The 56106-nt window shown below is 67.2% G+C and carries 49 protein-coding genes; 15 read left to right on the top strand and 34 right to left on the bottom strand.

Features of this window, described 5'->3' with window-relative positions:
• The first annotated feature begins 83 nt into the window (after positions 1-83).
• Together EV691_RS15440 and EV691_RS15435 are read left to right on the top strand one after the other, a co-directional pair.
• Positions 84-2864, top strand: a complete 2781-nt coding sequence (locus EV691_RS15440; protein ID WP_131297700.1) for an MGH1-like glycoside hydrolase domain-containing protein — start codon at positions 84-86, stop codon at positions 2862-2864.
• A gap of 9 nt (positions 2865-2873) precedes the next feature.
• Positions 2874-4352 carry an alpha-amylase family glycosyl hydrolase gene (locus tag EV691_RS15435; protein ID WP_131297701.1) on the top strand — a complete coding sequence of 493 codons (1479 nt, stop codon included), beginning with the start codon at positions 2874-2876 and terminating at the stop codon, positions 4350-4352.
• Positions 4353-4471: 119 nt separating this feature from the next.
• On the opposite strand, the gene EV691_RS15430 is transcribed toward EV691_RS15435, so the two are convergent.
• Together EV691_RS15430 and prlC are read right to left on the bottom strand one after the other, a co-directional pair.
• A complete protein-coding gene (locus EV691_RS15430; RefSeq protein ID WP_131297702.1) occupies positions 4472-4753 on the bottom strand; it encodes a YheV family putative zinc ribbon protein in 282 nt (93 codons plus the stop codon).
• 9 nt (positions 4754-4762) lie between these two features.
• On the bottom strand, positions 4763-6844 hold the full coding sequence (gene prlC / locus EV691_RS15425; protein ID WP_131297703.1) for an oligopeptidase A: 2082 nt from the start codon (positions 6842-6844) through the stop codon (positions 4763-4765).
• Positions 6845-7019: 175 nt separating this feature from the next.
• On the opposite strand from prlC, the gene EV691_RS15420 reads away from it, so the two are divergent.
• From EV691_RS15420 to EV691_RS15405, 4 genes are all read left to right on the top strand, one after another.
• The gene (locus EV691_RS15420; RefSeq protein WP_131297704.1) at positions 7020-7550 is read left to right on the top strand and encodes a sigma-70 family RNA polymerase sigma factor; all 531 of its coding nucleotides are present in this window, start codon (positions 7020-7022) and stop codon (positions 7548-7550) included.
• Entirely contained in the window at positions 7534-8526 is a 993-nt protein-coding gene (locus tag EV691_RS15415; protein ID WP_131297705.1) for a FecR domain-containing protein, read from the top strand. Before EV691_RS15420 ends, EV691_RS15415 begins: the two co-directional genes overlap by 17 nt.
• Before the next feature lie 129 nt (positions 8527-8655).
• Positions 8656-11055: a TonB-dependent siderophore receptor gene (locus EV691_RS15410; protein WP_131297706.1), complete on the top strand. Its 2400-nt coding sequence runs from the start codon at positions 8656-8658 to the stop codon at positions 11053-11055.
• A gap of 72 nt (positions 11056-11127) precedes the next feature.
• Entirely contained in the window at positions 11128-11706 is a 579-nt protein-coding gene (locus tag EV691_RS15405) for a gamma carbonic anhydrase family protein (protein ID WP_131297707.1), read from the top strand.
• Positions 11707-11715: 9 nt separating this feature from the next.
• On the opposite strand, the gene EV691_RS15400 is transcribed toward EV691_RS15405, so the two are convergent.
• Together EV691_RS15400 and EV691_RS15395 are read right to left on the bottom strand one after the other, a co-directional pair.
• The gene (locus tag EV691_RS15400) at positions 11716-12003 is read right to left on the bottom strand and encodes a DUF1161 domain-containing protein (protein ID WP_131297708.1); all 288 of its coding nucleotides are present in this window, start codon (positions 12001-12003) and stop codon (positions 11716-11718) included.
• Positions 12000-13100 (bottom strand): aminopeptidase, encoded by a 1101-nt coding sequence (locus EV691_RS15395; RefSeq protein ID WP_207390157.1) that lies wholly within the window; start codon positions 13098-13100, stop codon positions 12000-12002. Before EV691_RS15395 ends, EV691_RS15400 begins: the two co-directional genes overlap by 4 nt.
• Before the next feature lie 181 nt (positions 13101-13281).
• Between EV691_RS15395 and EV691_RS15390 the strand changes: the two genes are divergently transcribed.
• Entirely contained in the window at positions 13282-13701 is a 420-nt protein-coding gene (locus tag EV691_RS15390) for a PA0061/PA0062 family lipoprotein (RefSeq protein WP_039800618.1), read from the top strand.
• Positions 13702-13730: 29 nt separating this feature from the next.
• Positions 13731-14147 (top strand): PA0061/PA0062 family lipoprotein, encoded by a 417-nt coding sequence (locus EV691_RS15385; protein ID WP_131297709.1) that lies wholly within the window; start codon positions 13731-13733, stop codon positions 14145-14147.
• Between the two features lie 14 nt (positions 14148-14161).
• Here EV691_RS15385 and EV691_RS15380 read toward each other — a convergent pair whose 3' ends face one another.
• Entirely contained in the window at positions 14162-15172 is a 1011-nt protein-coding gene (locus tag EV691_RS15380; protein WP_131297710.1) for an asparaginase, read from the bottom strand.
• 215 nt (positions 15173-15387) lie between these two features.
• Here EV691_RS15380 and purE point away from each other — a divergent pair, with 215 nt between their 5' ends.
• From purE to EV691_RS15365, 3 genes are all read left to right on the top strand, one after another.
• Positions 15388-15879 (top strand): 5-(carboxyamino)imidazole ribonucleotide mutase, encoded by a 492-nt coding sequence (gene purE / locus EV691_RS15375; protein WP_039800612.1) that lies wholly within the window; start codon positions 15388-15390, stop codon positions 15877-15879.
• 16 nt (positions 15880-15895) lie between these two features.
• Positions 15896-16978, top strand: coding sequence for a 5-(carboxyamino)imidazole ribonucleotide synthase (locus EV691_RS15370; RefSeq protein ID WP_131297711.1), 1083 nt, complete (start codon positions 15896-15898; stop codon positions 16976-16978).
• 209 nt (positions 16979-17187) lie between these two features.
• Positions 17188-17433 (top strand): GlsB/YeaQ/YmgE family stress response membrane protein, encoded by a 246-nt coding sequence (locus EV691_RS15365; RefSeq protein WP_089166663.1) that lies wholly within the window; start codon positions 17188-17190, stop codon positions 17431-17433.
• On the opposite strand, the gene pbpG is transcribed toward EV691_RS15365, so the two are convergent.
• Entirely contained in the window at positions 17415-18365 is a 951-nt protein-coding gene (gene pbpG, locus EV691_RS15360; RefSeq protein WP_131297712.1) for a D-alanyl-D-alanine endopeptidase, read from the bottom strand. The two genes, EV691_RS15365 and pbpG, sit on opposite strands and share 19 nt — an antisense overlap.
• 209 nt (positions 18366-18574) lie before the next feature.
• On the opposite strand from pbpG, the gene EV691_RS15355 reads away from it, so the two are divergent.
• Positions 18575-19114 (top strand): DUF3299 domain-containing protein, encoded by a 540-nt coding sequence (locus tag EV691_RS15355; protein WP_131297713.1) that lies wholly within the window; start codon positions 18575-18577, stop codon positions 19112-19114.
• Positions 19115-19194: 80 nt separating this feature from the next.
• Here EV691_RS15355 and EV691_RS15350 read toward each other — a convergent pair whose 3' ends face one another.
• Positions 19195-20517, bottom strand: coding sequence for an OprD family porin (locus tag EV691_RS15350; protein ID WP_131297714.1), 1323 nt, complete (start codon positions 20515-20517; stop codon positions 19195-19197).
• 628 nt (positions 20518-21145) lie between these two features.
• Here EV691_RS15350 and EV691_RS15345 point away from each other — a divergent pair.
• From EV691_RS15345 to EV691_RS15335, 3 genes are all read left to right on the top strand, one after another.
• Positions 21146-21550, top strand: coding sequence for a bacteriohemerythrin (locus EV691_RS15345; protein ID WP_131297715.1), 405 nt, complete (start codon positions 21146-21148; stop codon positions 21548-21550).
• Between the two features lie 136 nt (positions 21551-21686).
• Complete coding sequence (locus EV691_RS15340) at positions 21687-23420, top strand: NADase-type glycan-binding domain-containing protein (RefSeq protein ID WP_131297716.1); 1734 nt, start codon at positions 21687-21689, stop codon at positions 23418-23420.
• Between the two features lie 16 nt (positions 23421-23436).
• Positions 23437-24603 (top strand): polysaccharide deacetylase family protein, encoded by a 1167-nt coding sequence (locus EV691_RS15335; protein WP_131297717.1) that lies wholly within the window; start codon positions 23437-23439, stop codon positions 24601-24603.
• Between the two features lie 535 nt (positions 24604-25138).
• On the opposite strand, the gene EV691_RS15330 is transcribed toward EV691_RS15335, so the two are convergent.
• The 27 genes from EV691_RS15330 to tssA form a co-directional block, all read right to left on the bottom strand.
• On the bottom strand, positions 25139-25804 hold the full coding sequence (locus EV691_RS15330) for a hypothetical protein (protein WP_131297718.1): 666 nt from the start codon (positions 25802-25804) through the stop codon (positions 25139-25141).
• A 32-nt stretch (positions 25805-25836) separates the two neighbouring features.
• On the bottom strand, positions 25837-26202 hold the full coding sequence (locus EV691_RS15325) for a hypothetical protein (protein ID WP_131297719.1): 366 nt from the start codon (positions 26200-26202) through the stop codon (positions 25837-25839).
• Between the two features lie 113 nt (positions 26203-26315).
• Positions 26316-26957, bottom strand: coding sequence for a hypothetical protein (locus EV691_RS15320; RefSeq protein ID WP_131297720.1), 642 nt, complete (start codon positions 26955-26957; stop codon positions 26316-26318).
• 67 nt (positions 26958-27024) lie between these two features.
• On the bottom strand, positions 27025-27429 hold the full coding sequence (locus tag EV691_RS15315) for a hypothetical protein (protein WP_131297721.1): 405 nt from the start codon (positions 27427-27429) through the stop codon (positions 27025-27027).
• Positions 27430-27548: 119 nt separating this feature from the next.
• Positions 27549-28495 (bottom strand): IS630 family transposase gene (locus tag EV691_RS15310; RefSeq protein ID WP_377812076.1). Its coding sequence is split into 2 segments (ribosomal slippage): positions 27549-28159 and positions 28159-28495, totalling 948 coding nucleotides; the frame shifts between segments, so codons are not numbered across the junction.
• A 226-nt stretch (positions 28496-28721) separates the two neighbouring features.
• Positions 28722-29135 (bottom strand): lysozyme inhibitor LprI family protein, encoded by a 414-nt coding sequence (locus EV691_RS15305; RefSeq protein ID WP_131297723.1) that lies wholly within the window; start codon positions 29133-29135, stop codon positions 28722-28724.
• The gene (locus EV691_RS15300) at positions 29132-31702 is read right to left on the bottom strand and encodes a lysozyme family protein (RefSeq protein ID WP_242672496.1); all 2571 of its coding nucleotides are present in this window, start codon (positions 31700-31702) and stop codon (positions 29132-29134) included. The genes EV691_RS15305 and EV691_RS15300 overlap by 4 nt, the downstream gene beginning before the upstream one ends.
• A 37-nt stretch (positions 31703-31739) precedes the next feature.
• Positions 31740-33767 carry a type VI secretion system Vgr family protein gene (locus EV691_RS15295; protein WP_131297724.1) on the bottom strand — a complete coding sequence of 676 codons (2028 nt, stop codon included), beginning with the start codon at positions 33765-33767 and terminating at the stop codon, positions 31740-31742.
• A gap of 10 nt (positions 33768-33777) precedes the next feature.
• Complete coding sequence (locus tag EV691_RS15290; RefSeq protein ID WP_131297725.1) at positions 33778-34698, bottom strand: serine/threonine-protein kinase; 921 nt, start codon at positions 34696-34698, stop codon at positions 33778-33780.
• Positions 34695-35414, bottom strand: coding sequence for a PP2C family protein-serine/threonine phosphatase (locus EV691_RS15285; RefSeq protein ID WP_131297726.1), 720 nt, complete (start codon positions 35412-35414; stop codon positions 34695-34697). The genes EV691_RS15290 and EV691_RS15285 overlap by 4 nt, the downstream gene beginning before the upstream one ends.
• On the bottom strand, positions 35414-38872 hold the full coding sequence (gene tssM / locus EV691_RS15280) for a type VI secretion system membrane subunit TssM (protein WP_131297727.1): 3459 nt from the start codon (positions 38870-38872) through the stop codon (positions 35414-35416). The genes EV691_RS15285 and tssM overlap by 1 nt, the downstream gene beginning before the upstream one ends.
• Entirely contained in the window at positions 38869-39729 is an 861-nt protein-coding gene (gene icmH / locus EV691_RS15275; RefSeq protein ID WP_131297728.1) for a type IVB secretion system protein IcmH/DotU, read from the bottom strand. Before icmH ends, tssM begins: the two co-directional genes overlap by 4 nt.
• A 4-nt stretch (positions 39730-39733) precedes the next feature.
• Complete coding sequence (gene tssK / locus EV691_RS15270) at positions 39734-41065, bottom strand: type VI secretion system baseplate subunit TssK (RefSeq protein WP_131297729.1); 1332 nt, start codon at positions 41063-41065, stop codon at positions 39734-39736.
• A gap of 3 nt (positions 41066-41068) precedes the next feature.
• Positions 41069-41539: a type VI secretion system lipoprotein TssJ gene (gene tssJ / locus EV691_RS15265; RefSeq protein ID WP_131297730.1), complete on the bottom strand. Its 471-nt coding sequence runs from the start codon at positions 41537-41539 to the stop codon at positions 41069-41071.
• Complete coding sequence (tagH, locus tag EV691_RS15260) at positions 41536-42708, bottom strand: type VI secretion system-associated FHA domain protein TagH (RefSeq protein WP_131297731.1); 1173 nt, start codon at positions 42706-42708, stop codon at positions 41536-41538. The genes tssJ and tagH overlap by 4 nt, the downstream gene beginning before the upstream one ends.
• Positions 42709-42720: 12 nt before the next feature.
• On the bottom strand, positions 42721-42858 hold the full coding sequence (locus EV691_RS15255) for a type VI secretion protein (protein ID WP_089169746.1): 138 nt from the start codon (positions 42856-42858) through the stop codon (positions 42721-42723).
• A gap of 72 nt (positions 42859-42930) precedes the next feature.
• Entirely contained in the window at positions 42931-44445 is a 1515-nt protein-coding gene (locus EV691_RS15250; RefSeq protein ID WP_131297743.1) for a sigma-54-dependent Fis family transcriptional regulator, read from the bottom strand.
• A 10-nt stretch (positions 44446-44455) separates the two neighbouring features.
• Positions 44456-47014, bottom strand: a complete 2559-nt coding sequence (tssH, locus tag EV691_RS15245) for a type VI secretion system ATPase TssH (protein ID WP_131297732.1) — start codon at positions 47012-47014, stop codon at positions 44456-44458.
• Between the two features lie 5 nt (positions 47015-47019).
• Positions 47020-48033, bottom strand: a complete 1014-nt coding sequence (gene tssG, locus EV691_RS15240; protein WP_131297733.1) for a type VI secretion system baseplate subunit TssG — start codon at positions 48031-48033, stop codon at positions 47020-47022.
• Positions 47997-49787, bottom strand: a complete 1791-nt coding sequence (gene tssF, locus EV691_RS15235; protein ID WP_131297734.1) for a type VI secretion system baseplate subunit TssF — start codon at positions 49785-49787, stop codon at positions 47997-47999. Before tssF ends, tssG begins: the two co-directional genes overlap by 37 nt.
• Positions 49788-49821: 34 nt before the next feature.
• Complete coding sequence (locus tag EV691_RS15230; protein WP_242672498.1) at positions 49822-50103, bottom strand: hypothetical protein; 282 nt, start codon at positions 50101-50103, stop codon at positions 49822-49824.
• Between the two features lie 115 nt (positions 50104-50218).
• Positions 50219-51193 carry a DUF6402 family protein gene (locus EV691_RS15225; protein WP_131254662.1) on the bottom strand — a complete coding sequence of 325 codons (975 nt, stop codon included), beginning with the start codon at positions 51191-51193 and terminating at the stop codon, positions 50219-50221.
• A gap of 9 nt (positions 51194-51202) precedes the next feature.
• Entirely contained in the window at positions 51203-51736 is a 534-nt protein-coding gene (locus tag EV691_RS15220; RefSeq protein WP_131297736.1) for a PAAR domain-containing protein, read from the bottom strand.
• Between the two features lie 11 nt (positions 51737-51747).
• On the bottom strand, positions 51748-52152 hold the full coding sequence (gene tssE / locus EV691_RS15215) for a type VI secretion system baseplate subunit TssE (RefSeq protein ID WP_131297737.1): 405 nt from the start codon (positions 52150-52152) through the stop codon (positions 51748-51750).
• A gap of 6 nt (positions 52153-52158) precedes the next feature.
• Positions 52159-53634, bottom strand: coding sequence for a type VI secretion system contractile sheath large subunit (gene tssC, locus EV691_RS15210; protein WP_131297738.1), 1476 nt, complete (start codon positions 53632-53634; stop codon positions 52159-52161).
• A 27-nt stretch (positions 53635-53661) separates the two neighbouring features.
• Entirely contained in the window at positions 53662-54168 is a 507-nt protein-coding gene (gene tssB, locus EV691_RS15205; RefSeq protein ID WP_131297739.1) for a type VI secretion system contractile sheath small subunit, read from the bottom strand.
• Between the two features lie 18 nt (positions 54169-54186).
• The gene (gene tssA, locus EV691_RS15200) at positions 54187-55749 is read right to left on the bottom strand and encodes a type VI secretion system protein TssA (protein ID WP_131297740.1); all 1563 of its coding nucleotides are present in this window, start codon (positions 55747-55749) and stop codon (positions 54187-54189) included.
• Between the last annotated feature and the right edge of the window lie 357 nt (positions 55750-56106).

Raw genomic sequence — 56106 nt, 5'->3', positions numbered from 1 at the left:
CTGGCTAGATTCAGAGATCAAGCGATACGGGGCGCCAGCCGGCAGTCGGCGCGACAGGGCGAGATGCCAGACAGGAACGAGCGATGTCGAACAACCCTTCGGATGCAGCCCGCCGGCCGGGGCGAGGCGCCGGATCTTCCGGCTTCGTCGACGTGACGGAGCAGCGGCGGCTGAACGAGGCCCGCGAGGCGGGCGTTGCCTGGAAGAAGTGGGGCCCCTACCTGAGCGAGCGGCAATGGGGGACGGTGCGCGAGGACTACAGCGAGGACGGCAACGCCTGGGACTACTTCAGCCACGACCAGGCCCGCTCGCGGGCCTACCGCTGGGGCGAGGACGGGCTCGGCGGCATCTGCGACGACCAGCAGCGCCTGTGCTTCGCCCTCGCCCTGTGGAACGAGCGCGACCCGATCCTCAAGGAGCGCCTGTTCGGGCTGACCAACCGCGAGGGCAACCACGGCGAGGACGTCAAGGAGTACTACTTCTACCTCGACTCGACGCCCACCCACTCGTACATGAAGTACCTCTACAAGTACCCGCAGCGGGCCTACCCCTACAGCGACCTGGTGGACACCAACCGGAGCCGCTCGCGCCAGGCGCCCGAGTACGAGCTGCTCGACACCGGCGTGTTCGACGACAACCGGTATTTCGACATTTTCCTCGAATACGCCAAGGCGGGTCCCGAGGACATCCTGATCCGCATCGCCGTGCACAACCGCGGGCCCGAGGCCGCGCGGCTGCAGCTGCTGCCGACCCTGTGGTTCCGCAACACCTGGTCGTGGAAGGAAGACCAGACGAAGCCGGCCCTGCGCGCGGCGGACGGCGCCATCCAGGCCGCGCATCCCGAGCTGGGCGACTGGCGCCTGGCCTGCGAGGGGGTGCCGGAACTGCTGTTCACCGAGAACGAGAGCAACGCCGAGCGCCTGTGGGGCCAGCCGAGCGCCTCGCCGTGGGTCAAGGACGCCTTCCACCGCTACCTCATCACCGGCGAGGAGGCGGCCGTCAACCCGGAACGAAGCGGCACCAAGGCCGCCGCCCGCTATGTGCTCGAGGTGCCGGCCGGCGGCTGCTCGGTGGTCCGCCTGCGGCTGTCCGCCGGCGAGCCCTCGGGCGAGCCGTTCGGCGCAGGCTTCGAGACCGCCTTCGCCGCGCGCCGCGCCGAGGCCGACGAGTTCTACGCACGGATCGTCCCCGATTCGCTGGACGAGGACGAGCGCCGGGTCCACCGCCAGGCGCTCGCCGGCATGCTCTGGTCGAAGCAGTACTACCTGTTCGACCTGGACACCTGGCTCAAGGAGCACCAGGCGCATCCGCTGGCCGGCGGCACGCGGCAGGTGCGCAACGCCGAGTGGTTCCACATGTTCAACGGCGACGTCATCTCCATGCCCGACAAGTGGGAATACCCCTGGTACGCCGCCTGGGACCTGGCCTTCCACACCCTCTCCCTGGCGCTGGTCGACTTCGACTTCGCCAAGGAACAGCTGGCGCTGATGCTCAAGAGCCTCTACTGCCACCCGAACGGACAGATCCCGGCCTACGAATGGAACTTCGGCGACGTCAACCCGCCCGTCCACGCCTGGGCCGCACTGTATCTTTTCCGGGTGGAGCGGGACCTCGGCCGCGAGGACCTCGACTTCCTCGAGCGCTGCTTCCAGGGCCTGCGGCTCAACTTCAACTGGTGGCTGAACCGCAAGGACCCGCAGGGCCGCAACGTCTTCGCCGGCGGCTTCCTCGGCCTCGACAACATCGGCGTCTTCGACCGCAGCGCGCCGCTGCCCTCCGGCGGCACCCTGGAGCAGGCCGACGGCACCGCCTGGATGGCCTTCTACTGCCAGAACATGCTGGAGATGGCGCTGATTCTCGCCGACCGCGATCCGCAGTACGAGGAGTACGCCTTCAACTTCCTCCAGCACTTCATGTGGATCGCCTACGCCATGGACCGCACCGGCGAGCACGGCGACGAGATGTGGGACGAGGCGGACGGCTTCTTCTACGACGTGCTGCGCCTGCCCGACGGCTCGGCCATGCGCCTGAAGGTCCGCTCCATAGTCGGGCTGCTGCCGCTGTGCGCCTGCACGACCTTCGAGGCGGACGTGAGCACCCGCCACCCGCGACTGCTGGAGCTGATCCAGCTGTTCCGCGAACGCCATCCCGAAGTGGTGGCCAAGGTCGCCCCGACGACCGAGGGCTACATCGGCCTGAACGGCCGCCGCCTGCTCTCCCCGCTGTCCCGGGAACGGCTGGTGCGGGTCCTCGGCTACCTGCTCGACGAGAACGAATTCCTCGGTCCCCACGGCATCCGCTCGCTGTCGCGCTACCACCTGGAGCACCCCTTCGCGTTCCGGGTCGGCGACCAGGAGCACCGCGTCGCCTACCTGCCGGCCGAGTCGGACTCGGGGATGTTCGGCGGCAACTCGAACTGGCGGGGGCCGGTGTGGATGCCGGTCAACGCCCTGATCATCCGCGGCCTGCTGAACCTCTACTACTTCTACGGCGACGACCTGCGCGTCGAGTGCCCTACCGGCTCCGGCACGCAGATGACGCTCTTCGAGGTGGCCCGGGAGATCTCCCGCCGGCTCGCCGGCCTGTTCCTGCGCGACGAGCACGGGCGCCGCCCGGTCTACGGCGACAGCGCGAAGTTCCAGGAGGACCCGCACTGGCGCGACCTGATCCTGTTCTACGAATACTTCCACGGCGACACCGGCGCCGGCCTCGGCGCCAGCCACCAGACCGGCTGGACCGGCCTCGTCGCCCGCCTGCTCGACCTGTTCGGGCGCCTCCAGGCCAGCGACCTGCTGCTGACGCCGCGGGAGCGCCTCGCCGAGCGCCTGACCCGCGAGCAGGTCGGCGGCAGGGTGCAGGAATAGGAGGCAGTCATGTCCGCACCCCGCTATCCTGCGCTGTTCCAGCTCAACACCCGGGTCCGCCTGGCCGAGCTGGGCGCCGCGCTGGGCCGTCCGGCGACCCTCGACGACCTCGGCGAGGCGGAACTCGACCGCCTCGCCGAGGACGGCTTCGACCTGCTCTGGTTGCTCGGCGTCTGGCAGACCGGCGAGGCCGCCCGCCGCGTGTCGGCGTCGAATCCCGAGTGGCTGGCCGAATACCGCCGGGTTCTGGCGGATTTTCGCGCGTCCGACGTCTGCGGCTCCTGCTTCGCCATCCAGGATTACCGGGTGCATGCCGACTTCGGCGGCGACGCGGCCCTCGCCCGCCTGCGCGAACGCCTGCAGGCACGCGGCCTGCGCCTGATCCTCGACTTCGTGCCGAACCACCTGGCGCCGGACCACCGCTGGGTCGACGCGCATCCGGAGTTCTTCGTCGCCGGCAGCGAGGCGCAGCTGGCCGCCGAGCCACACAATTACCGGCGCCTGGAAACCGCCAGCGGCAGCCGCATCCTCGCCTACGGCCGCGATCCCTGCTTCGCCGGCTGGTCCGACACGCTGCAACTGAACTACGGCCAGCCGGCGCTGCAGGAAGCCATGCTCGGCGAGCTGCGGCGGATCGCCGGGCAGTGCGACGGGGTGCGCTGCGACATGGCGATGCTGCTGCTGCCGGAAGTCTTCGCGCGCACCTGGGGGATCGCCGCCGCGCCCTTCTGGCCGCGGGCCACTACGGCGATCCACGCCGAGCGGCCGGGCTTCCTGTTTCTCGCCGAGGTCTACTGGGACCTGGAGTGGACGCTGCAGCAGCAGGGCTTCGACTATACCTACGACAAGCGCCTCTACGACCGCCTGGTGGCCGGCCAGGCCGGCCCGGTGCGCGACCACCTGCGCGCCGGGCTCGACTTCCAGGACCGCCTGGTGCGCTTTCTGGAGAACCACGACGAACCGCGCGCCGCCGCCACCTTCGCCGCCGACCGGCACCGCGCGGCCGCCGCGATCACCTTCCTGAGCCCCGGCCTGCGCTTCTTCCACCAGGGGCAGCGTGAGGGCAGAAGGGTGCGCATCCCGCCCCACCTCGGCCGCGGCCCGGCCGAGACGCCGGACGCCGCGCTCGCCGCCTTCTACGACGCCCTGCTCGACTGCCTCAAGGAGCCGGTCATGCGCGACGGTCACTGGCAACTGCTCGACGCCGATCCCGCCTGGGCGGGCAACCCCAGCCACGACGCGCTGATCGTCTTCGCCTGGAGCGGCCCGGGCGAACGGCGCCGGCTGGTCGCGGTGAACTACGCCGACCACCCGAGCCAGGCATTCGTCAGGCTGCCGTGGAACGACCTTGCCGGGCGCAACTGGCAGCTGCGCGACCGGCTGGGGCCTGCGCGCTACGAGCGCGACGGCAGCGACCTCGCCGCCCACGGCCTCTACCTCGACCTGCCGGCCTGGGGTTGCCATGCGTTCGAGGTGCGGGCGGTCTAAACCTTGTTAGAACTTCAAAGATGCAGCCCGCGACAAAAAATGGCTCTTCGTGAACCATTTCGGCGCCCACAAAAGAGGCAATGGACCAGCCATTGCCTTGATAGTCCGCGGGCTCAGCTTCAGGCGTCCGGCTTCTTCAGCTTCGGATTGGGGAAGAACTGCGCGGTGTGCACCTTGGGCGCGGCGGGGCTGGGCGCCGCCGGGGCCGCTTCGGCCTTGTTGACCCGGGTGCCCAGTTCAAGGGGCACCGACAGGCCCTCGGCGTTGAGGGTGTCGGCGAAGGAACAGGTCACGCACTCACGGTGCGGCACGCCGTCGACGTTCCACATCCGCACGGTGTCCATGGTTTCGCAGGCCGGGCACACGGCGCCGGCGATGAACTGCTTCTTGTGTCCGCTCATGATTTCCTCTCAGGCCGCCGCGCTCAGGCCAAGGTGACGGAGCAGGGCGTCGATCGACGGCTCGCGGCCGCGGAAATCGACGAACAGCACCATGGGGTCCTGCGAGCCGCCACGGGCCAGGATCGCCTCGCGGAAGGCGCTGCCGGTGACGGGGTTGAACACGCCATCCTCCTCGAAGCGGGAGAAGGCGTCGGCGGAGAGCACTTCCGCCCACTTGTAGCTGTAGTAACCGGCCGCGTAGCCGCCGGCGAAGATGTGCGAGAAGCTGTTGGGGAAGCGGTTGTAGGCCGGCGGCTGCATCACCGAGACCTCGTCGCGGATGCCCTTGAGCACCTCGAGCACGCCTCGGCCGTCGCCGTGGTGGACGTGCAGCTCGAAGTCGAACAGCGAGAACTCCAGCTGGCGCGCCATCATCATGCCGGACTGGAAGTTCTTCGCCGCCAGCATCTTCTCCAGCAGGTCGGCGGGCAGGGCCTCGCCGCTCTCGTAGTGGCCGGAGATCAGCGCCAGGCCTTCCGGCTCCCAGCACCAGTTCTCCATGAACTGGCTGGGCAGCTCCACCGCGTCCCAGGGCACCCCGCTGATCCCCGAGGCGCCGGCGTGCTCGATGCGCGTCAGCAGGTGGTGCAGGCCGTGGCCGAACTCGTGGAACAGGGTGGTGACCTCGTCGTGGGTGAGCAGCGCCGGCTTGCCGCCCACCGCCGGGGTGAAGTTGCACACCAGGTTGGCCACCGGGCTGATCAGTTCACCCTGCGCCGATCTGCGCTTGTCGCGGGCGCCGTCCATCCAGGCGCCGCCGCGCTTGTTGGCCCGCGCGTAGAGGTCGAAGAAGAAGCGCCCGACGTGCGCGCCGTTCTCGCGAATCTCGAACAGGCGCACGTCCGGATGCCAGGTGTCGAAGTCCGCAAGCTCCTGGATCTCGATGCCGTAGAGGCGCTGGACCATGGCGAACAGGCCGCTCAGCACCTTGTCGATCGGGAAATAGGCGCGCAGCTGCTCCTGGGAGATGCTGTAGCGGGCCTGGCGCAGCTTCTCGCTGTAGTAGCCGACGTCCCAGCTCGACAGATCACTGCAGCCCTGTTCGGCGGCGAAGGCGCGCAGCTCGGTCAGGTCCTGCTCGGCGAACGGCCGGCTGCGTGCGGCCAGGTCGCGCAAAAAGCCGAGCACCTGCTCGCCGGAGTCGGCCATCTTGGTCGCCAGCGACAGCTCGGCGTAGTTCGGGTAGCCGAGCAGTTGGGCCAGCTCGCGGCGCAGGTCGAGGATCTGCTCCATCAGCGGGCCGTTGTCGAACTGCCCGGCGTTCGGCCCCTGGTCGGAGGCGCGGGTGCAGTAGGCGGCGTAGAGCTCCTCGCGCAGGGCGCGGTCGTCGGCGTAGGTCATCACCGCGTAGTAGCTGGGGAACTCCAGGCTGATCAGCCAGCCGTCGAGCCCCTTGGCCTGGGCGGCCTGGGCCATCTGCGCCCTGGCCGAGTCGGTCAGCCCGGCCAGCGCGGCCTCGTCGGTGATGTGCTTGGTCCAGGCCTGGGTGGCGTCGAGCAGCTGGTTGGAGAAGCGGCTGGTCAGCTCGGACAGGCGCATCTGGATCTCGCCGTAGCGCTTCTGCTTGTCCTCCGGCAGATCGATGCCGGACAGGTGGAAGTCGCGCAGGGCGTTTTCGAGGATGGTCTTCTGCGCCACGTCGAAGCCTGCGGCCTCGGGGCCGGCGGCCAGGGCCTTGTAGGCGTCGCAGAGGGCGCGGTTCTGGCCCAGCTCGGTCCAGTAGGCGGACAGCTTGGGCAGGCAGGCCTCGTAGGCGGCGCGCAGCTCGGGGCTGTTGCGCACCGCGTTGAGGTGGCTGACCGGGCTCCAGGCGCGGCCGAGGCGCTCGCCCAGCTCGTCGAGCGCCAGCACCAGGCCGTTCCAGCCCGGCGCGCCGGCCTGCTCGGCGAGGAGCTGCGCGAGGGCCGCGCGGTTGTCGGCAAGAATCTGGTCGATGGCCGGCTCGACGTGCTCCGGACGAATGGCGGAATAGGGCGGCAGGTCGAAAGCTTGCAGAAGAGGATTGCTGGCAGTCACGGCAGGTGCCCCTGAATCGGTAGGTTCGCCGGCCATGGTAATGAGAAATTCCCGACAGCGCAGCACGGATACTACTGTTGGCGCATCGGAGGGGATCGCCATCCCGGCCATACGTCGGCGAATGCCCAGATACATTGCTTGCTAAGCATCAGCCGGCTTAAGATGAGAATCCATCTTATTTATATCTGGCAGCCGCGGACGGTAATCGCCCATGTCGACCCTCGACACCTCCTACCAGCAACAGGTGGCGCACTACTATGCCGAGCACCATGGCTGGATACGCGCCTGGCTGTACCGGAGGCTGGGCAATGCCTGCGACTCCGCCGACCTGGCCCACGAGGTGTTCCTGCGCCTGCTGGCCAAACCGCGCCGCTTCGACAGCGCCGGCCATGCGCGCGCCTACCTGCACGGCATGTCCCGCCACGTCTGCGTGGATTTCTGGCGCCGCCGGCAGGTCGAGCAGGCCTGGCTGGAGGTGCTGGCCGGCCGCCCCGAGGCCGTGGCGCCCTCCGAGGAGCACCGCGCCCTGGTGCTGGAAGCCCTGCAGCAGGTGCATGCGATGCTCGCCCGCCTGCCGGAGAAGGTCGCCGAGGCCTTCCTGCTGGCCCAGCTCGAAGGCCTCGGCTATCGGACCATCGGCGAGCGCCTGGGGGTGTCCGAGCGCACCGTGACCAAATACATGGCCCAGGCGATGTACCAGTGCCTGCTGCTCGAGGCCGAACTCGATGAAGCGCTCGTCTGACCCCTTGTCCGAGCAGAAACCCAGTCACGCCGTCCTCCAGCAGGCCGCCGACTGGTACGCCCGGCTGACTGCCGATCCGCACGACGCCTCCGCCGGCGAGGCCTGGCGGCGCTGGCACGGGCAGAGCGAGGCGCACCGCCAGGCCTGGCAGTATGTGGAGCGCGTCGCCCGGCGCTTCGCGACCCTGCAGGAGGACGGCGACGCGGCCGCGCGGACCCTGCGCACGGCGCGCCGCACGGACCTCTCCCGCCGCCAGGCGCTGCGCACCCTGGGCGTGGCGTCGGGCGGCGCCCTGCTCGGCTGGCTGGGCTGGCGCGCCACGCCCCTGCCGCAGCTGCTGATGGCCTGGCAGGCCGACTACCGCACGGCGACCGGGGAGCTGCGCGATTTCCTCCTCGCCGACGGCACGCACCTGTGGCTCAACGGCGCCACGGCCCTGGACGCCGACTACCGGCCCGAGCGGCGACGCCTGCGCCTGTTCGCCGGGGAAGTGCTGATCGAGACCGCCGCGGAAACCCGGCCCTTCGTCGTCGACACCGAACAGGGCAGCCTGCGGGCGCTGGGCACGCGCTTCAGCGTGACCCAGCAGGACGGCTTCACCCGGCTGGCGGTCTTCGACGGCGCGGTGGAGGTGCGCGCCGCCGGCAGCGGCGCCACGCGCATCGTCGAGGCCGGGCAGCAGCTGCGCTTCGACCGCCAGGCCATCGGCGCCGGCGAGCCGGCGGCGGCGGCCCGCCAGGCCTGGGCCCGGGGCATGCTGGTGGCCGGCGACATCCCGCTGGCGGAGTTCGTCGAGGAGCTGTCGCGCCATCATCGCGGACACCTTGCGGTCGCCCCGGAAATCGCCGGCCTGCGCGTCATGGGCACCTATCCGCTGCACGACAGCGAGCAGGTCCTGGCCATGCTGGAAAGCGCCCTGCCGATCGTCGTTCACCGCCCGCTGCCCTGGTGGACGAGCCTCGAGGCCCGCCGCTGAGCCGCCGCCGTCGCTCCGTGCGGCGGCTTCAAAAAAAAATTCGCCGTTTCGCTTCCGGTTTTTTCCGCTCGTCCGACTTGGTGGGTAACCCCGGCTTTTTGCCGTCCGACATGCAGTGAAGGACACCCCATGCCCCCACGCCAAGCCCGCCGCCCCCGCTTCCCCCTCGCCCCGCTGACGCTGGCCATTCCCCTCGCCCTGGCCGCCGTGCCCGCCCTGCTCGGCGCCGGCGCCGCGCAGGCCGCCGGGCAGGAACAGCTGCAGCGCTACGCCATTCCCGCCGGCCCGCTGGCCGAACGGCTCAACCAGTTCGCCGCCCAGGCCGGCATCTACCTGGCCGGCGATGCCGCGCTCACCGCCGGCCGGCAGAGCCAGCCGCTCGAGGGCAGCCATACGGTCGAACAGGCGCTGGCCATCCTGCTCGGCGGCAGCGGGCTGCAGGCCGTGCCGACCCGGGCCGGCCACTACGAGGTGCAGCCGCTGGCGGAGAGCGGCGGCAGCATGGCGCTGGATGCGATCAGCGTCAGCGAGGCTGCCGAGGACAGCAGCTACCGGGCCGCGGAGAGCGCCATCGGCGACAAGTTCGAGACGCCCTTCCTCGAGCAGACGCAGACCGCCTACAGCGTCAACCGGCAGGTGCTGGACGACTTCGCGGTGAGCGATCTGGAGGAGACCATCAAGTTCGTCCCCGGCATCACCATCGGCAACAGCTTCGGCGGCACCCAGGATTCGCTGGTCAAGCGCGGCTTCGGCAACGGCAGCGACGGCGGGGTCCTGCGCGACGGCATCCGCACCAGCGAAGGGCGCAACTACAACAGCGTCACCACCGAGCGGGTCGAGGTCCTCAAGGGCCCGGCCTCGCTGCTCTACGGCATGCAGGAGCCGGGCGGGGTGATCAACGTCGTCAGCAAGAAGCCCACCTACCACTGGCGCAGCACCCTGGGCGGACAGCTGTCCAGCGAAGGCGGCGGCAGCGGCTATTTCGATGTATCCGGCCCCCTGGGCGAGAGCGGCTTCGCCTTTCGCCTGATCGGCCAGCACAAGGACGAGGACTACTGGCGCAACTACGGCGTCAACCGCGACAAGCTGGTCGCGCCGTCGCTGGCCTTCGAGAGCGAGGCGTTCTCGGCCAACCTGTCCTACGAATATTCCGACTACACCTCGGTCCTCGACCGCGGCGCCTTCTTCTACAACGGCCATGCGGTCGGCGACCGCGACCATCGGCTCGACGAGCACTGGACGCGGATCGACGGCCAGCGCCAGTACGCCAGCCTGGCCATGGAGTACCGCTTTTCCGAGACCTCGCGGCTGCGCTTCAACTATGGCTGGAACGAGAACGCCTACAGCGACTACCAGGCCGATCCGAACGCCTACGACCCGGCGACCGGCGAGCTGCGCCGGCGGTTTCGCAGCAACCCGGACGTCGAGCGGACCCGCAACTATGCGTCCCTCGACTGGCTCAACGAGCTGGAGCTGGGCGGCCTGCGCCACGAGCTGAGCCTCGGCGCCGACCACGAGCGCCACGACGAGTCGAACAGCTTCTTCTACCAGGGGCCCAATGTGTGGGGCTTCGATCCGGACGCGCCGCACTACGGCGATCTGAAACAGGTCGAGGTGGTCAATCCGAGCAACAGCCAGCAGCGCTCGCGGGTGCGCATGCTGTCCGCCTACGTCAAGGACAACATCCATATCGGCGAGCGCTGGATCCTCTCCCTGGGCCTGCGCCACCAGCGCTTCCGCCAGCGGGACTGGGCGGGCATTCCCACCCAGATCGGCACCAACCTGAACAAGAGCAAGAATCTGCCCTTCGTCGGCCTGGTCTACAAGCTGGACGACGAGTTCTCGCTGTATGCCAACTACAGCGAATCCTACAAGCCGAACGTCATCGCCTCCGGCACGCTGGTGGAAAGCGGCAGCGACCCGGAGGAGGGCCGCCAGTACGAGATCGGCCTGCGCTACGACAACGGCTGGCTGTCGGGGCTGGTCGCGCTGTTCGACATCCGCAAGGAGAACATCCAGACCACCGAGACCATCAACGGCGAACAGGTCACCCGCGCGGTGGGCGAGGCCCGCTCGCGGGGCCTGGAGGCCAGCCTCAACGGGCAGCTGGGCGAGCGCTGGAACCTGGTCGCCAACTACGCCTACACCGATACCGAGGTGCTCGAGGACACGCCGGCCAACGAGGGCAACGAACTGCTCAACGTCGCCCACAACGTCGCCGGGCTGTTCCTCTCCTATGACCTGCCGCAGAGCGTGCTGCCCGGCGCCTTCCGGCTCGGCGGCGGCGCCCGCTACGTCGGCTCGCGCGAGGGCGACATGGCGAACAGCTTCGAGCTGTCCGGCTACACCACCTACGACGCCTTCGTCACCTGGACGCTGCCGAACCTGATCGGCAAGAAGACCGAGCTGCAGCTGAACGTCGACAACCTGACCGACAAGGAATACTTCATCTCCAGCGGCGGCACCAGCAACCGGGTGTCCTGGGGCGCGGCGCGCACCGCGACGCTGTCGGCGACCGTGGACTTCTGAGCGGCAAGCCGCGCTATTGCGCCCGCCGGGCCAGTTCGGGACGATACGGCTCCCCCACATGGAGTCTTCGGCATGAGCATCAGAACCTTCCAGGGCATCACCCCGACGCTGGACGAGCGGGTCTTCGTCGATCCCACCGCCGTGGTGCTCGGCGATGTGGCGATCGGCGCCGACAGCTCGGTCTGGCCGCAGGTGTCGATCCGCGGCGACGTGCAGCGCATCCGCATCGGCGCGCGCACCAGCATCCAGGATTGCAGCGTGCTGCACGTCACCCACGCCGGGCCGTTCAACCCGGACGGCTACCCGCTGAAGATCGGCGACGACGTCACCGTCGGCCACCAGGTGACCCTGCACGGCTGCCGCATCGGCAACCGCGTGCTGGTCGGCATGGGCGCCATCGTGCTGGACGGCGCGGTGGTCGAGGACGAGGTGATCATCGGCGCCGGCAGCCTGGTGCCGCCCGGCAAGACCCTGGAGAGCGGCTTCCTGTACGTCGGCAGTCCGGTCAAGCAGGCACGCCCGCTGAACGACAAGGAGCGCGGCTTCTTCCGCTACAGCGCCGACAACTACGTGCGGCTGAAGGACCAGCACCTGGCCGAGCACTACCTGCCGCTGAAGGAGCCGCACCTGCTCGCCGATCACGAGGACTGAAGCGGTACCTCAGTCGGCCGGAATATCCGCCGGCGCGGGCGCCGGCGTTTCGCTGCGCCGGCGGCTGCCGTCGTTGCGCTGGTAGATGATCTTCCGGCGCCCGCCGTCGCAGCTGCCGACCACCAGGTTGCGGTCGGTGACCTCGGCATTGGGCACGATCTCCAGGGTGTAGGAGGCCACGCCGGCGGCCTGGATCTTCACCTCGATCTCCTCCCTGAGTTCCTCGCAGGGCTTGACCGCCGCCAGCAGCGGGGCGCTCGGCAGGACCAGCGCGAGGGCAAGGCAGTATCTGTTCATGGTGTGCTCTCCTGGATGGCGATGGGGGGCGTCGCGCCGGCCTGCAGCTCGGCCAGGCGCCGTTCGCGCGCGGCGGCGGGCAGCTGCGCCAGACGCTCGGTTTCGGCATAGAAGCGTGGCCAATCTTCGCCTGCGCGGCGGAACATTTCCGCGAAGGCCGGCAGCCAGCCGTCGTACAGGCCGAACGGTAGCAGCTTGGCGTTGTTCAGCGGGCCTTCGATCCAGGCGTCGTAGCGACGCTCGCCCTGCCATTCGCCGTCGCGCAGGCTCCGGTAGCGCCGGCGCAGCGCGTCGAACTCGGCCGCCTTGCGCCGGCGCATTTCGTCCGCCGGCAGGCCGCTGGCATAGAGCGCCTGCAGACGGTCGCGGCTGTCCAGCACCAGGCGGACGAACTGCTCGCCGCGCCGCGCGCGGCGCTCGTCCGGCGGCGGCAGGCCACGGCTGGCGCGCCACTGGCGCAGGCCCTCGCGCTCGACGAAGCTGGCGAAGGACTCGTTGAAGGCGGTGTCGTTGGCCACGTAGAGCCGCTGGTGCGCCAGTTCGTGGAAGATCAGCGCGGCCAGTTCGTCGTCGCCATGGCGCAGCATGCCGGCGAGGATCGGATCGGCGAACCAGCCGAGGGTCGAGTAGGCTTCCACCGGGCCGACGTAGGTGTCCAGGCCTTGCTGGCGCAGCAGCGCCGCCGCGCCGCGCGCCCGGCCGAGCTGGTAGAAGCCGCGATAGGCGACGCAGCCGGCGATCGGGAAGCAGTGGCTGAGCGGCTCGACGGAAAATTCCTCGGTGGCGAAGAGATTCCACACCACATAGGGCCGGCCGAGGTCCGCGTAGAGACGGTAGCTAGCGTTGTCCGGCAGGCCGAGCCGGGCGCTGGCGAAGGTGCGCGCCGCCTGGGCCTGGGCGAGACGCTGGCGCAGCACGGGATCGCGGGCCGGATCGGCGACCAGCGCGGCGACCGGCTCGCGGCGGCGCAGCAGCTCGAGCTGGCCACTGGCCATGTGACGGTAATAGTCGAAAGTAGAACAACCGTTCAGACAGATGGCTAGCAATAGGGGAACCCCGCGCAGGGTAAGGTTGTCGAGTGAGCTGAAAAATTTCATCCGGTGAACCCGGTGGCCCTGCAGGCATTCAAGGAAGGAAGGAAAGGCGAGCGCTTCGCTCGCCCGTGCACGAGCGAGTGTACAGGCCGCAGACGGACAATCCCGGGCCTCGATGTGGCGGGAGCCGGTCCGGTTTTTCCAGCCCACCGATTCCATGACCACGACACTCCGGAGCTTCGTCATGCGCGTTCTCATCCTGTTTCCCTGTCTGCTGGCGCTCGGCGGCTGCAACCTGCTGCTGCCGCGACACGACCCCGGCCAGGCCTGGATCGAGCTGAATCCGCAGGTGCCCCATTCGCTGCGCGCCGCCGAGGTGGACCGCAAGGCGCTGGACGACCACCGCTTCTTCCAGGTCAGCCCCGGCGCCCACGAGCTGGGCATGCGCTACCGCTTCGAGGTGGCGGGCAGCAACATCGGTCCGGACAGCGCGCCCTACGAGCGCAATTGCCTGATCCGCCTGAACTACAAGAAATTCACCGCCGGCCAGCGGTATAGTCTGGAGGTCGGCGACGTCGGTTTCCGTGCCTGGGCCCGGCTCTATGACGACCAGCGCCGGATGGTGGCGAGCGGTCGGGAGAGCGGCTGCAGCAGCGGAGCCTGACGCCTCGCCTCCTTCCCGCGAGGCTGCCCATGCACGGACGACTTTCCTGGCTGACCCTTTCCCTGCTGCTGGCCGGCTGCGCCAGTCCACTGCCCGCGCCGGACCCGCGGATGGCCTGGGTCGAGCTGGAGGCCCGCGAGGTGACCAGCCTGCTGATGGCCGACTGGCAGGACGGCCAGCGGCTGCGCGACGGCCGCTATTTCCAGGTGACGCCCGGCGCCCATGAGCTGGAAGCGACCTTCCGCTACTACTATCAGGGCAACCCGATGGGCCGCAACACGCTGCCCATCAGTTGCTGGGTGCGCCTGCGCTATCCGGACTTCGCCGCCGGGCAGCGCTACCGGCTGGAGGCCTGGGCGATGTCCACCCAGGTCTACGCCGTGCTCTACGACGGCAGCGGGCGGGAACTGGCCGAGGCCGAGGTGCTGGGCTGCGGGTCCTACTAGGTAGGCGTAGGCGCTTAGGCGCTCGCGCCGGGCAGGTCGGCGCACTCGCCGCACAGGTCCTGGCGCAGCCAGTGCTCGGTCTCGTCCGCCGACAGGCCGGCGCCGAGCAGGGCGAACAGCTTGCCGAGCGCCGCCTCGCGGGTCATGCCGTCGCCGCCGAGCAGCCCGGCCTCGCTCAGGGCGTTGCCGGCGGCATAGGTGCCGAACGCCACATGGCCGTGGGGACACTGGCTGATGCCGAGCAGCAGCGTGCCGCGCCGGCGGGCCTCGCGCAGCGCCTCGAGCAGTTCGGCGTCGTCCGAGGGGCCGGTGCCGCTGCCGTAGCACTCCAGCACCAGGCCCTGCACGCCGCTGCCAAGCAGGGCGCGCAGCTGTGCCGCCTGCAGGCCGGGGAACAGCGGCAGCACGGCGAGGCTCACCGGCTGGCGAATCCGCCGGTAGTCGAGTGCGGCGGGCAGGGCGGCGGCGCGTTCGCCGTGGCGCTGGCGCGGCAGCTCGGCGAACGCGCCGAAGGTCGCGCTGCCCAGCTTGGTGGCGCGGGCGCCGTGCAGCAGGCGGCCGCCGAAGTAGAGATGCACGCCGGGCGCCACGCCCCGGGCGAGGGCGTCCACGGCGCCGAACAGGTTGTCCCAGGCGTCGCTGCCCGGGACGTCCGCCGGCAGCATGGCGCCGGTCAGCACCACCGGCACGCCCAGGCCGAGCAGCAAAAAGCCCAGTGCCGCGGCGCTGTAGGCCAGGGTGTCGGTGCCGTGCAGCAGCAGCACGGCGTCGCAGCCGTCCTCCTCGACCGCGGCGACGATGGCGTCGCGCAGGGCCAGCCAGTGCTGCTGGTTCATGTTGGCGCTGTCGATCGGCGGGCTCAGCTCGCGGTAGCGCCAGGGCGGCATGCGCCGCTGCGGCTCGGCAGCCAGCCGCTCGTGCAGGCGGGCGTCGAAGCCGGCGGCCGGCACCAGGCCGCGGGCGCTGGCCTGCATGCCGATGGTGCCGCCGCTGTAGAGGACCATGAGTCGGTTGATGGTGGACATGGCCTGATCTCGGAAAAGGAGAAGCAGGCATGGTACCCCGGACGGAAGGCCCATGCGCCTGCACTCCCGTGCCCGGCTTTGGGTTATACTCCGCCGCTTGATAATGCGATCCCCTCTCAAATCCGGAGGGCTCGCACCTCCAGCCAAGCCACGCCCTGCCAGCGTGGCTTGTTGTTTTTTGACGCGCCTGCGGGCGCCAACGAAGAGGCACGACGATGAGCGCACTGGTAGGCGTGATCATGGGTTCCAAGTCCGACTGGAGCACCCTCAGTCACACCGTGGAGATGCTGGACAAGCTGGGCATCCCCAACGAGGTCAGGGTGGTTTCCGCCCACCGCACCCCGGATCTACTCTTCCAGTACGCCGAGCAGGCCGAGTCCCGCGGCATCCAGGTGATCATCGCCGGGGCCGGCGGCGCCGCGCACCTGCCGGGCATGTGCGCGGCCAAGACCCACCTGCCGGTGCTCGGCGTGCCGGTGCAGTCGTCGATGCTCTCCGGGGTCGACTCGCTGCTCTCCATCGTGCAGATGCCGGCCGGCGTGCCGGTCGCCACCCTGGCCATCGGCAAGGCCGGCGCGGTCAACGCCGCGCTGCTCGCCGCCAGCATCCTCGGCGGCCAGCACCCGCAGTTCCACGAGGCGCTCAAGCGTTTTCGCGACGAGCAGACCCGTACCGTGCTCGACAATCCGGACCCGCGCGACGCGTGAGAAAGGGGGCCTCAAGATGAAGATCGGCGTGATCGGTGGCGGCCAGCTGGGCCGCATGCTGGCCCTGGCGGGCACTCCGCTGGGCATGAACTTCGCCTTCCTCGACCCGGCGCCGGATGCCTGCGCGGCCGCCCTCGGCGAGCACATCCGCGCCGACTACGGCGACCAGGACCATCTGCGCCAGCTGGCCGACGAGGTCGATCTGGTCACCTTCGAGTTCGAGAGCGTGCCGGCCGAGACGGTGGCCTTCCTCTCCCAGTTCGTCCCCGTCTATCCCTCCGCCGAGTCGCTGCGCATCGCCCGCGACCGCTGGTTCGAGAAGAGCCTGTTCAGGAGCCTCGGCATTCCCACCCCGGAATTCGCCAACATCCACTCGCAGGCCGACCTCGACGCCGCCGCGGCCGAGATCGGCCTGCCGGCGGTGCTCAAGACCCGCACCCTGGGCTACGACGGCAAGGGCCAGAAAGTCCTGCGCCAGCCTGCGGATGTCGCCGGCGCCTTCGCCGAGCTGGGCAGCGTGCCGTGCATCCTCGAAGGCTTCGTGCCCTTCAGCGGCGAGGTGTCGCTGGTCGCCGTGCGCGGCCGCAGCGGCGAGACGCGCTTCTACCCGCTGGTGCACAACAGCCACGAGGCCGGCATCCTGCGCCTGTCGGTGGCCAGCAGCGAGCACCCGCTGCAGGCGCTGGCCGAGGACTACGTCGGCCGCGTGCTGGAGAAGCTGGACTACGTCGGCGTGCTGGCCTTCGAGTTCTTCGAGGTGGACGGCGGCCTCAAGGCCAACGAGATCGCCCCGCGGGTGCACAACTCCGGGCACTGGACCATCGAAGGCGCCGAGTGCAGCCAGTTCGAGAACCACCTGCGCGCGGTGGCCGGCCTGCCGCTGGGCTCGACCGCCAAGGTCGGCGAGAGCGCCATGCTCAACTTCATCGGCGCGGTGCCGCCGGTGGACAAGGTGGCAGCCATCGCCGACTGCCACCTGCACCACTACGGCAAGGCGTTCAAGGCCGGGCGCAAGGTCGGCCACGCCACCCTGCGCTGTGCCGATCGCGCCACCCTCGACGCGCAGATCGCCAAGGTCGAGGCGCTGATCGAAGGCTGATGCCGCGCCCACCGCGTAGGGTGGGTTAGGCCGCAGGCCGTAACCCACCAACCGGCCGGCAGGCCGGCACAGGGGATGCCTGGCGGCATCCTTTGCGGGTTACGCCGCCTTGCGGCTAACCCGCCCTACGCTCCCGGGCCACCCTGCGTTGTCGCCGCGCCGTACGGCGACTAGGCTGGAGGCAAGCTCACCCTACGGGAACACTTGCCATGGGCATCCTCGGCACCATCCTCATCGGCCTGCTGATCGGTGTGGTCGCGCGTTTCCTCAAGCCGGGCGATCAGCCGATGGGCTGGATCATGACCATCCTGCTCGGCATCGGCGGTTCGGTGGTGGCCACCTACGGCGGCCAGGCGCTGGGCATCTACCACGCCGGCGAAGCCGCCGGCTTCATCGGCGCGGTGATCGGCGCCATCCTCCTGCTGGTCGTCGTCGGCTATCTGCGCAAGTCCTGAGTGGTCGCGGTGGCCTGGGTCCTGCGCCATTCCAGCAGCTTCTGCTGCTTGTGGCGCTGGGCCACCAGGGGCACCGGAGCGCTCTTGCCGGTTTCCAGCCACTGCCGCACGCGGGTGGCGTCGCCGACATGCGAGCGCTTGCCGAGGGTATTCAGCAGCACCATGGCCACGGGACGGTTCTGCACCACCGCGAGCATGGCCAGGCAATGGCCCGCTTCGTTGATGAAGCCGGTCTTGGTGACCTCGATGCGCCAGGTGGGGTTGCGCACCAGCGGGTTGGTGTTGTTGAAGTTCTGCATGTAGCTCGGCTTCTGGAAGCGCGCGCTCTGGCTCGCCGTGGTGCTCAGCTCGCGGATCAGCGGGTACTGCCGCGCGGCCCTGAGCAGTTTCACCAGATCGCGGGCGGTGGAGACGTTCAGCTCCGACAGGCCGGTCGGCTCGACGAAGCGGGTGCTGTGCATGCCCAGCGCGCGGGCCTTGGCGTTCATCGCCGCGACGAAGCGCGCATGGCCGCCCGGGTAGTTGTGCGCCAGGCTCGCCGCGGCGCGGTTCTCCGAGGACATCAGGGCCAGGAGCAGCATCTCCCTGCGGCTGATGCGGCTGTTGACCCGCACCCGCGAGTAGACGCCGCGCAGCTCGCGGGTGTCGTGGATCAGCACCGGGATCACCTCGTCGAGCGGCTGGGCGGCGTCCAGGGTCACCACGGCGGTCATCAGCTTGCTGATCGAGGCGATCGGCACGACCACGTCCGGGTGGCTGGCGAACAGCTCCCTGCCGCTGTTCAGGTCGACCACCAGGGCGCTGGCGGAGGCCAGCTGCAGGGGAGACGGCGTGCGGGCCGGCGGGCTCTTGTCGACGGCCTGGACGCCGGGCATGACGGCCACGCATGCGCAGGCCAGCAGGAGGGCTAGGATCGGGGAATGGGTTTTCATGCGCATGACTCGGAGAGGGTTGCGGGGGCTGACGCCGACACGCCATTTTAATGCGGTATAGCCAAATGCCGCTGCTTTTCAATGCCATCGGGCGGAGAGGCCATGCGGCTCGTCGGCCGGCCTGCAGCGTCGCCCTTTATCGGCGCTCCGCTCGATGCCATCATGCCGTCCGCTCGTCTTCCCCCTTCAATGACCGCCGGTTCGACTCCATGCGCCGATTACCGTTCCTTTTCGCCCTGCTTTTCGCCAGTTCCCTGTCGCACGCCGAACCGCCGGAGCTTGACTGGCTGGAGCTGATGCCCGACGACGACCGCCAGGCCCTGGAGGAGATGCCGGACATCAGCCACGACACGCCGGAGGGCGACGGCGACTTCACCGCCAGGGGCGGCCTCAAACAGAAGGCCAGGGACCTGCCGGCGGTGATGTACTCGGCGAAGACGGTGCCGGCGCTGAACGGCCGGGAGATTCGCCTGGGCGGCTATCCGGTGCCGCTGGAGAACGATGCCAAGGGACGCAGCACCAGCTTCTTCCTGGTGCCCTATCCGGGCGCCTGCATCCATCTGCCGCCGCCGCCGCCGAACCAGATCGTGCTGGTCCGCTACCCGAAGGGCTTTCGCGTGGAGGACATCTCGATCCCGCTGTGGGTGGACGGCAGGCTGCGGGTGGAGAAGGTCAGCAACGAGCTGGCGGACGCCGCCTACGCCATCGAGGCGAGCGCAGTCGAGCCGGTCGAGGAAGAGGCGCTGTAGCGGGGCGGGCGGCAAGCCGGCGTTGCGCCGGCGATGCCCCTGGGTGAAATCGCGTCCCTGCGATTTCGATGGGGAAAGGCTCAGAACAGCGGCAGGCTGTAGCTGACGATCAGACGGTTCTCGTCCTGGTCGCGGGTGTCGTTGCCGCGCAGCGCCGCGTTGCGCCAGGACAGGCCGACGCCCTTGAGCATGCCTTCCTGCACCGTGTAGTCGACGCGGAAGTTGCGTTCCCATTCCTTGTTGTCGCTGCCGGCGGCGTCGATGTCGTCGCCGCTGACGTACGACAGGCTGGCCTTCAGGCCCGGCACGCCGATCGCGGCGAAGTCGTAGGCGTACTTGGCCACCCAGGCGTTCTCGCCGGCGCTGGCGAACTTGCCGATCTGCGAGTCGGTGATCAGGTACAGGGTGCGGCCGTTGCCCTGGAAGATGTGCGGGAAGTCGCTGTTGCCGGTGACCTTCTGGTAGCCGGCGCCCAGCTCGTGGCCCTTCAGGCTATAGGTGAACAGCGCACTCCACAGGTTGTTGTCGACCTCGCCGCTGCTGCCGTTGGCGCCGCTGCTGACATAACCCTCGGCACGTCCGGAGGAACTCTCGTTCTTGCCGTCGGAGTCGCTGCTGAAGTAGCGCAGGTCGGTCTTCAGCGCGCCGACCGGCAGCGCCCAGTTGTGGATCAAGCCGACGAAGTGCTGTTTGTAGAAGTCGCGCAGGTTGCCGTAGTAGTACTGCAGCGTCAGGTCCTTGGTCGCCTTGTAGTCGGCACCGCCGAAGTAGAACTCGTTGCTGAACTGGGCCTTGCTGCCGCTGTTGGCGCCGGAGATCGACAGGCCGTAGCTGTCGCTGGAGTTCCGCTCGGTGGAGTGCTCGATCTTGCCCGCGGTCAGGGTCAGGTCCTTGATCTCGTTGGAGGTGACCTGCGCGCCGTGGAACAATTGCGGCAGCAGGCGGCCGTCGTTGTAGGTCAAGACCGGCATCTTCGGCAGCAGGGTGCCGAGGCGCGCCTCGGTCTTGGAGAAGCGCATCTTGCCGGTCACGCCGACGCGGCCGAAGTCGGTCTTGGCCTTGCCGTTGCTCTCCAGCGGGAACATGGTGCCGGGGGTGCGCTCGATGTCCGCCTTGCCGGCACGACCGCCGCCGTCCAGGCGGATGGCATGCATGGCCAGCACGTCCAGGCCGAAGCCGACCGGACCTTCGGTGAAGCCGGACTTGAAGTCGAGGAAGAAGCCCTGGCCCCACTCCTCAGACCGGGGACGGTCCTCGTTGCGAACATCCTGGTTGATGTAGAAGTTCTTGAAGCTCAGCGTGGCCTTGCTGTCCTCGATGAAGCCGGCGGCGCTGGCCTGCTGCGACAGAGTCTGACCCAGAATGGCTGCCGTCACGGCCAGGGTCAGAATGGACTTGTTCATGTGTGCCTTTTCTCCTGATGAGTTGTGCAGGTTGTCCATGAGCAGCCCCGTCCGGGGGCCCAAGATGCGCGGGGCGGCGCAAAATGCCATTTATGGGCTGGTTTGAAAATCGGGATCGAAACGTTCTGACAAAAAAAAATCCTTCTCTTGACTTGCATCAGGCTTTCTGGAAGGTGGCGAAGCGCAACACGGCAAGCAAAATGCATCAGATCACTCTTCCGGAATCGACCTGATTGCATGGACAGCCGTTTGTGAAATCGCCAGCACCCTTCACTCCTGGTCGCCCGCCCGATTTTCTATTGGCCTCAACGATTCCCGGCCGCCCTCTCTGCAAGATGTGCTCCAGCTTTTTACTTGATGATAAAAAACACTAATTATCAATAACTTATTGATAATCAGGCAGCGCTTACGGCCTGTCGGCTGTCGCCCTATTCCTGTCTCGATATGTCGATTTGTATACAACGCTACAAAAGAACATCGGCGATTAATGTCAAAACGCCACAAAAGCGAATGCCGACCTTCCGCTCCGCGTAGCTTTTCAGCGGCCCGGCCCGGAGCGGCCAGGCCGTACCGTCGGCCGCAGGCTTGCCGTATCCTGCGTGCGCCCGCCACAGAAGGACCATCCGCCATGCCGACCCCCCAAGAAATGCTGGAGCGCTTCCAGGACAGCTACGCCCTGGGCGACGAGGCGATCGACCACACCCACCGCGAATTCCTCGAACTCTGCCTGGCCACAGCGAATGCCACGGGGCCGGAGTTCGCGGCGGCGTTCAAGGCGCTGTTCGAGCACACCAGCCACCACTTCGCCGACGAGGAGGCGAAGATGCAGGCCTCCGCCTATCCCGCCTTCGGCGAGCACCGCGCCAACCACCAGCGCATCCTCGGCGACATGGACCGCTTCTGCCAGCGCGCCGCCGCCGGTCGCGCGCAGATGGCCCGCGCCTGGCTGAACGACAGCCTGCCGGCCTGGTTCGACCTGCACGCCAAGACCATGGACAGCGCCCTGGTGGTCCATCTCCGCCAGCACGGCTGAGACGCCGCGCACAAATCCGCCGGCTGCCCGGCAACGCTGCCCGCGCCGGGGCCGGATAATTGCGGCCTGCCGCCGTCCGCTCCCGGGCGGCCTTCAAGCATCGACCCTTTACCTCTCCGCCCGACAAGGAGCAGTCATGTCCACGCTTCGCGCCCTCCACCGATCCGTCTTCAGCCTGGCCCTGCTCGCCGCCGGCGTCGCCCAGGCCGCCGGCACGGCGGACGTCCTCATCCAGCCGGTCGCCAGCCGCTTCCCGACCATCGCGGTCGACGTGAACGTCCGCGACGCCAAAACCGGCGCGCCGATCCAGGGCCTGACCAAGGAGCACTTCAGCGTCACCGAGGACCTGCGCGAGACGGCGATCCTCGGCGTCGAGAGCCTGACCCCGGAGACGGCGGACGCGCGCGGCGTGGACTTCGTCTTCGCGTTCGACGACACCGGCAGCATGGCCGAGGAGATCGACGGGCTGATCCAGCGCACCCTGGAGTTCGCCAACATCGTCCAGTCCTCCGGCTTCGACTACCGCTTCGCGCTGATCTCCTTCGGCGACGAGCTGCGCCACAAGGTGGACTTCACCGCTTCGGCCGGCGACTTCAAGGCCGCGGTGGCGGCCCTGCGCGCCGACGGCGGCGGCGACGAGCCGGAAAACGCCCTGGAGGCCCTGCGCTACGGCGTCACCGCGCTGAGCCACGACCCGGCGCGGCGCAAGGTGTTCGTGCTGATCACCGACGCCTCCTTCCACAGCGCCAATGCCGTCACCCCGCTGACGACTCAGGAGGTGCTCGCCGACCTGCAGAAGCTCGGCGCCGTGCTCAACGTGGTCGGCCCGAATCTCGACCAGTACCGCTGGATGGCCGACGCCCTGGCCGGCAGCTTCTACGACAAGGATTCCGGGCAGTTCAAGCGGATCGTCGAGCAGATCGCCGGCGGCTCGGCCAGCAACTACCGGCTGACCCTGACCACCAGCCGCCCGGACTACGACAACACCTGGCGGGCGCTGGAAGTCGCCGTGAAAGGCCCCAGCGAGGGCAGCGGCGTCTCCCAGTACCAGGCGCCGAGCTGGGTCAGCGCCTCCTCGCGGGTCGACGGTTTCCAGGGCATCGACAGCCGCTTCGCGCCGCACAACGCGATCGACGGCAACCCGGCCAGCGCCTGGGCGGAAGGCGTGTCCGGCGCCGGCGTCGGCGAATGGGTGGCGCTGAACTTCGCCACGCCGCAGAGCGTCGACCGCTTCGCCCTGACCCTGCCGGCCGGCAGCACGCTCCGCCGTGTCGGCGTGCTGATCAACGACGAGGACAAGCGCTTCTACGACCTCAAGCCAGGACAGACCGCGCAGTCGTTCACCCTCGAGGCGCCGGTGCCGGTGTCGCGCTTCAAGGTGGTGCTGGAGGCGGCGGCAAGCGGCGACAACGGCCTGGCCGAGATCGAGCTGTTCAACGGCGCCGCGCTCGTCGAGCCCATCGCCCGTGCCCACGACATCCGCCGCACCGCCAAGCTCGCGCAGGAGCAGAACAAGCAGGGCGAGACGCTCTACCACGCGAAGAAATACGACGACGCGGTGTTCTACTACAAGGAAGCGCTGAAGAACGATCCCACCTATGCGCAGGCCTTCAGCAACCTGGGCCTGGCCTACCAGCGGCAGGACAAGTTCGCCGACGCCGTCTGGGCCAACCGCCAGGCGATCGCCCTGGCGCGCAGCGCCAGCCGCAACAGCGTGCTGGCCAGCTCGCACTACAACATCGCGCGGATCTTCGAGGCGCAGAACAAGTTCGAACAGGCGCTGCAGAACTTCCTGTGGGCGCAGAACTACAAGGCCAACCCGGTGTACGACAAGGCCATCGCCCGCATGAACGAGAAACTCGGCCGCTGAGCGGGGAGGGAAGCGCATGAGCCGTTCGCGCACAACCCGCCCGCTGAGGACCTGGCTGGCCGGCGCCCTGCTTGCGCTGCTTTCCGCCGAAGTCTCGGCGGCGGGGCCGGCGAAGCTCGCCAGCTACGACCGCACGCTCTGGCCGGAAAGCATCGACAGCCCGCAGCGCTTCGACCGGGCCTCGCGCCAGGAGATCCTCGCCCTGGTGCGGGTCATCGAGCGCACGCCGCTGGCCGACGCGGCGGCCATCCAGACCTTCACCGCGGTGAAGACGCCCAACGCCGAAGGCGTCGCCCGCTGGCTGGAGGAAACGCGCCGGCGCCTGCTGGCCAACTACCGGGCGGCGAGCCACGGCTGCGATGACGAGGCGACTTGCCCGCCGGCCGCGGACTGGCCGGCGCTGGTGCAACTGGCCGGCCAGGCCGCCAAGGACGCAGCGATCCAGGCCTGGCGCCAGGCCGCCGAAGGCTTCCACACCACCTATCTCTACGAGCAGGTGCGCCTGGCCGCGCTGTTCCCGCGCATCACCAGCGAGATCGCCCGGCTGGACGACAGCGAGCTGAACGGCTTCGAACTGCCCGACCGGCAGTTCGCCCTGAGCTTCGACGACGGCCCCTCGGGCAACGACGAGACCGAGCGGCTGCTGCACTGGCTGCGCGAACGCGGCACCAGCGCCTTCTTCTTTGTCCTTGGCGAAAACCTCGAACGGCGCCTGGCCAGGGAATCCGCCGCCAGCCTGGGCGAGCGCTACCAGGGCCAATGCCTGGCCTCCCACGGCTACAGCCACGTACCCCACCAGAAACTGGCCGGCTGGCAGGACTCGCTGGAGAAGACTGCCCGCCTGATCACCCGCGTCCAGCCCGCCGGCCCGGCCGGCGGCGCCTGGTTCCGCCCGCCCTACGGACAGCGCAATGCGGAACAGGTCGCCTACCTGAAGGCCCGCGACGGCCGCGTGGTGCTGTGGAACATCGACTCCCAGGACTGGAACGCCAAACTGCAACCCGCCGCCATGCAGGACCGCCTGATCACCCTGATGCTGCTCTGGCGCCGCGGCATCCTGCTGTTCCACGACATCCACCCCAAGGCCCGCGCAGCCCTGCCGGAGATCGGGGCATTCATGGAGAAAAGCGGGTTGGCGATGGTGGGGTGTGGGGAGGTGCTGAAGGGGTTGGGAGGGGAGTGAGGGTTTCGCTGGAGTTGGTGGGGAATGTTATGCGGCAGATGGTGTGTTTGATCGTGCCGTTTGGCGTTGAGTCGTGCCGTCAGTGCGATTAATCCATTTGCCTATTATCATCCAGATCACTCTACAGTTCGCGTAGCGGGTTCAATCGATTACTGGGATTAGTATTCCCCCTCCTTTAGCCTGAGCATTAGGTAATAGAGTCATCTGAAATGCAAAAGCCAATACTCCACTTCAGCCTTACGAGCTTACTTTTCCTATATTTCGCACCGATAGTGTTTGCCTCCAGTTATACAGATGGAAAAGGAGTGTCATACACGGCTGTCATGAACAAGCATGGCGTAATTCTCAAGTCGAAGCGTGATAGTATTTACTTGAGGCTATCGTGTGATGCGAGCTCGCCCCAATACGGCGCCGGCTCTTGGGGGTGGGCTAATGGTGGATTTATCGTTATCTTCAAATCCGTATCGGTCGGCTTTCCACGCCAAGAAATAGAAGCTATAAAAAATCATGAATGTAGACTTTGATATGCCTGCATCTAGTAAAAGTCTTCTTCACTTTTCTTTATCTCGTCTATGACTCGACGTGCTTTTCTACTAATGAAGGAGTAGCGGTCATCTGTGCAGCCTTGGCGAAATATGACGCTCTTGTTTCTTATTACAGATAATCCGCTTATATAGCTTTGATGGACTATATAGGTGTAACCTCCATTTTTGAACTTTAAAATATCCTTGTTGACGCTACCTTCAGATGCATTGACAAATTTGAATACTCCCTTGGGGGGAGTGATTTCCTTGGGGAAAATCATCTCAAGAGAGGCTGGCAAACCGTATCTGTATTGTACATAACCTGTGGTAGCAGTTGTGTCCTTGGACGCACATACGGAAACTATTTTTCCTCCCATCAAGTGGCAGCTGAAATAAATATCTTCTTGAGAAGCACATAGTGTAGTGTCTGCGCTAGTAAGCTCCTGTGAAAAGCCTAGGTTTGAAAAGCCAGTCGTTAGTGCAAGAAACAGTAATGGTACGCATGAGGCTTTATGTTGTCTCCAGTTTGAGTTACAGGCAGGCATGCTTCTTTGGTCTTGGATCGTCACTTTTCGATGCTCAGAAAAATTTTGGCGTATCTCAGGTGGTCTTGAGCCAAGTTTTGATTTGGCTGGGTTGTGATCTACCTCGATAATATAACCATTATTACTGAACATTGCTTCAGTAATTAGCGAATGTAATTCGCCGTTTAAAATACTGATTTATAAAATTCTTCTTTCTCCTTGTTCCTTTTAATCATGCACAATAACTTGTTAGCCCTCTCTGCCTGGGTATTTATTGACTCAACACCCTCCAGAAGACATATTTTCTCTATAAATATATCCCACTCGATTTCGGCATCTATCAGTCGCTTCGTTTGCTCGTCACGGTTAATGGGGGCACCACTTATAAAACCCATGACATCTTGGTATGCTTTTCTTGTCATTCTCATCTGCCCTTCCAGTTTGAGTTTTAATTGATTTTCTATTTGTTGCTGTTGCTTCATTTCTTGCTCTGGACCAGCATGGGCAGTCCCAGTGAGAGCCAGGCTGATTAAAAATACTCTACCAATCATTAATGGATTTCACTCGTCTTTAAACCTGTCTGCAGGTACGCCGTATGATTATTTTCGGAAGCCTGCATGTTAGTGGTTAATTAACTTGGCGGGGTTTTGTAGTTACCAGAAATCTATTTGATTGCATCTTGTGAAGATAAGTAATTTTTCACACTGGCTGCAGTTTTATAAGGACATATCACTGTTTTACCAGTGGAGAGATCACGACCATCGCGGCAGTTCGTTAATGCAGATTCTTGAATATCACCAGGAAAGAACGCCAAAGAAAGCTGGCTTCCTTCTTTAATCAAAGGAAATTCCATGACGGAATATTCGTATCCACTGAATGAGCTGTTCGAAAGGCGGTTTCTTGTCAGCAGAAAAAGTGTTTTCCCGGCTTTTGGCTGGGTTTTCCATTCATAGAAAAACACTGAAGAGACTTCTTCGTCCTCTATTTTCCAAACGTAATTAAGCTTGGGAATGAAAGGTCTTCTTGAGATATAGAATACCTCTCCATCAGGAACGTGTGTATTGTGAATTTCATTTTTCATATTGCTTTTTGTAAAGAGTACAATTATTTCTGCTCCTTCATACTCTGCTATCACTGGAGGATGCAGCTCAGCGACATAGTGAGGGTCTCTAGCTAAAGCACTTGGAAGGCTATCCAGACAGAAGACTAGTATTGCAGCAAAAAGCATCTTATGGTTTTTCAAGTATTTTTTCATGGCTATAAATGGCGGCCGCAGAAAACTGAGCGCAGCATCTGGCACTTCCATCAAAGTGAAGTGCTTTGCTATATAATTATCTTTTTAGTAAATAACCTCCGGCAAAGACGGAAGATATTTACTTGCCGCCATATCGGCATGCCATTTGGCCTATAGAGCCATCTTTGATTGGGACTATACAGTTCTTTATTTGTTCGCCGATGAGCTCGAAAGGTGTTGTGCTCAGGGTAAAATGAAGACCATCTCCTGCAAAGTAAATATTCTGAAAATGTATGTCCGCAAATTCGGTTTCAAATGATTTACCTTCCAAGCTGCAGACATGTTTTGTAGAGGTGATCTGCCAATTTTTTCCAGGGTCGAGCGTCTGTAGGTTGGCACAAACTTCACCATATTGACGAAAATATCGAACAATGACTTTGTCAAACCTTGCAGATTTTGCCTCGGAAATCTTTGAGTAATCAATGGGTTCTCCATTTGCCTTCATGGCTAGGAGAGTTATTAATATGGGAAAAATTTTTGTCATCTACATGCGGCTTGTTTCGAATAAACTATTCATCTTTTAAATTTATCATCTGGTATGTCGGAAGACCATTTTGAGCGACTGGATAAAACTCCTCTGAGCTTCTCTAGAGCATTTTTACCTTATCCCGATTCATATCCGGCTGCCTCGAAGTAGTGCCTGCAGTCCTGCGCCGAGAACTGCCCGATTGCCTCGCCAATGCTCTGCCACAGCTCCGGCACGGTCCGCGCCGCCGCCTTTCGCAGCAGCGCCTTGAGCTTGGAGAAGGCCATCTCGATCGGGTTCAGGTCGGGGCTATAGGGAGGCAGGTAGCGCAGTGTGGCTCCTGCGCCTTCGATGGCCTGGCGTACCCCCGTGACCTTGTGGGCCGGCAGGTTATCCATCACCACGATATCGCCGGGCGTCAGCTCGGGAACCAGGACCTGCCCGACATAGGCCAGGAAGGCCGGGCCGTTCATGGTGCCGTCGAGCACCAGCGGAGCAGTTAGCCCGTCCACGCGCAGGCCGGCGGTAAAGGTCGTGGTTTTCCAGTGACCGTGAGGGACCGCGGCCCGGCAGTGCTCGCCGCGAGGGGCCCAGCCTCGCAGGCGGGCCAGGTTCGTCGCGGCGGCGGTTTCGTCGACGAAGATCAGCTTGCGCCAGTCGAAACCGGGTTGTTCCTCGAACCACTCCTGTCGGGCTGCCTGGACGTCCGGCCGCTGCTGCTCGGCCGCATGCGCGGTCTTTTTTTGAACGTCATGCCGTGCCGGTCGAGAAACGTCCATACCGTCGCCAGGCTGACCCGAATACCGCGCTCCCGCTCGAGGGTTGCGGCGAGCTCGGCCAGCGTCAGGTCGGGGGTTTGCTCGAGCAGGCCGAGCAGATAGTCCGCATGGGGATCGAGCCGCAAGCCCCGGCGCTTGCCCTGTCGGCGAGCGACGAGTTCCCCGCCTTCCCGGAAGCGCCGTACCCAGACGATCGCTGTCGCCGTGCCGACGTCGAATCGCTCGGCGGCCTGCCGAGCCGACAGCCCGCCCATGGCCGCGTCGACGACGCGTCGGCGAAGATCCGCACTGTATGCCCGAGCCATTCTGGTCTCCTTGTTCGAGCGGGAGAGGAGGACCGAAATGACCAGGAAGAGCAACCCCTGTATGTCGAATTCATGTTTTCAAAAAATGCTCTAGATTGTGGAATGCGAATTCATGGGTAGCCCGTGTTGGTTTTTGCACGGATAGTCATAGGAATTCATAAGCCATGACCGCCATCTCATAGTTTTTCTTCAGCCTTGTTGCAGTTTCTGATGATTCTCAATGGAGCTATATTTCAGGGGAGATTTTTCTAAGATAAGTTGCCCTTTCGATACTGGATCGCGCTACACATTTATTGAATGTGGTTTCATAGGCTTGTGTTCCTGCCTCGATCTCAAATGTTTCCAGAGTACAATCTGCATCTCTTAGCTTTATCCAAAGGCGCTGAGACTCTTTGATTTTTTGAGTGTAAGCATCTTTAAGCTCTGGAGCTGATTTATATTGTTTGATTATCCTCGTTATAAGCTCGTGGTAAACGTTATTCAGTAATTGGTCTGCCTTCTTTCTTTCGATGTTAGAGCATTCGAAAATTTGCTGACTGCTTGAAACTCGTTCACAGGAATTATTTTCTTGCTGCTCTGCATAGATTGGCAATGAAAAAACTAGAAAGCTGGTTGCAAGAAAACAGCTAATCTTTTTCATAAAGCCTCTCGTTTATGTTTTTTCAGATGAAGTGCTCTATGACGTCCGTCTTCATACTGCTTGATGTCAGGAGTTTTCTCTATATAACGAATCAGCTCATCAATATTGTTGTTCATTCCTGCCCTCATGGGATTTGGTCCCTTTGTGAATCCTTGATAAACAAAGTCTACGAGTATTTCTCTAATTACCAAGCTCAAATCTAGCCAGCTAACTTTACCTGGCTCGCCAAGTGTCCACTTGTTATAATTATTAATGGTTTTTTCTACGTAGCTCGGATAAATCAGATTAAATAGTAAGATCTGTTGTTCTCTGGTAATTGTCCCTATAAGCTCTTTGTTTTTGATGACGAAATTCTGTGCGGCACTTCCTTTTAGTCCATAGGCTTTTGATATTTTGGCTGCTTTATCCTCATCAATTCCAGCAGACATCATGTGATTGAAAATTTCAGACTCGCTTCGTGAGCCCATATCATAGCCGCGGCCAAGTGTCACACCGGACAGGCTGTTTCCAGGCCAATGAATTACCCGGCTGAAATGAGGTGAGCTAGGCATGTCGTTGCCTTCGGCGTCAAAAGTTATTTTTCCTTCTATTACTTTTATTAAACCCAGCTTTGGCTTGGATAGCTGAGATCCAAGAAGCTCCAGAGGCTGAAAGTGCCACTCCACCCCATCCGCCCCAATCCCATATCTCCCCGCCAGTTCGCTCCACCACGCCAGCTTCTCGATCCGCCGCTTTTCGCTTTCCCAGTTCGGGTTGGGCGTCTCCGGCGAGTGGTCCATCAACGGATCGAGTTCGTCCCACTTCTCCGGATTCCAGAACCACTCGCTCTCATGACGGGTGATCAGTTGTGAGAGGGATTGGGCGATCCAGGGTTTGCGCAGGGCGGCGGCGATTTCGTGGGGGGCGAGTGTGCCGTCGCCGTCGCGATCGATCAGGTCGTGGAGGCGGCTCCTGATCGGGCCCTTGTCGGCCAGATCGATCTGCGCCTGGTAGTTCGGTTTTTCCTCATCGCTCAGGCGGCCGTCGGTGTCGAGCCGGTGGGCCAGTTCGCCGAGGGGGCGGCCGGTTTCCTCGATGAAGTCGAAGCCTTCCCAGTCCCAGGGGCTGTGGCGGGTGGTGATGAGTTCCTGCTCGGCCAGCCAGCCGCTGATGGGCTTGCCCTCCGTGTCGGCCAGCAGGTTGTCGAGGCGCCACCAGTTGGTGACCGAGCCCGCCGTGGCGCTGCCGGCGCGGAGCCTGCGTTCGGCCGGCAGGCTGTCCAGCAGGTGTTGCGGGATGAGCAGGTCGACGCCGACCGTCATGCCCTCGTCGCTGGGTCTGGGTGGATGATCGGCATCAATGCCGGCACGGTGGGGAATCAGCTTGCTGGCGCCCCTGTGCACCTTGAGCAGGGTCTTTTCCGTGTCCGGCAGGCGGGCGGCCCAGGCGCGGCTCCGCTGGACGAAGGCCGGCACGTCGTCGCAGCTGAACACTTCCAGGTGCAGCCGGGGCTGGGCGCTGCCGCTGTCGTGATCCTGATAGAGGCCGAGGTGGCCGATCGGCTCGCCGGCCTTGATCGGCCAGGGGCGCTCCAGCACCTGCACGCGATCGAGCGTGGGCGTGCGGGTTCCGGCCGGCTCCAGCGAGGCGAAATGTACATGGCCATGCAGGTTGCACAGGCTGTCGCCGCCTTCGACGACGGTCCCGAGCGGGCGATAGGCGCCGCTGCCTGCACCGAGGGTGAATACTGACCCCTCGGGCAGTACGGCGGTGATCGGGTCGTCGCGCTCGCCGCTGCCGTCGCGGCGCAGGTTCAGGCCCTTGCCGGGAGCAAGGCCGGTTTCGATGTCGTTGGCCCGTTCGCCGACCAGGAAGACGTCGGGATCGTCGGTGCCCTGCAGTTCGCCGCCGAACACCCAGCCCTCGCAGCCTGCCGGCAGGTCGGGCAGGGCGCGTCCTTCGACAAGGACGATCAGCTTGCGCCATTGCGGCCGCTCGCGGTCGGCCTCGCCGAGCCGCACCCGGCAGCCCTTGGGCAGCAGGGCCAGGACGGTCGCATGCTCCGCCGTGCCCTTGCGTCCGGCGCGCACGCGCAGGCCGCGGATGGGGTCGCAGGCCTTGTCCGCCCTGATCCGGTAGAGGGCCTCGCCGAGAAAGGGCGGCGGGGCGGCCGCGCCCTCCGCCCGATAGCCTTCCCACTCCTTGAGGTGCATGTAGAGGCTGTAGAGGGTCAGCGCCGGCGGCCTGTCCTCGCCGATGGCGGGCGCCTGCAGGCGGTGTCTGACCAGCACGAAGCCGGTGGAGAAGGGCGCCACCGTGCAGACGTCGCCGGCCCTGTATTCGCTGTACGGATAGCGCGCGTCGATGCGGTAGGCGATCACCTCGCCGTCGGCGATGCAGCGCACCTCGGACTGGTCCAGATGCCCGGCGGTATGGCCGTCGAAGTGGATGCCGCCGTGCCACAGGCCGTTGCGGCCCATGGGGTAGCTGCCGCTGCCGGCGTCGGCCAGGGCGGCGAGGTAGTCGAAGGCACTGGCGTCGCCGGGAAAGGGCAGGCTCCAGTTGCGGATTGCGGGGGTGTCGCTCATGGCAGTCCTTGCTTGGCAGGGTTTTCCATACCGGCGTTCAGCCGGAAAAGTTCAGCATGCGCGGGCGCTTCGCCGGGTCGCTGGCAGGCTGGTTGGCCAGCGCACTGTCGAGCGGGTTTCCCGCCTGGCCCTGGTCCGCCGCGCCGGGCGCCAGCGGCAGCTCGAGGGCGATGCCCGAACCGCGGCCCAGGCTGCCGCCCGAGTTGATCCTCACCAGCGGGCCGACCAGGGTGATGCCGCTGGCGTCGAGTTTGATGAAGCTGCCGCCGGCCTGCAGGGTCAGTTCGCTGCCGGCTTCGAGGACGATTTTCGCGCCGGCCTTGAGGTGGATTTCCTGGCCGGCCTCGACGAACTGGCCGTTGCCGAGCTTGAGGTGCTGGTCCCGGTGGATGCCGAGATGGTCGCTGGCGCGCACCTCGGTCCGGCGCTCGCCATGGACGGTGTGGTGTTCCCCGGCCTTCAGCTCGGTGTAGCTGTCGGCCTCGACCGTATCGTGGCGCTGGTTCCCGACGCGGATCTTCTGGTCGTGCTCGATGTGCTGGTCCCAGTCGCGCTGGGCATGGACGTAGATCTGCTCGGCGCCCTTGCGGTCCTCGATGCGCAGCTCGTTGTAGCCCTCGCCGCCAGGGCTGCTGAGGGTCTTGAACACGCTGCGGGTCCTGTGCGCCGGCAGTTCGTAGGGCGTTGGATGCTCGGCGTGATAGAGGCAGCCGGTGATCAGCGGCTGGTCCGGGTCGCCCTCGAGGAAGGTCACCAGCACCTCCATGCCGACGCGCGGGATGGCGATGCCGCCGTAGCGGTCGCCGGCCCAGCTCGTCGCCACCCGCAGCCAGCAGCTGGTGGCGTCATCGGCCTGGCCCTCGCGGTCCCAGTGGAACTGCACCTTGACCCGGCCGTATTGGTCGCAGTGGATTTCCTCGCCGGCCGGTCCGGTGACCACCGCGGTCTGGCTGCCGAGGATGCGCGGCTTGGGGTGGTGCAGTGGCGGGCGGTACGGCGCGTCCCAGGGGGTGGCGGTGAAGCGGTTGCGGTAGCCCTGTTGAAAACCGTCCTCGGCATCGGTGTCGTGGGGGATGGACTCCTCCAGCACCTGCGGCTGTTTGCCTTCGTGGTGGATCGCGTCGAGCAGCCAGAGCCGGTTCCACTCGGCGCGGGGGTGGTCGCTCAGCTCGAGGAAGTGCCCGCTGGCCAGCAGCGGCTGGTCGCTGGCGCCCTCGGCGAGCCGGTAGTCGCGGCGGTGGCGTTCCAGGGCGCGGCGGGCCAGCTGCTTGCCGCGCGTGCGGTCGGTGAAGCGGCCGGGGTAGTCGTAGTCCTCCAGGTCCGGAGCGAAGTCACCGGAAAAGGCGCTTTCCAGGCGCAGGCGCGGCTGTTCGAAGTCGTAGTCGCGACGGGTCACCTTTGAAGGGCGGGTTTCCAGGCGGACGCCGAAGCGCTTGATCACCGGTTCGTCGGCGACCAGCCCGGAATCCTGTTGATAAGTGGTCGGAGTCAGGCGGGGAAAGGCGGTCTGGTCGTCGCCGAATACCAGCAGGTGGCCGGCGGCACTGTGCTCGAAGTGGTAGTGGATGCCTTCCTCCTCGCACAGGCGCTGCAGGAAGTGCAGGTCGGATTCGTCGTACTGCACGCAGTAGTCGCGGGCGGGGTACTGGGCGCCGAGCCGGAAAGAGCAGGCGTCGCCGTCGAGGATGCCGTGCTCCTCCAGCAGCCGGGTGAGGATCTGCGGCACCGAGAGCTGCTGGAAGATGCGCTGGTTGACCCGGTGGGCGAGGTAGGCGAGGCGCGGCACCAGGCTCAGGCGGTAGCGGGTCAGCCGCCGGCCGGACTCGCCCTGGGCGACGCGGTGGATCAGGCCGTGGATGCCGCTGCCGTGCGGGGCGAAGGCGAGGAAGGCCGGGCGGTGCAGCAGGCTTTCCAGGTCGAGGTCGGGGCGCTCGCCGACCAGTTCGAGGTCGACGCGGTAGGGCTGGCCGATGACCTCATGGCCGGTAAATTCGAGCACCTGCAGGTCATGGTCGAGGCCTTCGAGACTCAAACGGAAATGCGGCTGGTTGGCCGGATTGAACATGGCGGTTTCCTTATCCGTGGGTGAGCCGCAGCCAGCGGCGCAGGCGCCCCGGAACCGGCGCGCGGAAGGCGGCCAGCAGGCCGGCGGCGTCGATGCGCCGCTTGGCCGGGTCGAAGGCCAGGGCGGTGCGCAGGGCCGGCCAGCAGTGCGGCGGCAGTCCGGGCGGACGTGTCAGGCTACGTTGCAGTTCCTGTTCGCGGGCCTGGCGGGCGTCGAGACGGGCGAAGGGATGGCGGCCGGCAGCGAGCTCGTAGAGCAGGCAGGCGAGGGCGTAGACGTCGGCGGCGGCACTGAGCGGCGCGCCGTCGAGCAGCTCCGGGGCGGCGTAGCACGGCGTCCAGGCGGCGAAGCGCTCTCGGTCGAGGCGCGGCAGGCCGGGCAGCGCGCCGGGCAGCGGCTGGCCGAGGCCGAAGTCGATCAGGCGCAGGCCGTCCTCGGCGAGGATCGCGTTGCCCGGCTTGAGATCGCCGTGCAGCACGCCGCGGCGGTGGGCGTGCGCCACCGCCCCGGCCAGCGCCATGGCGATTTCGCCCAGCTCGGCCGGGGCCAGCCCCTCGGGACGCTCGTCGAGCAGCTGGTCGAGGCCCGGGCCGCGCAGCAGTTCCAGGGTGAAGAAGGCGCGGCCGCTGGCCGGGTCGAGGTCGAAGGCGTGGGCGCGCACCACATGGGGATGATGCAGCCGGCTGGTCAGGGCGAACTCGGCGTGGAGCAGGGCGTCGGCGTCGGGGTAGTCGGCGAAGTCCGCGGCGAGGGTCTTCAGCGCCAGCACGGGTTCGGGGTCGCCGAACTGCTCGCGCAGCAGGTCGCGGGCGCGGTACACCGCGCCCATGCCGCCGACGCCGAGCAGCCGCTCGATGCGGTAGCGGCCGGCGACCAGCGCGGGCAGTTCGCCGCATGCCGGGCGGACAGCGGAGGAGGGCAGCAGGCTCATCGGCGGATCACCACGGCGCTGAGGTTGTCCCGCGCCGGCCCGGCCAGCGCCTGCGCGAACAGGCGCTCGATGGCCAGCGTGGCGAGGGGCAGGTCGAGGGCGGCGCCGAGGGCCGGCGGTGCCAGGTTGCGGTGCAGGCCGTCGCTGCAGAGCAGGAAGCGGTCGCCGGGCAGCGCCTCCAGCTCCAGGCTGTCCAGCACCAACTGCTCGTCGACACCGACCGCGCGGGTCAGCGCCTGGGCGTTCGGATGGCGGGCCGCCTGCTGCGGGCGCAGGCCCTGGCGGTCGATCAGTCGCCGTTCGAGCGAATGGTCCCGCGACAGCTGGTAGAGGCGACCAGCGCGCCACAGATAGCAGCGGCTGTCGCCGGCCCACAGGCAGACGACGCGCGCGCCTGCAGCCAGCAGGACGACCAGGGTGCTGCCGGTCGGTCCGGCAGCATGTGTCGCCGCCTGGACCAGTTGGCGATTGGCCTGCTGCAGGCACTGGCGGACCTGTGCCAGGCGCTGCGTCAGGCCGCCCTCCAGCGCCAGGTCGGCCAGGCCGTCGACGATCAGCCGGCTGGCCAGGGCGCCGCCTGCGTGCCCGCCCATGCCGTCGGCGACCGCCCACAGGCCGGCGCCGGGCCGTTCCAGCACGGCGTCCTCGTTGCGGGCGCGGACCTTGCCGGTCTCGCTGCGCGCGGCGCTGCGCCAGGGGGATGCGAGGACCGTCATCACAAAGCCGCCGGCAGCTTGAAGTCGCGCAGCAGGGCGAGATCGAAGGGGTTCGGCGAGCGCTGGCTGTGCAGCAGGTAGCGCGCCTGGCGGCCGTCCAGATCGGCCTTGAGCAGCAGCACGTCGCGGCCGCGGTGGTGGTCGATCTCCAGCAGCTCGAGCAGGCGGAACAGCGCCCAGGGCCCGCCGCTGCGCTCGATGCCGACGCGCCGCCCGCCGAGTTCCTCGACCACCAGGCTGGCGCGTCCGTCGCCGGCTTCCACCGGCCAGCGGAAGGCTTCCGGCACGATGGGGCCGTGGCGGTATTCCAGCTGGCGGTCGCCGAGGCGGAATTCGGCGCGGCCAAGGCCGGCGTCCAGCGCGTAGGGTTCCAGGCGGAACGGCACCTGCGGCTCCTCGGGGTTCTCGGCGAAAAAGCTGCGCTGGATGCCGCGCAGCCGGCCCAGCTGGGCGAGGAATTCGGCGGACAGCGGCAGGCCGCGGCCGTCGACCTGGCGCGGGCGGTACTGGCCGGGGCTGCCGCCGAGGAAGGGCTCCAGGTAGCGCTCGAAGAAGCTGTCGGCGACGCCGCGGACCTTGAAGAAGGCGCGGAAGTCGGCCAGCGCCACCTCGCTCGCGCTGGCCGCGTCGAACGGATAGCGCTGGCGCAGCGAGTCGCGATAGACGGCGTACAGCTCGCTGCGATAGCGCTGCTCGAGGTGCTGGTGGGCGCTGGCGAGGATCAGCCGCCAGGCGTCCCCGGCGAGCAGCGCTAGGGCGTTGCCGAGCGGCGGCGGCAGGCGCGTGGCGCTGCCCTGCAGTTGGTCGATGGCATCGCGCCGGCCGCCGAGACGCGCCCGGGCCTGTTCGAAGGCGACCTGCTCGGGCGCACCGGCCTGGGCCAGGCCGGCCAGCTGCAGCTGCAGGGCGTCCAGCGCCTGCAGGGTGGCGGCCAGCTCGGGCGCGGCGCCGCCGGCGTCGTCGAGCAGCCGGTGCAGGGGCGCGAAGCGCCGCTCCAGAGTCTGGCGCGCGCCGTCCGCAGGGTGCGGCGCCAGCTCCGCGGCGGCCTTGCCGGGCACTGCCGAAGTCTTCGCCAGCGCTTCGCCGGACGCCTCGGCGAGCGGCGCAGGACCGTCCAGGCGGGTGTTGTCGCGCACTTCCTGGAGCAGGGCGAGCAGCGGCGAGTTGGCCGCGCCCAGCCCGGCCAGTTGTTGGGCGCCCTGCGCCAGGCCGCCGAGGGGTTCCAGCGACAGCCGCGCCAGGGCCTCGCCCCAGTGATTGGCGTAGTCGCGGAAGTACAGCTGCTCCAGCTCCGTCAGCAGGCGCTCGAAGTCCTTGCCGCTCAGCTCCTCGCTCTCGCCGAGCACCCAGTTGTCGCGCAGCAGGCCGCGCACCAGCCCGGCGCCCTGGGCGACGAAGAACTGCCGGTAGCCGCTCTGGGTATAGAAGCCGGGGATCGGCTGGTCGGCACCGCGGATCAGCGCGCCCTGCGGGCCGAGCTTCGCGGCCAGGCGGTAGTCGGGCAGGCGGCGCGCCTGTTCGCCGAGCATGCGGTAGACCACCGTGGCCAGCGACTCGCGGCGCAGCGCCTCGCGGGCCTGGGCGAGCAGGCGCTGATCGAGCGGGTAGGCGGCGAAGGGCCCGGCGAGCAGGCGGGCGAAGTGCTCGTTCAGACCGTGCTGGGCGACGGCATCGCCCGGATGGCGCTGCGACCAGTCGGCGGCCAGCCAGTCCTTGAGATAATCGGCGTCGCGGCGCTCCTCCAGGCTCAGCATCAGGTAGGCGCGCAGGCTGCCCAGCAGGCGCTCGCGGTCGCCGAGACTGGCGCGGATCTGCGCTTCCAGCTGGCGGGCGACGCGCGGCAGCAGCAGCTCCTCCAGCTGGCGGCGGTAGGCGCGCTGCAGGGTCGGCGCGACTGCGCCGCCCTGGTACAGGCCGCCGCGTTGCAGCCAGGCGATTTCGCCGGCCGGCGGGAACACCCGGGTCGCGGCATGGCTGGCGTCCAGTGCCGCCAAGCTCTCGCGGGCGCCGTCGCGGGCGCCGAGCGCCTGGCGTTCGCGTTCGAGCCGCTCGGCGCTGGCGCGCAGCTGTTCGAGGCGCTGGTGGTTGGCGGAAAAGCCGTTGGCCCAGAAGGCGCCGAACAGTGCCAGGCCGGCGAGGGCGCCGGCGTAGAGGGCCCGCTGGCCCCAGTCGAGGCGCCGCCGCCGTTGCGGGTCGAGTCCGGCCAGCCCCGCCTCGGGGAAGATCACCCGCTCCAGCAGCTGGCGGATGAAGCGTGCGCGGCCCTGGCGCAGGCTTGGCAGGTTGCCGGACAGGCCCAGCCGTCGGCCGATGCCGGCGGTCAGCGGGTCGAGCTGCAGGTCGAGGTGTGGCGCGCTGGTCAGGTAGAAACCGCGCAGCCGGCTGGCGCGCTGGTAGCGGTTGCCGGCGAAGGCCAGTTCGACGAACAGGCACAGGCGCTCGCCGAGCAGGCCGAGCTGGCGGGGGAAGTCGAGGATGCGCCCGCGCCGGCGGCTGTCGCGCTCCTGGTGCAGGCGGGCGATCAGCTGGTCGTTCAGCCGGCGCAGCAGCGCCTCGAACTCCCCGCGCACCACGGCGACGGCGGTGCCGTCCTGCTCGCGGCGGAAGCTGGCGCCGAACACCTGCTCGCTCTCCTCGCGCGACAGCTGATCGAAGCACTCGTCGAAGCCCGGCAGCCGGTCGGCCTTGCCGAGCACCAGGTAGACCGGCAGCTCGACGCCCAGGCGGCGGTGCAGCTCGTGCAGGCGCTGGCGGATCTGCCGGGCCAGGGATTCCAGTTCGGTTTCGCCGGCTTCGCCCAGCCATGCCAGGGGGACGTTGACCAGCACGCCGTCGAGCGGACGGGCGCGGCGCCGGCGCAGCAGGTCGAGCAGGGCGTGCCAGGCCGCGCCGTCGATGGCCGGCTCGGGCTGGGTCAGGTAGCGGCCGGGGCTGTCGATCAGCACGGCGCGCTCGCCGAAGTACCACTCGGCGTGGCGGGTACCGGCGATCTCATGGGTCAGGCGCCCGGCCTCACCATGGTTGAGCGGGAAGTCCAGCCCGGAGAAGTCCAGCAGGCTGGTCTTGCCGCTGCCCTGGGGGCCGAGCAGCAGGTACCAGGGCAACTCGTCGCCTTTGAGGGTGCGCAGGGCGTCGTGGAAGTTCTGCTGCAGGACGGCCTGTTCCTCGCCGATCAGCCCCTCGCGGCGCAGGCGCTCGCGGGCCTCGTCATCAGCTTCTTCAGCCAGCTGGCGGCGGCGGGCGCGCCAGCCGGCGAAGACCAGCGACAGCCCCCAGGCCAGGCAGAGCAGGGTGATGCTGAACAGGCGGCTGGCCGGCGATGCCCAGACCTTGTGCTCGGCGACGGCCAGCAGCGGACCGGCGTACCACAGGAGAAGGGCCGCGAGCAGCAGCAGGCAGAGACTCCACACCCAGGTCCGGCGGAGGCAGGCGACGAGCGTGACAAAGAGGCTCCTCATGGCTTCTGCTCTCCCGCGACTACCTGAAACGGCTGCAGCACGCGCTCGCGCTGCTCGCCGAGCACCCAGGCGAAGCCGCCGTAGAGCAGCGCCAGGCAGAGCAGGGTGGACAGCGCCAGCAGCCCGCCGGGGACGCTGCGCACCAGGCGCCGGCGGCCGTCCTCCAGGCCCTGCCAGTGCGGCGAGATTTCCCGCGGCACGTCGCCGCGCAGCTGGCGGATCTGCCGGTACAGGGCGTCGCGGATCGCCTCCAGCTCGAGCATGCCGCGCGGCAGCACGCGGTACTGGCCCTCGAAGCCGAGCGCCAGGCACAGGTACATCAGTTCGAGCAGCGCCAGGTGCTTGACCGGGTTGCGGCCGAGCCGCTCGAGCAGGCGGAAGAACTTCTCGCCGCCGAAGGTCTCGTTGTGGAAGCGGCTGAGCAGGCTCATCTGCGACCACTCGCTCTCGTTGCCCCAGGGCGTGCTCACCACCGCCTCGTCGAGCAGGGTGCAGAGCACGTAGCGGGCGGCCATCACCTCGCTGTTCTCGAGCCCGGCCTGCAGGGCGCGCTGCTCGAACAGCCTGAGTTCGTCGCCGAGCCGCCGGTTGAGCGCGTGCAGATCCTCGGCCTGCCCGGCGTGCCGGAGCTGCACCGCCTCGGCGAGCAGCGCGGCGGCGGCGCCGGCCAGCGGATTGAGGCCGAGGGCGAAGGGCTCCGCCGGGCGCAGGCGGGCGGCGTAGATCATCCGCTCCTCGAGTTCCTCGTAGCGCGGCGGCGCGGCGAAGTCGGTCAGCGGGCTGTGTGCCGGGGCCTCGCCCCGGCGGTTGAGGATCACCGTGCGGTCGTCCTCGGCGTAGTCCATTTCGTGGATCATCGAGTCAGTTCCTGATCGCCCAGAATTTCAGTTCCAGTCCGGGCAGTTCGCCGGAGACGTGGAAGGCGAAGCCGCCGGAGTGTTCCAGCTGTGCCAGTTCCTCGGCGCCGGGCTCCACGGCGAAGTAGGTCTTGCCGGCGTGGAAGGGGATCTGCCGCGGCGCCACCGGCAGCGGCCGGACGCGGATGCCCGGCAGGTGCAGGTTGACCAGCTGGCGGATGCGCTCCACGGCGCCGACCTTGAGGTGCGCCGGCAGGCGCGCGCGCAGTTCCTCCGGGTCGCACTGGGCGCTGGCGGCGAGCACGAAGGCGGCGCTGCCGAGCAGCCGGTGGTCGTGCAGCGGCGAGACGCGCACGCCGTACTGGCGCTGCTGCAGCGGCAGCTCGATGGCGTGCTGTTCGAGCACCATGGACAGCACCTGGCGCAGCGCCTCGAGCAGTTGGCGAAAGCTCGCGCCCTGGTCGGCGTGCAGGTAGCGGCCGTCCAGACGCGGGCGTTTGCTTTCGCTGGAGAAGGTCGCCAGCTCGCCGAGCATCCCGAGCAGCTCGCGGTAGAGCTGCTCGGGATGCACCCGCTCGAGGCCGAGATGGTGGCGCAGCACCGGTTCGTGGCGGTTGATCAGTTGCAGCATCAGGAAGTCGCCGACCTCGGCGCCGCCGACGCTGCCGGTGGCGCGGATACGCTCGGCGAGGACGTCGCCGCGCTGGGCGAGCATGCCGATCACCTCCTTGAGACAGGACAGCAGCCAGGATGAAGCCTGCACGTCGAGGAAGCTGGGCACGAACTGCGGGTCGAGGACGATGGCGCCATCCGGGCCGCTGTCCTGGATCTCGCAGAGCTTGAGGCGCACCCAGGCCTGCTCGCCGTGCGCCTCGCCGAGCAGCAGGCGGAAGTCCGGGCGGGCAATGGCGACCGCGCTGCTGGCGCCGTCGCCGGCATTGCAGTCGGAGACCTCTCGGTCATGGGCGACGTAGCGCGCCAGTACGTCCTTCTGCTCGGCGCGGCGGGTCTCGATATGGTTGCCGGTGACCAGCGGCAGTGCCAGGTACACCGGGGTGCCGGCGCTGCCGGGCGGCACGTCGAGAACCAGCGGCTCGCCGCCGGCGTCGATCTCGAACAGGCTGCCGTCGGGCAGGATGCCGCTGGCGGCGCTCAGCACCAGCTTGCCGAGGGCGAGGAACTGGCGGTCGATCTCCAGGGCGGAGAAGCCCCAGGCCTGGCCGCTCAGCAGGCGGGTGCGGGTCCTGAGCTGTTCGTCGTGGTAGCGGTCGTTCTGCTGGAAGTGCTGGGGGCGCAGGAGCATGCCCTCCTGCCAGATCACCTTGTGCTGGGGCATGGGTCAGTCCTCCGCCGGCTGGCGTTCGATTCCCCGGGCGCCGAATGCCAGCGCGATGCGGTTGCGCGCCCGCTCGTCGAGGGGGACGACGTAGCGCCACGCGCTGTCCGGCAGGTCGCGGTAGGCGGCAAGCACGCCCAGGTAGCGGCTGCCCGGCTGCACCGAGAGCTTCAGCTCGCGGTGCTCGCCGGGGCGCAGCTCCTGCTCCTCCTGGGCCGCCAGATCCGGCGCCAGGGTTTCCTTCGGACGCTGGTAGAGGCTGAAGAAGTCGGCGTTTTCGAAGGCCACCGGATGGCGCAGCTCCATGAGGCGCAGCACGATGGGCGAAGGCCGGCCGTGCAGGTCGGGATTGAGCCCGTCGCTGGCGGCGAGTCTCAGGTCCAGCTTGGTCAGCCCGGAATGGGGCGACAGCGCCGAGCAGCCGCCGAGCGCCAGCAGCAGGACCGGAAGAAGGGGGCGAAGCATGGGGGTCATCCTTGCAGGTCGGTGTCGAGGGTGGCGATCAGGCGCACCTGTTCTTCGTAGGCGCGGGCGAAGTCGCGGGCGAACAGCCGTTCGCGCCACTCGTCGTCGCGCTCCAGCGCCCGGTGCAGGCGACAATAGGCGCGCCAGCGGCTGCCGGCGGTGGCGATGAGCGGCTGGCGTTCGCGCTCGAAGCGCGGGATCAGCCGCTCCGGGGCGAACTGGCCGAGCAGGCCGCCGAGCGCCGCGCGGCTGCCGGCGAGCAGCGCCACCTGGTGCGCCTGCAGGTCGCGGAAGGCACGGCCGAGCGCCTGTGCTGCAGGCAGCTGGCCAGGCCGTCCGCCGCGCAGCAGCGCCTCCAGCGTTGCGGCGCTGTCGGTGCCGTGCTTGAGCGGGTTGTACCCGGCGCCTTGGAAGGTGGTCTGCGCCAGGCGCAGTTCGCTCTTCAGCTCGCTGCGGGTGCGCAGGGCCTGCTGCAGGTGGCCGACGCTTTGCCGGAGCAGGCGCGCGGCCTCCAGCGCCAGGGCCTCGCGGGCGTCGTCGTCGAGATCGGCGAGGTCGATGCCGAGGGCCGCGCCGTAGCGCTCCCAGAAGTCGGCCGACCTCCGTGCCGCGGAGGGCTCGGGCGACGGTGCGGTTTCCGCCATCACCAGCTCCGGCAGCATCAGGCTTTCCCGCTCGATGCGCGCCGCGTCATGGGGCTGGCCGGGCGGCATGGGCAGCGGGCCGAGCAGGGCGAAATCGTCCGCCGCGGCGGACTCCTCCAGTGCGGCGAGCGGGTCGAGTTCGAGAAAGGCGTCGTCGGGGATCAGGCTGCCGGCCGGCTGCGGGCAGCCGACCTCGGCCTCGAAGGCCGCCCCCGGGAGCAGTCGCGCGCGGATCTCGATGTCGCCCAGGCGGTACACGCAGCCATGCTCGATGCGCTGCGGACGGCCCTTGTCCAGGCTGGTCCCGCTGTCCTTGAGCTGGATGCCGTTGCTGCTGGTGTCGGTCAGGTAGAAGGCGCCGTCGCGCCAGCTGACCTCGGCGTGATGGCCGGAGAGGACGCGCCGGCGGTCGGGGATCACCCAGTCGCAGTCCTCCGCCCGGCCGATGCTGCCGCCGGCCTGGCCGAAGATCTTGCGGGTCGGCAGATCCGGCGCAAGCGCTGCTGCGCCGAGCACTTCGAAAACCAGTTCCATGGCCTCTTCCTTTCAGCGCTGGCCGCGCTCGAGCGCCTGCGGATCGCCCAGCGGGCGGTACTGGTGGTCGTCGAAGCGATAGTTGCCGCCGCAGCCGACGAGGCTCAGGGCCAGGACCAACAGGACGGCGGGCCCGCAGAGGGTCTTCATGGACGTTTCTCCAAAGGTGAAAGGTGGTTCCACGTGGAACAGGCAGTCGGGCAGTCGGGCAGGCGCATGGGCTCACAGGTCCGCCGCACGGATGTTCAGCCGTTCCATGCGGTACAGCAGGGTGCGCCGCGGCAGGCCCAGCTCGCGGGCGGCCTGGCTCTGGTTGCCGCCGTTCTTGCGCAGGCAGTCGAGCAGCAGGTTGCGCTCGACGCGCTCCAGGCGCTGGCGCAGGTTCAGGGTGCTGTCGTTATCCTCCGGGCCCCGGCGCAGGTCGAAGTGCTCGGGGAGCAGCTCGCCGCCCTCGCAGAGCAGCACGGCGCGCTCCACCAGGCCCTTGAGTTCGCGCACGTTGCCGGGGAAGGCGTAGCCGGCCAGCTGCTCCAGCGCGGCGTCGGACCAGCGGCAGGCGTCGCGGCCGAGGAAGGCGCAGGCCTTGGCGGCGAAATGCCGGGCCAGGCGCAGGATGTCTTCGTCGCGCTCGCGCAGCGGCGGCAGCTCGATGGGGAAATGCGCCAGGCGGTAGAACAGGTCCTCGCGAAAGCGTCCCTGCTCGACGAGGGCGCGCAGGTCGCGGTGGGTGGCGGCGACGATGCGCACGTCGACCCGGTGGGTCGCGGTGGCGCCCAGCGGACGCACCTCGCCCTCCTGCAGCACGCGCAGCAGCTTGGCCTGCAGGAGCGGCGGCAGATCGCCGACCTCGTCGAGGAACAGGGTGCCGCCGTCGGCGGCGTCGAACAGCCCCGGGCGGTCGCGATCAGCGCCGCTGAAGGCGCCCTTGCGGCAGCCGAACAGCTCGCTTTCCAGCAGGCTCTCCGGCAGCGCGGCGCAGTTCTGCGCGACGAAGGCCTTGCTGCGGCGCAGGCCGCAGTCGTGGATGGCGCGCGCCACCAGCTCCTTGCCGGTGCCGGTCTCGCCGGTGAGCAGCACGCCGACCGGGTTGTGCAGCACCTTGCCGATCAGCCGGTAGACATCGCGCATCGCCCGGCTGTCGCCGATCAGTCCGTAGTCGGAGGCGGACGGCAGCGCCGCCGGTCTTTCCGCGGCGGGCTCGATTTGTGAAGCATGCAGGCGGCCGAGCAGCCGCCGCTGGGCGAGGACGAAGGCGCCAAGCTGCGCCAGGGAGTCGGCGAAGCCCTGCAGCGCGCGGGCGCGCCGGCTGGCAACCAGCAACAGGCCGGCGACCTGTCCCTGTCCATTCGTCAGCGGCAGGCACAGCAGGCTGCGCCAGGGCTTTGATCCTTCGGGCAGAAAGTCGCCCGGGTAGAGGCTGGCGTCCAGCTCGTCCAGGCAGAGCCTGCGGTTCTGGCACAGGCAGTACTGCAGCAGCTGCCCAGCGTCGTAGTCGCTGGGCAGGCTGGCGGTCTCGCGGGGCTGCAGCCGGCCGTCCAGCCACTGGGCGGCGAGCTCCAGGCGACTGTGTCCGGCGTCGAGCAGGTACAGCTGGCCCAGCTCGCCGGCGGACAACTGCGCCGCCGCCTGCACCAGGCCGTCCTGCAGGGCGCCGGCACCGCTGGCGCGGGCCAGGCGCGCGTAGTGCCCGAGCAGCGCCTCGGCGTAGCGCAGGGGCTGCGGGATGCAGGCGAACAGCGGTGGCAGTTCAGGCGAATTCACAGATCAGCCCTCCCTGGCCGTCGAGGGTGGCGTGCACGCGCTGCACCGGCTCGCCGCCGGCCATCGCCGCCAGCAGGCGGTCGACCACCAGGGGCTGCAGCTGGCGCTCGAGCAGCCGCTCGATCGCGCGGGCGCCGCTGTCGTCCCGGCCGCAGCGTTCGGCCAGGTGTCCGACCAGCGCCGGGCTGTGGCTGAATGCGAGGCGGCGGCGCTGCAGGCGTTCGGCGAAGCGCGCCAGCTTGACCTCGACCAGCTCGCGCAGACGCTCGTCGTCCAGCGGGTAGTAGGGCACCACCTCCATGCGCGCCAGCAGCGCCGGCTTGAAGTGCCGGGCGAGCAGCGGGCGGATGGCCTGTTCGAGTGTTTCGGCGGCTGGCCGGCCGTCGGTGCAGAGTTCGACGATGCGCTCGCTGGCGAGGTTGGAGGTGAGCAGGATCAGGCAGTTGCGAAAGTCGATGCGGCGTCCTTCGCTGTCGGTGGCCAGGCCCTTGTCGAAGATCTGGTAGAAGAGGTTGAGCACCTCGGGATCGGCCTTCTCCACCTCGTCGAGCAGAATCACCGAGTAGGGCCGCTGGCGCACCGCCTCGGTGAGCAGGCCGCCCTCGCCGTAGCCGACGTAGCCGGGCGGCGCGCCGATCAGCCGGGCGACGCTGTGCTTCTCCTGGAACTCGCCCATGTTGAGCATGGTGAGAAAGCGCTCGCCGCCGTACAGCAGGTCGGCCAGGGCCAGGGCGGTCTCGGTCTTGCCGACGCCGCTCGGGCCGACCAGCAGGAACACCCCGAGCGGCGCGTCGGCGCGGTTCAGCCCGGCGGCACCGGCGCGCAGGGCGCGGTCGAGGACCTGCACCGCCTGCTCCTGGCCGCGCAGGCGCCGGCGCAGGTCGCCGGCGAAGCGGGCGATGCGCCGGTTGTGCTCGCGGGCCAGCTGCTCCAGCGGCACCCCGCTCCACTGGGCGATCACCTCGGCGACCAGGCGCGGGCAGACCTCGAAGCTGACCAGCCGCTGCCCGGCCTGGGCGGCGGTCAGTTCCGCCTGGACCTGTTGCAACTCGTCCTGCCGCGCGGACCGCTCCGTGTCGTCCGCCCCGGCGCCTTGCCGGCGCAGTTCGAGCAGCCGTTCGGCCAGAGCGCGCTGAACACTCCAGTCATTTTCCAGCGCCTGCAGTTCGTCGCGCAGCCTGGTCAGATGCTCCTCGAGGGCGGCCAGGGCAACGTCGTCGATCCCCAGCCCGGCATCCCGGTCGCGGCACAAGGCCTGCCGGCGGCGTTCGTCCTCGGCGATCTCGCCGCGCCGGCGCTCGATGGCTTCGGGGGCGGCGACCAGGCCGATGCGCACCCGTGCGCAGGCGGTGTCCAGCACGTCCAGCGCCTTGTCTGGCAGCTGGCGGCCGGCCAGGTAGCGCGCCGACAGTTCGGCGGCGGCGACCACCGCATCGTCGCGCAGGTAGATGCCGTGACTCTTCGCGTAGACCGGTGCCAGGCCGCGCAGCATGGTCACCGCCTCGTCCACCGTCGGCTCGTGCAGATGTACCGGCTGGAAGCGCCGGGCCAGCGCCGGGTCCTTCTCGAAGTACTTGCGGTATTCGCTCCAGGTGGTCGCGGCGATGGTGCGCAGCGCGCCCCTGGCCAGCGCCGGTTTCAGAAGGTTGGCGGCATCCGCGGTGCCGGCCTGGCCGCCGGCACCGATCAGGGTATGCGCCTCGTCGATGAACAGGACGATCGGCCGCGGCGCGGCCTGCACCTCGTCGATTAGCCCCTGCAGGCGCCGCTCGAACTCGCCCTTGAGCCCGGCGCCAGCCTGCAGCAGGCCGAGGTCCAGGCCGCGCAGCTCGACACCCTGGAGCGCCGGCGGCACCTCGCCGGCGGCGATGCGCAGGGCCAGGCCCTCGACCACCGCGGTCTTGCCGACCCCGGCCTCGCCGACCACGAGGGGGTTGTTCTTGCGCCGCCGGGCGAGGATGTCGATCAGCTGGCGGATCGCCCCGTCGCGGCACAGCACCGGATCGAGCCTGCCCTCGCGGGCCTGGGCGGTGAAGTCGTGAGTGAAGCGCGCCAGCATCGAGTCCGTGGCCGCTGCGCCGTTGCCGGCCGGCGCCTGGCGGCCGAGGGCGAAGTCGCGCAGGCGCCCGGCATCGATCCGGGCGAGCAGCGCCTGGTAGCGGGTGCCGGCATGCTGCAGCGGATTGCGCAGCAGGGCGAGGAGCAGCGCGGCGGCGTCGATGTGGCTTTGGCCAAGCTCCAGGCTGGCCTGCAGCAGGGCGTCCTGCAGCCACTGCAGCAGGGCCGCGGCGAACACCGGGTTTCGCGAGGCGCCGGCTTCGCTGCGCGGCTCAAGCACCCGGGCCAGCTCGTCGGGCTCGATTCCGGCGTCCTTGAGCGCGTGGCCCAGCAGGCCGTCCGGGCGCTCGAGCAGGCCGAGCAGCAGGTCCTCCACCAGCACCTGGCTGCCGCCGCGGGCCACACAGCGCTCGGCGGCGCCTTCCAGGTCGCGGCGGGTGTCGGCGTCGAGGGCCTGTACCAGCTGTTGCAAGTCGACGTTGATCATTCTCTCTATCCTTGAAGAGTCGTGCCGCCCAGGGTCACCAGGCCGTCGGCCCGTTCGTGGCCGAGCCAACTGGTCCAGCCCAGGCGGCAGGGATTGCCGGCGCCGATGCGCAGCGCGCGGAGTTCGTCGTGGCGCAGCTGCAGGCGGATGTCGTAGTCCAGCGGATCGCGCAGGGTGAAGCGCACCAGGGCGCGCAGCGGCGCATGGCCGTCTCCGATCGGCAGGAAGTCGTGGAAGCGCGTCCAGGAGAGTTCGCGGATGTGGATGCGGAACTTGCCGCTGCGGTCGCACACCTGCTCGCCGAGCACCAGGCTGTCGCCGAGGTGGCTGTTGGCCCGGCCGAGGCGGTTGCGCTGCTCGTCGGGGATCGCCACCCGGCGCTCCAGGCACTGCTCGATGTCGAATGCGGCGTGCTTGAAGTAGTAGCGCAGCACCGCCTCGATCAGCGCCGCCGAGTGGGCGCGCAGGCTGAGCAGGCCGAGGTAGGGCAAGAGGCGCTTCCAGTTGAGTTCCTCGGCCTGGCGGATGGCCTCGCCGCCCAGGCCGATCAGGGCGAACAGACGGGCAGAGAAGGGGTCAGCGGCGCCGCTGGCGAAGCGCGCGCGGTAGCGGTACTTGCGCCAGATCGGCAGCAGCAGGCGCTGCAGGCGGTCGTTGAACAGGTCGAGGAAGTCGCGGGTCGGGTTGCCGGCGCCGCCGTCGTCGAGGGCCTGCTCGCCGTAGAAGGCCGGCAGCGGCGAGCCGGCGCCGAACAGGCCGACCAGGTTGAGATACAGCCGCGCGCGCAGCCCGTCGTGTTCCTCGAAGAACTCGACGCGCTCGAGGTCGCTGCCGGGAAAGCCCAGGCTCGGGTTGGCTCGAAACTCCAGGCGCCGGTACAGGGCCTCTTCGTCCAGGCCGAGATGTGCGGCCTGCAGGCGCTCCAGCACCAGCAGCACGCCCTGGAACAGGCTGTACTCGCGGATGCCACGGCCGAGGCGGTTCAGAGCAGGGGCTGCTGCCCCATGCGCGGCGTCCATCGGTACACCTCTCCTTGGGTACTTTGCACCAGCAGCTCGTGGTAGGAATTGAGGCTGGCGTACAGGGCGAAGAATTCATTGAGCACCGAGGCGAACAGGAACAGCTCGCCCTCGCCCAGATAACAGTCGGGGTCCATGACCAGCTCGGTGCGCACCCCGCGCACCGGCAGGCCGCGGTGCAGGCGGTCGACCTGGCGGTGGGCGATGCGCCTGAGGCCGTCGAGGCGACGCCGGCCGATCCTTTCCGCCTGCTGGTCGTGATGCCGTGGCAGGTCGTAGGTTTCGAGGATCGCCTTGAGCGCCTCGACGTCGGCCAGCGACAGGTAGTTGAGCGACATGTTGCTGATCAGCTTCCAGAGGAAGTCGCGGTGCAGCGGCGGCGCGTAGCTCGGCGTCGGCGCACCGAGGTTGCGAAAGCGCAGGGCCTGCGGGGTACCCTCGGCGGGCCGGCAGATCTCGCCAGCGGCCAACTGCAGCGGCAGGTTGCGGTTGCTGCAGGTCAGCTCGACGGACAGCGTCTCCTGACGGTCGAGGGAGCGCGCGCCGAAGCTCAGCCAGGTTTCCAGGCCGTCGCCGAGCAGCGACGGCTGCTGGCGCACGCTGTAGTGCGGGCGGGCCTGCGGCACGTCGAAGCTGCGGTCGTGCTCGAAGGACTCGAAGGGCACGTATTCGGCGTAGCCCATGCCGCCCGGCTGCCAGCCGGTGACCCGCTCCACCGAGAACACCTCGCAGTGCTGCGGCTCGAACTCGGCCGGGCGCAGCAGGTACTGGTCCTGGCGGCCGTCCAGACGGATCGGGATGGCGTCGTGGGCGAACAGGTTGACCACCGGGGTGCAGTACAGGCGCAGGTTGTCCAGTGTCGGGCGGATGCGCCGGGCGCCGCCCTGGCGGATCGCGAAGCGCAGCTCCAGGCCGCGGGCCTGCCGGAGCAGCTCCGGCGGCAGGCGGCCGATGGCATCCAGGCCGCGCAGTTCGACGCACAGGAACTTGTCCTGGAAGGCGAAGAACTCCTGCAGGTGGCGGTAGCCGCGGAAGCAGTTCAGCGGATAAGGGATCAGCGCCTCGTCCTCGGCAAAGCCGGCCGGCTGCAGGCAGTCGGCGCCCAGGTGCAGCACGCCGGGCGGCTGCCCGTGGGCATCGGCGAGGGGCTGGCCGGCGCCGTCGAGCAGGCTCAGGCGGATGCCGTCCAGATGGCGCAGCAGGTCGAGGTAGAGCGACTGACCGATATAGCGCTCGCCGGCCAGGTGCAGGCGCAGGCGCTCGAGGCCCAGCTCGCCGAGGTGGCCGTCGGCCGTCATGCTCAGGCGCAGGCCGAGCAGGGCGCCGTCGCCCTGCACCGCATACTCCATCCCGCTCGGTGCCAGTGGCAGCACCTCGCAGGCGGCAGCGGTGCGGAAACGGCAGCTCACTCCCTGCACCGGATTTGCCTCCACCGGCGTGCCGCGCGGCACCGCCAGCGCCGGCCCCGGGCGCTGCAGCGGATCGAACTGCAGCATGGCGAAGGCCGGCAGCGGGCGCATGTAGTTCGGCCAGAGCAGGTGCATCAGCGAATGGGTCAGCTCCGGCAGCTCGTCGTCGAGCTTCTGCCGCAGCCGCCCGGTGAGGAAGGCGAAGCCCTCCAGCAGGCGCTCGACGTCAGGATCGCGCGCGCCCTGCCCGAGGAACGGCGCCAGCGCCGGATTGCGCTCGGCGAAACGCTTGCCGAGCTGGCGCAGGGCGCTGAGTTCGCTCTGGTAGTAGTGGTTGAAAGACATGCATCGGTCCTTGATTGATGTACCGGGATCAGGCTCAGCCGCACTCCGGCAAGGTCCAGCCCCGGTAGCCATCGCCTGTCGGGTAGATGGCATGGCCGTAAATCCATTTCGCCGCTTCGTCTTCTGCGAATTCACGCTGCCAGAGAAGCCATTCCGAGCTTTTCAGCAGGGCGTCATCCTGGCGATACACCCGGAAGAAGGCCTCACTGCTGAACAACTGGATCAACCGGCCTGGCACGCCAAGGCTGGCGTAGTTGGGGATATAGGCATCGATGCGACAGGCGCCCGTATCGCTCCATACCGAGTGATAGGGCATCGTGGTCCTGCTTAGAGTGAGCTTCACGTACAGCCAGGCGGTAGTAGGAGCCAGCGCCAAGATTGCCATGAGGATGGCAAACGCCTTGTAGAGAGTCCTTCGTGGCATGTTGTCCTCAGGCCAGCCCTGTGCGGGCTCTGTATTCGTCGAAATCAGTGATGCTCAAATGCACGATGATGGATACGGGGTAGCGCTTGATGGTGGAAAAGACGAGGAAGTCGCCACCCTTGTTGTACTTTTTGCGGTAGCTGTTGAAGCTGCCGTTGGTAACCTTGAAGTGACGAACGTCATTCGTATCGATACAGCTGGGCTCGGCGAAGTAATCGATGGGGCTTGGCCGGATCACGCCTCTCTTGCTCCAGTAACCCAGCAATTGGTCTTTGCCAACGTTGAGGAAATCGTAGGTATCGCGTACGTACAGGCCAATCTCCTCGATCTTGATGGCCGCGTATCCGTAATCGCTGGCCATGGCCCTGAGCTTGGTAGCGGCAATCTTGATGATGAAGCTGCCGAGGGCACCGTAAACATCATCCAGCGTATCCGTCGCCTTCTCCCAAGTGGTCGAGCCAACCTTGAAGAGATTGAACTGGATCGTGTCCTCCAACTGCATTGCGTTGTAATCGCCCAGGTCGAGGTAGTAGTTCTTCAGGGTGCGTTTTTGCGGGTCCAGCAAGCCAAGTCGCCTCAGGCGCGTCATTAGCATCATCAGGCCCTTGGAGAGCTGATCGAGCGGGGTTTTCAGGCGTCCGACCAGGGGGCTGAACTCCGTGACAGACGTCAGTTGGGCCACATGCTCTTCTACAATGGGCCTCACGCGATTCGAAGCACTCAGCAACCAGTCGAAGGGCAGGTCTGTCAGCAACTGTGCAGGGGGCAAGGTATTCGCTCGTATGTCCCCTAATTTGACTGCTTTTGGCATTTCATGAGCTGGGGCTGCAAACCACTTGCGCATCAGGCGCGCACTCTGCGTCCACTGCATATGATCCATGGCGGCAGGAATGTCGCTGATCTTGAAGTTCTCTATGGCTGCTTCCTTGCCGTCGGTTTGGCTGGCAGGGGTCAGTCGGGAATGAACTGGCTCGATTCGCATACTGGTTCCTCAGGCGATGACAAGCGCGGTTTGCGGCTCGAGCATCAGTACTACGTCTTCGGCCTGGTTGGCGCTGATGAACCGGGTCTTGCCACTCCCATCAGTGATACCCGTGACGACTTGCCCGGAATCCGTCTGCAGCCGGTAGGCTCGTCCGGTTACCGGGTCCCCCGTACTTGAGTCCCGCACGATGAAATGCTCGTTGAACGCCTGGCCCATACCAGAGGCAGGCATCGGTGCCGGTGGGGAGAAAGACGCCAGCGTATAGCTTGTCCCGATCACCACCGTCCCCGACCCGCCCACCACCACGTTCCCATGGCTACCCACCGAGCCCAGCACGGCCGCCGGCAGGCCGTTGATCAGCACGTTGGCGATCAGATCGCCTTCCAGCGCGCCGCCGCAGGCGGAGGCATCGCCCTGGCGGGCAGCCGACAGGCCGTCGAACAGCACATCGGGCGATCCGGCGGCGAGCGGGTTGCTGACGTGGCCAGGCAACGGGCAGTCGGTGGGGTCGCCCAGGCGGGCGGCGGGTTTTCCGGACATTCGGGCTCTCCCTAGCGGACCTGCACCTGGCCGCTGCCGTCCAGGTACGCGGTGAAGCTGACCTGGCGTCGGCAGCCGCCCGCATCCAGCAAGCCCTCGATGGCAAAGGCCAGAGTCAGCGGATCGGCGCTATGCGGCAGCGGCACGACCCGCACCTGCTTCAGGCGCGGCTCGCAGGTTTCGATGAAGCGTTCGATGGCGCTGCGTGCCTGCTGCAGCGAGTCGTGCAGGGACAGGCGCATGTCGTTGAGGTCGGGCAACCCGTAGTCGGGCTGCGCCTGCACGCTGCCCACCCGGGTGCCAAACATCTTTGCCAGATGGGCAGCCACCGAGGCCGTAACGGCTACCTCGCGGTCCCAGCCGGCACGCCGGCCGGCCTCGCCGGAAAGGCGCTCGAACAGGCTGCCGTAGGTCATGGGTGCTTACTCCTTGTCCAGCTTGCCGACCAGCGACAGGGTGAAGTCGGCGCCCATGTACTTGAAGTGCGGGCGCACGCTGAGGCTGACGCGGTACCAGCCGGGTTCACCATCCACATCGCCGACCTTGATCTGGGCGGCGCGCAGCGGGCGGCGGCCGCGGACCTCGGCGCTGGGATTGTCCTGGTCGGCGACGTACTGGCGGATCCACTTGTTCAGCTCCAGCTCGAGATCGCTGCGCTCCTTCCAGGCGCCGATCTGCTCGCGCTGCAGCACCTTCAGGTAGTGCGCCAGGCGGTTGACGATGAACAGATACGGCAGCTGGGTGCCGAGCCTGTAGTTGAGTTCGGCAGCGCGGCCTTCCTCGCTGTCGCCGAAGAGCTTCGGCTTCTGCACCGAGTTGGCGGAGAAGAATGCGGCGTTGTCGCTGCCCTTGCGCATGGTCAGGGCGATGAAGCCTTCTTCGGCCAGTTCGTATTCGCGGCGGTCGGAAACCAGCACCTCGGTGGGGATCTTGGTCTCGATCTCGCCCATGCTCTCGAAGCGGTGCAGCGGCAGGTCGTCCACCGCGCCGCCGCTCTGCGGGCCGACGATGTTCGGGCACCAGCGGAAGCGGGCGAAGCTGTCGGAGAGACGGCTGGCGAAGGCGTAGGCGGTGTTGCCCCACAGGTAGTGCTCGTGGTCGCTGGCCACGGTTTCCTTGTAGACGAAGGTCTTCACCGGATTTTCCTGCGGGTCGTACGGGGTGCGCAGCAAAAAGCGCGGCAGGGTCAGGCCAACGTAGCGGGCGTCTTCCCGCTCGCGGAAACTCTGCCACTTGGTGAACTGCGGACCGTCGAAATGATCCTTGAGATCCTTGAGGTCGGGCAGGCCGGTGAAGCTTTCCAGGCCGAAGAACCCAGGGCCTGCGGCGGCGATGAAGGGCGCGTGGGCCATGCTGGCGACGCTGGCGACGTACTGCAGGGTCTTCACGTCCGGCGCGCTCGGGTCGAAGAAGTAGTTGGCGATCAGCGCGCCCACCGGCTGGCCGCCGAACTGTCCGTATTCGGCGGTGTAGACGTGCTTGTAGAGGCCGGACTGGACCACTTCAGGGCTGTCCTCGAAGTCCTCCAGCAGGTCTTCCTTGGCGGCGTTGAGGATTTCCAGCCTGATGTTCTCGCGGAAGTCGGTGCGCTCCACCAGCAGCTTGAGTCCGCGCCAGGCCGACTCCAGGGACTGGAACTGCCGGTGGTGGAGGATCTCGTCCACCTGCCGGCTGAGCTTGGCGTCGATCTCGGCGATCATCCGGTCGACCAGGGCCTTCTTCACCGGCTCGTGCTCATTGTGCGGCTTGAGCAGTTCCTCGATGAAGGCGGAGACGCCGCGCTTGGCGATGTCATAGGCCTCGTCGTCCGGCGTCAGGCGGGTTTCCGCGATGATGCGCTCGAGAATGCCGGGTTCGGCCGTGCTCTGCTTCCGTGCTACTGCTGCGTTAGTGCTCATTCAATCAGCGTCCTTGTCGGGTTGGGGTCAGGCGTCCAGCTTGTCGCGGGCGGCGAGGCCCAGTTCGGCGAGCACGCGCTCGCGGGAAGCGTCGTCGGCCAGCGCGCTTTCGATTGCCTTGCGGAAGGCCGGAGCGTTGCCCAGCGGCCCCTTGAGGGCGACCAGGGCGTCGCGCAGTTCCATCAGCTTCTTCAGCTCCGGCACCCGCTCGACCAGACTGGCCGGGTTGAAATCCTTCATCGAGCCGATGTGCAGCTGCACGGGCAGCTCCTCGTCACCGGGCTCGTCCTGCAGGCGGTTGGGCACGGCGAAGGCCAGGTTCAGTTCCTGCTTGGCCAGCACCTCGTCGAAGCTATGCCTGTCGATGGCGATCGGCTTGCGGTCCTCGAGCTTGCGGGCGTCGGTGCGCTGGGTGAAATCGCCGAGCACCAGCAGCTTCAGCGGCAGTTCGATCTCTTCCTGGGCGCCGCCGGTGGCGGGCTTGAAGGTGACGTTGATGCGTTCCTTGGGGGCTACCGAGCCTTCTTTGGCCATGGGGTTCTCCGTGATGGGCTAGTCCAGTACCGCCTCGAGGTCGAGGTGGCACAACCTGCGGTGGATCTCGTCGCGGCGCTCTCGCACCGCGTGGTTCTGCGGCAACAGCTCGCAGCAGTGGTGCAGCAGGCGCAGCACCTCGAGGACGAGAGCGGGTTCCCAGGCGCCGAGACCGGCGGCCTGCAGTTCCTGGTCGAGGGATTCGAGCTGGACCTTGGCCAGTTCGTATTTCCTGGCGGCGAGGCACAGGCGGGCCAGGGCCAGCTGCCAGAAGCAGCGCTCGCGTCCGCCACGGGCGCCGTCCAGACCCTGCTTGAGGTGGCGCACCGCGCTCTTCAGGCCATCGTGACGCAGCAGCTGCAGAGCTTCCTCCAGCGCTTCTTCCCAGGCCGGTACGGCGCCCTGCACGGGCGGAGCGACTTCGCGACGACTATCCGCCGGCTGCAGGTGCGGCATGACCCGGGCGGCCAGCCAGGCGCGGGTCTCGGCATCGGCGAAGGGCGTACCGTCGTGAAAGCGCAGCGCCTCGAGGCCCGGCAGGCGCTGGAGGAACAGCGCCAGCTGGATTTCCACCTCGCGCATCGCCGGCTCGTCCTTCAGCCCCAGCAGGCATTCCCAGGCCAGGCGCTGGCCGTCGAGCCAGAACGGCGAGCGGGCAAGACTGGCTTCCAGGTCGACCAGCAGGTCGGCGTACAGCCCCTGGGCCAGGCGTTCGCGGTAGGCGCTCAGGCGATCCGCCGGCAGGCCGCGCAAGGCGGTGAGCTGCTCGGCGTTGCGCTCGGGCAGGGCGTCGATCGGCAGCCAGAGCAGGGTGCGCGCCAGGCGCAGCGGGCGCAGGTCGCTGGCCTTCTGCCTGAGCCACCAGGCGCACAGTGGCCGGGCCTGTTCCTGCAGGGTGCGCAGGGTCTTGTGCGCATCCTTCTCGCTGTCCACCGAGGCAGCGGCGGGGAGCATCTGGCTGGCGGCCTGCCTGACCTGGGCGAGGGCGGCGACCACCGGGCCGGCTTCCGGCTGGGCCTGGCCGGCGCGCGCGAGCATCTCGTCGAGACGCCGGCAGAGCGGCAGCAACAGTGGGGCTTCCGCACCGAGATGAGCGGAGAGGCAGCGCTCCAGGCCATGAAGTTGTTCGGCGAGGGCGCGGAACAGCGGCAACTGCTCGCCGACTGGTACGTGCTCGGCCAAGGCCCGCTCCAGGCGCGGCAGCAACCAGCCGATGGCGGCGCCGCGGGTGCGCGGCTTGCGCGGGTGCAGTTCGTCCCAGTGCGCGCGGCAGAGGTGGTGCAGCAGCCCGAGTCCGGCCTGCAGCCCAGCGAAGGATTCGCGCTGGAACAGCCCCCAAATCAGCCAGGCGGCTACGCGCAGATCCTTGGACTGCCCGGCGAGCAACGCCTCGCTGCCTTCGCAGACCTTCTGCCAGTCCACGCTACCGCCTTCGTGCAGCGCGGAACCCTTGCCGAGTTCGGCTTCCAGCGACTCGTATTCCGGCGAATAACGTATGTCGGCACCGGCGAAGTTGCCTTTGCCAATTGGCGATTGGGCCAGTTGCAGATAATGCGCAGCCAACTTGCTTGCGTGTTTCAATCCCTGAATTCCCGCCTGGAGAAGTACTACCTGTGTGACTTGGCAAAACCTCAGAACAACTCAAGAAACTCTACCTGTGCAACTTTTTGCGCAGTGAAAGTTGACTTCAAGTTTTCATAATCCCTGTGTGATGCGCATGCTAGACGCTTTTTGCCATCAAAAAACGTGATCATTTCGGGATTCATGAATTACCGTGAAGCGCTTTCCGCAAACTGCTTTGCAAAATCTCGGATAGGGTCTAACAAGCAAGCTCGAATTATTGGGTTCTTCGCGGAATCCTGGGAAAGCGAGGATTGACAGTCAGGGAAGCAGGTAAATTGGCAGTCGCCAAACTCACCAACCGCTGCCCCCTGCTGT

The organism is Azotobacter chroococcum, assembly GCF_004339665.1.
Classification (GTDB): Bacteria; Pseudomonadota; Gammaproteobacteria; order Pseudomonadales; family Pseudomonadaceae; genus Azotobacter; species Azotobacter chroococcum.
The sequence above is the reverse complement of the archived record's forward strand: the minus strand, read 5'-3'. Positions and strand labels throughout refer to the sequence as shown.

Excerpts from the sequence above, each read along its gene's own strand:
- EV691_RS15395 (WP_207390157.1), bottom strand. The coding sequence starts at position 13,100 with ATGAAATTTTTCAGCTCACTCGACAACCTTACCCTGCGCGGGGTTCCC.
- EV691_RS15285 (WP_131297726.1), bottom strand. The coding sequence starts at position 35,414 with ATGACGGTCCTCGCATCCCCCTGGCGCAGCGCCGCGCGCAGCGAGACC.
- EV691_RS15300 (WP_242672496.1), bottom strand. The coding sequence starts at position 31,702 with ATGAGCGACACCCCCGCAATCCGCAACTGGAGCCTGCCCTTTCCCGGC.
- EV691_RS15435 (WP_131297701.1), top strand. The coding sequence starts at position 2,874 with ATGTCCGCACCCCGCTATCCTGCGCTGTTCCAGCTCAACACCCGGGTC.
- EV691_RS15320 (WP_131297720.1), bottom strand. The coding sequence starts at position 26,957 with ATGGAAGTGCCAGATGCTGCGCTCAGTTTTCTGCGGCCGCCATTTATA.
- EV691_RS15405 (WP_131297707.1), top strand. The coding sequence starts at position 11,128 with ATGAGCATCAGAACCTTCCAGGGCATCACCCCGACGCTGGACGAGCGG.
- tssE (WP_131297737.1), bottom strand. The coding sequence starts at position 52,152 with ATGACCTACGGCAGCCTGTTCGAGCGCCTTTCCGGCGAGGCCGGCCGG.
- icmH (WP_131297728.1), bottom strand. The coding sequence starts at position 39,729 with ATGATCCACGAAATGGACTACGCCGAGGACGACCGCACGGTGATCCTC.
- EV691_RS15410 (WP_131297706.1), top strand. The coding sequence starts at position 8,656 with ATGCCCCCACGCCAAGCCCGCCGCCCCCGCTTCCCCCTCGCCCCGCTG.
- EV691_RS15295 (WP_131297724.1), bottom strand. The coding sequence starts at position 33,767 with ATGTTCAATCCGGCCAACCAGCCGCATTTCCGTTTGAGTCTCGAAGGC.
- tssB (WP_131297739.1), bottom strand. The coding sequence starts at position 54,168 with ATGGCCAAAGAAGGCTCGGTAGCCCCCAAGGAACGCATCAACGTCACC.
- EV691_RS15355 (WP_131297713.1), top strand. The coding sequence starts at position 18,575 with ATGCGCCGATTACCGTTCCTTTTCGCCCTGCTTTTCGCCAGTTCCCTG.
- tssJ (WP_131297730.1), bottom strand. The coding sequence starts at position 41,539 with ATGACCCCCATGCTTCGCCCCCTTCTTCCGGTCCTGCTGCTGGCGCTC.
- tagH (WP_131297731.1), bottom strand. The coding sequence starts at position 42,708 with ATGGAACTGGTTTTCGAAGTGCTCGGCGCAGCAGCGCTTGCGCCGGAT.
- tssG (WP_131297733.1), bottom strand. The coding sequence starts at position 48,033 with ATGGACGCCGCGCATGGGGCAGCAGCCCCTGCTCTGAACCGCCTCGGC.
- tssF (WP_131297734.1), bottom strand. The coding sequence starts at position 49,787 with ATGTCTTTCAACCACTACTACCAGAGCGAACTCAGCGCCCTGCGCCAG.
- tssM (WP_131297727.1), bottom strand. The coding sequence starts at position 38,872 with ATGAGGAGCCTCTTTGTCACGCTCGTCGCCTGCCTCCGCCGGACCTGG.
- EV691_RS15255 (WP_089169746.1), bottom strand. The coding sequence starts at position 42,858 with ATGAAGACCCTCTGCGGGCCCGCCGTCCTGTTGGTCCTGGCCCTGAGC.
- EV691_RS15225 (WP_131254662.1), bottom strand. The coding sequence starts at position 51,193 with ATGCGAATCGAGCCAGTTCATTCCCGACTGACCCCTGCCAGCCAAACC.
- tssK (WP_131297729.1), bottom strand. The coding sequence starts at position 41,065 with ATGCCCCAGCACAAGGTGATCTGGCAGGAGGGCATGCTCCTGCGCCCC.
- purE (WP_039800612.1), top strand. The coding sequence starts at position 15,388 with ATGAGCGCACTGGTAGGCGTGATCATGGGTTCCAAGTCCGACTGGAGC.
- EV691_RS15345 (WP_131297715.1), top strand. The coding sequence starts at position 21,146 with ATGCCGACCCCCCAAGAAATGCTGGAGCGCTTCCAGGACAGCTACGCC.
- EV691_RS15315 (WP_131297721.1), bottom strand. The coding sequence starts at position 27,429 with ATGACAAAAATTTTTCCCATATTAATAACTCTCCTAGCCATGAAGGCA.
- EV691_RS15440 (WP_131297700.1), top strand. The coding sequence starts at position 84 with ATGTCGAACAACCCTTCGGATGCAGCCCGCCGGCCGGGGCGAGGCGCC.
- EV691_RS15385 (WP_131297709.1), top strand. The coding sequence starts at position 13,731 with ATGCACGGACGACTTTCCTGGCTGACCCTTTCCCTGCTGCTGGCCGGC.
- tssC (WP_131297738.1), bottom strand. The coding sequence starts at position 53,634 with ATGAGCACTAACGCAGCAGTAGCACGGAAGCAGAGCACGGCCGAACCC.
- EV691_RS15220 (WP_131297736.1), bottom strand. The coding sequence starts at position 51,736 with ATGTCCGGAAAACCCGCCGCCCGCCTGGGCGACCCCACCGACTGCCCG.
- EV691_RS15420 (WP_131297704.1), top strand. The coding sequence starts at position 7,020 with ATGTCGACCCTCGACACCTCCTACCAGCAACAGGTGGCGCACTACTAT.
- EV691_RS15365 (WP_089166663.1), top strand. The coding sequence starts at position 17,188 with ATGGGCATCCTCGGCACCATCCTCATCGGCCTGCTGATCGGTGTGGTC.
- prlC (WP_131297703.1), bottom strand. The coding sequence starts at position 6,844 with ATGGCCGGCGAACCTACCGATTCAGGGGCACCTGCCGTGACTGCCAGC.
- EV691_RS15330 (WP_131297718.1), bottom strand. The coding sequence starts at position 25,804 with ATGTTCAGTAATAATGGTTATATTATCGAGGTAGATCACAACCCAGCC.
- EV691_RS15335 (WP_131297717.1), top strand. The coding sequence starts at position 23,437 with ATGAGCCGTTCGCGCACAACCCGCCCGCTGAGGACCTGGCTGGCCGGC.
- EV691_RS15380 (WP_131297710.1), bottom strand. The coding sequence starts at position 15,172 with ATGTCCACCATCAACCGACTCATGGTCCTCTACAGCGGCGGCACCATC.
- EV691_RS15350 (WP_131297714.1), bottom strand. The coding sequence starts at position 20,517 with ATGAACAAGTCCATTCTGACCCTGGCCGTGACGGCAGCCATTCTGGGT.
- EV691_RS15290 (WP_131297725.1), bottom strand. The coding sequence starts at position 34,698 with ATGAGCCTGCTGCCCTCCTCCGCTGTCCGCCCGGCATGCGGCGAACTG.
- tssH (WP_131297732.1), bottom strand. The coding sequence starts at position 47,014 with ATGATCAACGTCGACTTGCAACAGCTGGTACAGGCCCTCGACGCCGAC.
- EV691_RS15340 (WP_131297716.1), top strand. The coding sequence starts at position 21,687 with ATGTCCACGCTTCGCGCCCTCCACCGATCCGTCTTCAGCCTGGCCCTG.
- EV691_RS15230 (WP_242672498.1), bottom strand. The coding sequence starts at position 50,103 with ATGCCCTATCACTCGGTATGGAGCGATACGGGCGCCTGTCGCATCGAT.
- EV691_RS15390 (WP_039800618.1), top strand. The coding sequence starts at position 13,282 with ATGCGCGTTCTCATCCTGTTTCCCTGTCTGCTGGCGCTCGGCGGCTGC.
- EV691_RS15305 (WP_131297723.1), bottom strand. The coding sequence starts at position 29,135 with ATGAAAAAGATTAGCTGTTTTCTTGCAACCAGCTTTCTAGTTTTTTCA.
- EV691_RS15370 (WP_131297711.1), top strand. The coding sequence starts at position 15,896 with ATGAAGATCGGCGTGATCGGTGGCGGCCAGCTGGGCCGCATGCTGGCC.
- EV691_RS15325 (WP_131297719.1), bottom strand. The coding sequence starts at position 26,202 with ATGATTGGTAGAGTATTTTTAATCAGCCTGGCTCTCACTGGGACTGCC.
- EV691_RS15415 (WP_131297705.1), top strand. The coding sequence starts at position 7,534 with ATGAAGCGCTCGTCTGACCCCTTGTCCGAGCAGAAACCCAGTCACGCC.
- pbpG (WP_131297712.1), bottom strand. The coding sequence starts at position 18,365 with ATGAAAACCCATTCCCCGATCCTAGCCCTCCTGCTGGCCTGCGCATGC.
- EV691_RS15400 (WP_131297708.1), bottom strand. The coding sequence starts at position 12,003 with ATGAACAGATACTGCCTTGCCCTCGCGCTGGTCCTGCCGAGCGCCCCG.
- EV691_RS15430 (WP_131297702.1), bottom strand. The coding sequence starts at position 4,753 with ATGAGCGGACACAAGAAGCAGTTCATCGCCGGCGCCGTGTGCCCGGCC.